The 52,470-nt window shown below is 68.6% G+C and carries 42 protein-coding genes and 6 pseudogenes; 30 read left to right on the top strand and 18 right to left on the bottom strand.

Annotated elements, in window-relative coordinates; translation table 11 throughout:
• Positions 1–413: 413 nt before the first annotated feature.
• The 3 genes and pseudogenes from ACGFSA_RS28440 (at position 414) to ACGFSA_RS28430 (ending at position 5,513) form a co-directional block, all read left to right on the top strand.
• Positions 414–1,174 (top strand): annotated as a pseudogene (locus tag ACGFSA_RS28440) (alpha/beta hydrolase).
• Between the two features lie 69 nt (positions 1,175–1,243).
• Positions 1,244–2,080: an alpha/beta fold hydrolase gene (locus ACGFSA_RS28435; RefSeq protein WP_393308915.1), complete on the top strand. Its 837-nt coding sequence runs from the start codon at positions 1,244–1,246 to the stop codon at positions 2,078–2,080.
• A gap of 1,063 nt (positions 2,081–3,143) precedes the next feature.
• Positions 3,144–5,513, top strand: a complete 2,370-nt coding sequence (locus ACGFSA_RS28430; RefSeq protein WP_393308914.1) for a SpoIIE family protein phosphatase — start codon at positions 3,144–3,146, stop codon at positions 5,511–5,513.
• Between the two features lie 542 nt (positions 5,514–6,055).
• Here ACGFSA_RS28430 and ACGFSA_RS28425 read toward each other — a convergent pair.
• A complete protein-coding gene (locus ACGFSA_RS28425) occupies positions 6,056–6,652 on the bottom strand; it encodes a TetR/AcrR family transcriptional regulator (protein ID WP_393308913.1) in 597 nt (198 codons plus the stop codon).
• Between the two features lie 63 nt (positions 6,653–6,715).
• Between ACGFSA_RS28425 and ACGFSA_RS28420 the strand changes: the two genes are divergently transcribed.
• Complete coding sequence (locus ACGFSA_RS28420) at positions 6,716–7,594, top strand: NAD(P)H-binding protein (RefSeq protein WP_393308912.1); 879 nt, start codon at positions 6,716–6,718, stop codon at positions 7,592–7,594.
• Between the two features lie 630 nt (positions 7,595–8,224).
• Here ACGFSA_RS28420 and ACGFSA_RS28415 read toward each other — a convergent pair.
• Entirely contained in the window at positions 8,225–8,743 is a 519-nt protein-coding gene (locus ACGFSA_RS28415) for a hypothetical protein (RefSeq protein WP_393308911.1), read from the bottom strand.
• Between the two features lie 9 nt (positions 8,744–8,752).
• Between ACGFSA_RS28415 and ACGFSA_RS28410 the strand changes: the two genes are divergently transcribed.
• The 4 genes and pseudogenes from ACGFSA_RS28410 to ACGFSA_RS28395 all read left to right on the top strand — a co-directional run.
• Positions 8,753–9,232 carry an isochorismatase family protein gene (locus ACGFSA_RS28410; protein WP_393308910.1) on the top strand — a complete coding sequence of 160 codons (480 nt, stop codon included), beginning with the start codon at positions 8,753–8,755 and terminating at the stop codon, positions 9,230–9,232.
• Positions 9,233–9,959: 727 nt separating this feature from the next.
• On the top strand, positions 9,960–10,433 hold the full coding sequence (locus tag ACGFSA_RS28405) for a carboxymuconolactone decarboxylase family protein (protein ID WP_393308909.1): 474 nt from the start codon (positions 9,960–9,962) through the stop codon (positions 10,431–10,433).
• A gap of 157 nt (positions 10,434–10,590) precedes the next feature.
• Positions 10,591–11,046, top strand: a pseudogene (locus ACGFSA_RS28400) (sigma-70 family RNA polymerase sigma factor); the annotation flags it as partial.
• Positions 11,007–11,291: pseudogene (locus tag ACGFSA_RS28395) on the top strand (1-deoxy-D-xylulose-5-phosphate synthase N-terminal domain-containing protein); the annotation flags it as partial. The pseudogenes ACGFSA_RS28400 and ACGFSA_RS28395, both read left to right, overlap by 40 nt.
• Before the next feature lie 404 nt (positions 11,292–11,695).
• Here the strand turns inward: ACGFSA_RS28395 and ACGFSA_RS28390 are convergent.
• Entirely contained in the window at positions 11,696–12,772 is a 1,077-nt protein-coding gene (locus ACGFSA_RS28390) for a glycerophosphodiester phosphodiesterase family protein (RefSeq protein WP_393308908.1), read from the bottom strand.
• 1,255 nt (positions 12,773–14,027) lie between these two features.
• Here ACGFSA_RS28390 and ACGFSA_RS28385 point away from each other — a divergent pair.
• On the top strand, positions 14,028–14,435 hold the full coding sequence (locus ACGFSA_RS28385) for a DUF2795 domain-containing protein (RefSeq protein ID WP_393308907.1): 408 nt from the start codon (positions 14,028–14,030) through the stop codon (positions 14,433–14,435).
• Between the two features lie 810 nt (positions 14,436–15,245).
• Here the strand turns inward: ACGFSA_RS28385 and ACGFSA_RS28380 are convergent.
• Together ACGFSA_RS28380 and cpt are read right to left on the bottom strand one after the other, a co-directional pair.
• Complete coding sequence (locus ACGFSA_RS28380; protein WP_393308906.1) at positions 15,246–15,422, bottom strand: CsbD family protein; 177 nt, start codon at positions 15,420–15,422, stop codon at positions 15,246–15,248.
• A 270-nt stretch (positions 15,423–15,692) separates the two neighbouring features.
• Positions 15,693–16,223 carry a chloramphenicol phosphotransferase CPT gene (cpt, locus tag ACGFSA_RS28375; RefSeq protein ID WP_393308921.1) on the bottom strand — a complete coding sequence of 177 codons (531 nt, stop codon included), beginning with the start codon at positions 16,221–16,223 and terminating at the stop codon, positions 15,693–15,695.
• 309 nt (positions 16,224–16,532) lie between these two features.
• On the opposite strand from cpt, the gene ACGFSA_RS28370 reads away from it, so the two are divergent.
• On the top strand, positions 16,533–17,675 hold the full coding sequence (locus tag ACGFSA_RS28370) for a site-2 protease family protein (protein WP_393308920.1): 1,143 nt from the start codon (positions 16,533–16,535) through the stop codon (positions 17,673–17,675).
• Here ACGFSA_RS28370 and ACGFSA_RS28365 read toward each other — a convergent pair.
• Positions 17,653–17,955, bottom strand: coding sequence for a hypothetical protein (locus ACGFSA_RS28365; RefSeq protein ID WP_393308905.1), 303 nt, complete (start codon positions 17,953–17,955; stop codon positions 17,653–17,655). The genes ACGFSA_RS28370 and ACGFSA_RS28365 overlap by 23 nt on opposite strands.
• Positions 17,956–18,086: 131 nt before the next feature.
• Positions 18,087–19,544 carry an MFS transporter gene (locus tag ACGFSA_RS28360; RefSeq protein ID WP_393308904.1) on the bottom strand — a complete coding sequence of 486 codons (1,458 nt, stop codon included), beginning with the start codon at positions 19,542–19,544 and terminating at the stop codon, positions 18,087–18,089.
• A 157-nt stretch (positions 19,545–19,701) separates the two neighbouring features.
• On the opposite strand from ACGFSA_RS28360, the gene ACGFSA_RS28355 reads away from it, so the two are divergent.
• The gene (locus ACGFSA_RS28355) at positions 19,702–20,157 is read left to right on the top strand and encodes a MarR family winged helix-turn-helix transcriptional regulator (protein ID WP_393308903.1); all 456 of its coding nucleotides are present in this window, start codon (positions 19,702–19,704) and stop codon (positions 20,155–20,157) included.
• Between the two features lie 148 nt (positions 20,158–20,305).
• Positions 20,306–20,659 (top strand): hypothetical protein, encoded by a 354-nt coding sequence (locus ACGFSA_RS28350; protein ID WP_393308902.1) that lies wholly within the window; start codon positions 20,306–20,308, stop codon positions 20,657–20,659.
• A 150-nt stretch (positions 20,660–20,809) separates the two neighbouring features.
• On the opposite strand, the gene ACGFSA_RS28345 is transcribed toward ACGFSA_RS28350, so the two are convergent.
• Positions 20,810–21,571 carry a hypothetical protein gene (locus ACGFSA_RS28345; RefSeq protein WP_393308901.1) on the bottom strand — a complete coding sequence of 254 codons (762 nt, stop codon included), beginning with the start codon at positions 21,569–21,571 and terminating at the stop codon, positions 20,810–20,812.
• 140 nt (positions 21,572–21,711) lie between these two features.
• On the opposite strand from ACGFSA_RS28345, the gene ACGFSA_RS28340 reads away from it, so the two are divergent.
• A complete protein-coding gene (locus tag ACGFSA_RS28340; RefSeq protein ID WP_393308919.1) occupies positions 21,712–22,518 on the top strand; it encodes a contact-dependent growth inhibition system immunity protein in 807 nt (268 codons plus the stop codon).
• Here ACGFSA_RS28340 and ACGFSA_RS28335 read toward each other — a convergent pair.
• Positions 22,454–22,693 (bottom strand): annotated as a pseudogene (locus ACGFSA_RS28335) (IS110 family transposase); the annotation flags it as partial. The gene ACGFSA_RS28340 and the pseudogene ACGFSA_RS28335 overlap by 65 nt on opposite strands.
• Positions 22,694–22,751: 58 nt before the next feature.
• Entirely contained in the window at positions 22,752–23,681 is a 930-nt protein-coding gene (locus ACGFSA_RS28330) for a TetR/AcrR family transcriptional regulator C-terminal domain-containing protein (protein WP_393308900.1), read from the bottom strand.
• Between the two features lie 115 nt (positions 23,682–23,796).
• Here ACGFSA_RS28330 and ACGFSA_RS28325 point away from each other — a divergent pair, with 115 nt between their 5' ends.
• Entirely contained in the window at positions 23,797–25,350 is a 1,554-nt protein-coding gene (locus ACGFSA_RS28325; protein ID WP_393308918.1) for an MFS transporter, read from the top strand.
• Between the two features lie 132 nt (positions 25,351–25,482).
• Positions 25,483–25,788, top strand: coding sequence for an NUDIX hydrolase (locus ACGFSA_RS28320; protein ID WP_393308899.1), 306 nt, complete (start codon positions 25,483–25,485; stop codon positions 25,786–25,788).
• Positions 25,789–25,947: 159 nt separating this feature from the next.
• Here the strand turns inward: ACGFSA_RS28320 and ACGFSA_RS28315 are convergent, their stop codons facing one another.
• A complete protein-coding gene (locus tag ACGFSA_RS28315; RefSeq protein WP_393308898.1) occupies positions 25,948–27,180 on the bottom strand; it encodes an FAD-dependent oxidoreductase in 1,233 nt (410 codons plus the stop codon).
• Positions 27,181–27,287: 107 nt separating this feature from the next.
• Here ACGFSA_RS28315 and ACGFSA_RS28310 point away from each other — a divergent pair, with 107 nt between their 5' ends.
• Entirely contained in the window at positions 27,288–28,514 is a 1,227-nt protein-coding gene (locus tag ACGFSA_RS28310; protein WP_393308917.1) for a cytochrome P450, read from the top strand.
• 182 nt (positions 28,515–28,696) lie between these two features.
• On the opposite strand, the gene ACGFSA_RS28305 is transcribed toward ACGFSA_RS28310, so the two are convergent.
• The gene (locus tag ACGFSA_RS28305) at positions 28,697–28,957 is read right to left on the bottom strand and encodes a hypothetical protein (RefSeq protein ID WP_393308897.1); all 261 of its coding nucleotides are present in this window, start codon (positions 28,955–28,957) and stop codon (positions 28,697–28,699) included.
• A gap of 604 nt (positions 28,958–29,561) precedes the next feature.
• On the opposite strand from ACGFSA_RS28305, the gene ACGFSA_RS28300 reads away from it, so the two are divergent.
• From ACGFSA_RS28300 to ACGFSA_RS28275, 6 genes are all read left to right on the top strand, one after another.
• Positions 29,562–29,768: a hypothetical protein gene (locus tag ACGFSA_RS28300; protein WP_393308896.1), complete on the top strand. Its 207-nt coding sequence runs from the start codon at positions 29,562–29,564 to the stop codon at positions 29,766–29,768.
• 171 nt (positions 29,769–29,939) lie between these two features.
• Positions 29,940–30,125 (top strand): hypothetical protein, encoded by a 186-nt coding sequence (locus tag ACGFSA_RS28295; RefSeq protein WP_393308895.1) that lies wholly within the window; start codon positions 29,940–29,942, stop codon positions 30,123–30,125.
• 791 nt (positions 30,126–30,916) lie between these two features.
• Positions 30,917–32,143: a sensor histidine kinase gene (locus ACGFSA_RS28290; RefSeq protein WP_393308894.1), complete on the top strand. Its 1,227-nt coding sequence runs from the start codon at positions 30,917–30,919 to the stop codon at positions 32,141–32,143.
• A complete protein-coding gene (locus ACGFSA_RS28285) occupies positions 32,140–32,877 on the top strand; it encodes a response regulator (protein ID WP_393308893.1) in 738 nt (245 codons plus the stop codon). Before ACGFSA_RS28290 ends, ACGFSA_RS28285 begins: the two co-directional genes overlap by 4 nt.
• A 420-nt stretch (positions 32,878–33,297) precedes the next feature.
• Positions 33,298–37,002 (top strand): S8 family serine peptidase, encoded by a 3,705-nt coding sequence (locus tag ACGFSA_RS28280; protein WP_393308892.1) that lies wholly within the window; start codon positions 33,298–33,300, stop codon positions 37,000–37,002.
• A 253-nt stretch (positions 37,003–37,255) separates the two neighbouring features.
• Positions 37,256–37,543 carry a hypothetical protein gene (locus ACGFSA_RS28275; protein ID WP_393308891.1) on the top strand — a complete coding sequence of 96 codons (288 nt, stop codon included), beginning with the start codon at positions 37,256–37,258 and terminating at the stop codon, positions 37,541–37,543.
• Here the strand turns inward: ACGFSA_RS28275 and ACGFSA_RS28270 are convergent.
• The 4 genes from ACGFSA_RS28270 to ACGFSA_RS28255 form a co-directional block, all read right to left on the bottom strand.
• Complete coding sequence (locus tag ACGFSA_RS28270; RefSeq protein ID WP_393308890.1) at positions 37,540–38,337, bottom strand: inositol monophosphatase family protein; 798 nt, start codon at positions 38,335–38,337, stop codon at positions 37,540–37,542. The two genes, ACGFSA_RS28275 and ACGFSA_RS28270, sit on opposite strands and share 4 nt — an antisense overlap.
• Positions 38,338–38,513: 176 nt before the next feature.
• A complete protein-coding gene (locus tag ACGFSA_RS28265; RefSeq protein ID WP_393308889.1) occupies positions 38,514–38,651 on the bottom strand; it encodes a hypothetical protein in 138 nt (45 codons plus the stop codon).
• Between the two features lie 48 nt (positions 38,652–38,699).
• The gene (locus ACGFSA_RS28260; RefSeq protein ID WP_393308888.1) at positions 38,700–39,335 is read right to left on the bottom strand and encodes a DUF1345 domain-containing protein; all 636 of its coding nucleotides are present in this window, start codon (positions 39,333–39,335) and stop codon (positions 38,700–38,702) included.
• A gap of 41 nt (positions 39,336–39,376) precedes the next feature.
• The gene (locus ACGFSA_RS28255) at positions 39,377–39,559 is read right to left on the bottom strand and encodes a hypothetical protein (protein WP_393308887.1); all 183 of its coding nucleotides are present in this window, start codon (positions 39,557–39,559) and stop codon (positions 39,377–39,379) included.
• Between the two features lie 188 nt (positions 39,560–39,747).
• Here ACGFSA_RS28255 and ACGFSA_RS28250 point away from each other — a divergent pair, with 188 nt between their 5' ends.
• On the top strand, positions 39,748–42,081 hold the full coding sequence (locus ACGFSA_RS28250) for an FdhF/YdeP family oxidoreductase (protein ID WP_393308886.1): 2,334 nt from the start codon (positions 39,748–39,750) through the stop codon (positions 42,079–42,081).
• Between the two features lie 36 nt (positions 42,082–42,117).
• On the opposite strand, the pseudogene ACGFSA_RS28245 reads toward ACGFSA_RS28250, so the two are convergent.
• Positions 42,118–43,895, bottom strand: a pseudogene (locus ACGFSA_RS28245) (FUSC family protein).
• 512 nt (positions 43,896–44,407) lie between these two features.
• On the opposite strand from ACGFSA_RS28245, the gene ACGFSA_RS28240 reads away from it, so the two are divergent.
• From ACGFSA_RS28240 to ACGFSA_RS28210, 7 genes and pseudogenes are all read left to right on the top strand, one after another.
• The gene (locus ACGFSA_RS28240) at positions 44,408–45,211 is read left to right on the top strand and encodes an SMI1/KNR4 family protein (RefSeq protein WP_393308885.1); all 804 of its coding nucleotides are present in this window, start codon (positions 44,408–44,410) and stop codon (positions 45,209–45,211) included.
• Between the two features lie 194 nt (positions 45,212–45,405).
• Positions 45,406–45,573, top strand: a pseudogene (locus tag ACGFSA_RS28235) (ISAzo13 family transposase); the annotation flags it as partial.
• A gap of 209 nt (positions 45,574–45,782) precedes the next feature.
• Positions 45,783–48,014: a S8 family serine peptidase gene (locus ACGFSA_RS28230; protein ID WP_393308884.1), complete on the top strand. Its 2,232-nt coding sequence runs from the start codon at positions 45,783–45,785 to the stop codon at positions 48,012–48,014.
• 348 nt (positions 48,015–48,362) lie between these two features.
• Positions 48,363–48,644, top strand: a complete 282-nt coding sequence (locus ACGFSA_RS28225) for a hypothetical protein (RefSeq protein WP_393308883.1) — start codon at positions 48,363–48,365, stop codon at positions 48,642–48,644.
• A gap of 207 nt (positions 48,645–48,851) precedes the next feature.
• Complete coding sequence (locus tag ACGFSA_RS28220) at positions 48,852–51,116, top strand: CDP-glycerol glycerophosphotransferase family protein (RefSeq protein ID WP_393308882.1); 2,265 nt, start codon at positions 48,852–48,854, stop codon at positions 51,114–51,116.
• Between the two features lie 3 nt (positions 51,117–51,119).
• A complete protein-coding gene (locus ACGFSA_RS28215; RefSeq protein ID WP_393308916.1) occupies positions 51,120–51,203 on the top strand; it encodes a DUF6233 domain-containing protein in 84 nt (27 codons plus the stop codon).
• Between the two features lie 119 nt (positions 51,204–51,322).
• Entirely contained in the window at positions 51,323–51,889 is a 567-nt protein-coding gene (locus ACGFSA_RS28210) for a hypothetical protein (protein WP_393308881.1), read from the top strand.
• Here the strand turns inward: ACGFSA_RS28210 and ACGFSA_RS28205 are convergent.
• Entirely contained in the window at positions 51,807–52,463 is a 657-nt protein-coding gene (locus tag ACGFSA_RS28205; RefSeq protein ID WP_393308880.1) for an IS5 family transposase, read from the bottom strand. The two genes, ACGFSA_RS28210 and ACGFSA_RS28205, sit on opposite strands and share 83 nt — an antisense overlap.
• Positions 52,464–52,470 lie beyond the last annotated feature (7 nt).

Below are 52,470 nucleotides of genomic sequence, written 5' to 3'. Positions count from 1 at the left end.
CAACCCACCCTCCACGGCCGGACGACACGTAACGACCGCAGGAACGATCATCACCTACCGGTCAAGCAGCCGCCGAGAATTGCGCACCAGAGTCAAGGGTGCGGCGGGACGGTCCGGCACTGTTGTGCCCGATGTCGAAAGGCATACAGCAACGGGGAGTCCCGTGATCGAAGAAACCTCCGTGCCGCCCCGTGCAGGGACGACATTCCCTCGGCTGGACCAACGGTCCGCCCGTCGGGACGCTCATGGTGCCTGGCACGTGGTGGCCCGTCGCCGTGCACGTGACCGACCGAGGAGGTGAGACCCATTAACGCTGTATCAGGCTGGGTGCTCTCCTCCCCCGCGGTTGTGCGGTTCATCTGACATAGGTGGCCCTGGGAGCGCCCGTAGGCATCCCGAAAGGCCACAAACCTATGTACTTCACCTCGGAGACGACCTCGAACGGCGTCTCGGAACGTCCGTTCACCCATAACGGCATCTCAGGCCTGCTGGTCACCCACCGGTGCTACTCGCAGGCGCCCCCTGGTGCTGCTGGGCCATGGCGGTGGCCAGCACAAGCGCGCCCAGGGCCTCGTGGCCCTTGCCCGCTGTTACGTGACTCGCTGCGGCTTTGCGGTGGCGGCCATCGACGCGCCCGGACACGGTGACCGCCAAAGAACCGAGCAGGGCGAGCAGTTCGCAGCGGGCATCAGGGAACGAATGTCTGCCGGTGAGCCCATCGGCCCGCTCATCGCCCAACACCACGCCTCGCTGGCGACGCGTGCCGTTCCGGAGTGGCAGTCCACCCTGGACGCCCTTCAGGACGTTGACTACGTCGACGCAAGCGGACCGGTGGGGTTCTGGGGCGTGTCACTGGCAGCGCGATCGGCGTGCCCCTGGCCGCAGCCGAACCGAGGATCAGTGTCGCCGTCTTCGGCTGTGCGAGCCACGAAACCTGGCCAAGGCAGCGGCACAGGTCACCGCCCCGGTAGAGTTTCTGCTGCAGTGGGACGACGAACTGGTGCCGCGCGAGTCCGGCCTCACGCTCTTCGACGCCTTCGCTTCCCACGAGAAGACGCTGCACGCCAACCCGGGCCGCCACACGGGCATCCCCACGTTCGAGCTGGAGAGCTCACAGCGCTTCTTCGCACGTCATCTCGTCCGAGATCTCGACTCCCCGCAGGCACACCACTGACCTGCGTGGATCAAGCCGACGTACCGCTTCGGCACCTTTCTCCGAAACGCCACTGAAAGGATCTTCGCCATGCCTGCCTTCTCCGCCTATGACGGCGCCAAGCTTGCCTACCACGTCTTCGGCGACGGAAATCCAGTGGTCTGCCTGCCCGGCGGACCGACGGACTCCGTATACCTCGGCGATCTCGGCGGCCTTTCCGCGCACCGGCAGCTGATCAGGCTGGACCTCCGGGGAACCGGCCAGTCGGAGATACCGGAGGACGCCGCCTCCTGCCGCTGCGACCGACTCGTCGACGACCTGGAAGCCCTGCGCGAGCACCTCGGCCTGGACCGGATGGACCTGCTCGCACATAGCGCCGGCGCGAATCTGGCAGCGCTGTATGTGGGCCGCCATCCGGAACGTGTCAGCAAGCTGGCGCTGATCACACCGAGCGTCCGGGCCGTCGACTTCACGATCACAGGAGACCTCCGGCGCGAGACTGCGCAGCTCCGCCGGGACGAGCCGTGGTTCCCGGCAGCGTTCGCGGCCTTGGAGGCGATAGTGGCGGGCAGGGCCACCAGCGACGGTTGGAAGGCCATCGCGCCGTTTTCCTATGGCCGTTGGGACGAGGTGGCTCAGGCCCATCAGGCTGCTGGGGATGAGCAGATGAACATGGAGGTCGTGGCTGCCTTTGGCGCCGAGGGCGCTTTCGGCCCGGACGCCACCCGCGCCGCGCTCGCCCGGTTCGCTTCGCCGGTGCTCCTGCTCGCCGGAGAGGTCGATCCGGGTGCCCCTCCTCGCACGATGGCCGAGTTCGCCGGTCTGTTTCCGAACGCCGAGCTCGTCGTTCAGGCCGGAGCCGGACATTATCCGTGGCTCGACGACGCCGGCCGGTTCGTGGCGACCACAGAGGCGTTCCTGGGGTAGGCGACCGCATCGTCGCCGTACCTCAGCGGTTCTGGCCGGCTCGGGCGTCGGTGGCGGCTCGGCGGATCCTCGGGGAGAGGTTCGTCGACCGCTCGGGAGTGAGGCTGCTCGGCGGCAGGGCAAGGGAACGACGCCCTTGACATCGTCCCGCTGCCCCTGTTCGGGGGCGGGAGCTGCGGATGTACGGCTGAACGTGCGCAGCTCTCGGCGGAGCCGCGGAGCCCGTCGTCCTGGGCAACCAGGACCAACAGGGTGAGTTGGTGACTTCCTTCGAGCCGGTTCAACTCGGTCTGGTTGCAGAAGAGTTTGCGGGCGATCCGCTGATTCCGATCCCGGATCCGGGTGATTCGTGCCCCGCGCGGGTCGGGCTGCCGACCAGCCGCCCGGGCGGCCAACCGCCGCCCTCCGAACTCGCCCTTCAGCTGGCTCCAGGTCCGGTGGGGAGGCGCCCTGGAGGGGCGGGCCTGACGGGCGAGGTCTTGTGGATCACGCTGGCCGGCCTCCCCACGCGCGACACCCGGATCCCTGCCGAGCGGCGCCTCTCGTTGCGGCGGCCGGGCCCCCGGGTGTCGATGCGGAGGCCGAGCCGAAGCGCCCGCCGGAGGTGCCACCAAGCCGGGCATCCGAACCCGGCAGGACCGGGCCGGCCGGATTCTGGTCCGGGCAGGCGTCCCCGCCGACTGCGGACAGGCCGTGAAGCCGGTTCAGGCGACGCCGGTTCGCGCCGCGGTGGTGGATCGGGTGGTGGGCGAGGCAGGGCGCGTGGAGGCCCGACGCTTACGGCGGAAAGCGCTCGGCCCCCGTCCTGCCCGGCGCCGCGGGGTGGGCGCGGCGCCGCCGAATCGGCTCGCGTGCTGATCAGCGCGATACCGGCAGTCGCTCGCCTGCCCGGCAACCGCTACGGATGGTCACCGTCGTCAACTCCCTGGTTCCCCCGGAGTCCGATTCTCTGCGTCCGGCACGTGCGGCCTCGTCTAACGCGATCTGGCAGCAAGACCGAGAGATCCTTGAATCAGCAGTGGACTCGAAGGCGGGTGGATCAGCCATGGACACACCGACGAGCATGCCTCGTGACTCCCTCACCTCCGCCGCGGCTCTTGCCGTGGCAGCTCCGGACGGGACGCTGACCATCTGGAATTCCGGTGCGGAACAGTTGCTGGGGTACTCCGCCGGTGAGGCCGTCGGCCGGCTCGCGACGGCGCTGCTTGCATCGCCCATCCCCATCGGCGTTCGTGAGCGTTTGGGTCGGCAGGAGGACTGGACCGGGCAGGTGGTACTCCGCCACCGGGACGGCAGCGCGGTCGAGTGCCAGTTGCGGGCGCGTCCGCTGCCCACGGGTGACGGGCGAGCCAGTTGGCTGCTGGAGGGCGTCCCGGTCGAGGAGGTGGATCGCGCCACGGACCCTCTGCTCCGCTGGTCGTTCGACCAGTCGCCGTTCGCCCTGGCGATCTACGACTCGGAGGGCCGGTTCCTGCGGGTCAACGAGCCCATGAGCAAGCAGCTCGCCGCCTCGGAGCGGGATCTTCGCGGCCTCCGGATCACCGACCACATGCCCGATCCCGCCTTCCGGGCCCCCGAGCAGTCCGTCGATCGCGTGTTGCAGACCGGTGAGCCCGAGCGCATCGAGATGAACGTCAAGGTGCCAGGAGAGCCCCAAGCGCATGCCTGGATCGTCCGCTTCACCCCGCTGAAGGACTCCCTCGGGCTGGTGCACGGTGTGCAGTTGGCCGCCCTCGACTTCTCCGAGCAGTACGCGGCCCGCGAACGTCTGGCGCTGCTCGATGAGGCCAGCAGGCGTATCGGCAGCAGCCTGGACGTGACCCGCACCGCCCAGGAACTGGCCGACGTGGCCGTGCCCGCCCTCGCGGACTACGTCTTGGTCGATCTCTTCGACCCCGTGCTGCACGGCGACGAGCCGCCGCCGGTTCCCATCCACGGTCCTTTGCTGCTGCGGCGCGTGGCCGTCTGCCCCGACGTGAAGGCTGCCGTCGCGGTCGGCGGGTTGTCCCGCTACCCGGAGGTTTCGCCGATTGCTCGCTGCCTGGCCACCGGTCGCGGCACCGTGCACCAGATCGGCGAGCCCGAGATCACCCACTGGCTCGCCCAGGCCCCGGACCGATCCGCCTGGGTGAGTCGGCACCGCGCGCACTCGCTGATGGCGGTGCCGCTGCGAGGCCGCGGCACCAACCTCGGCGTCGTACTCTTCATGCGTCTGGGTCCGTCGGCCGCGCCGTACGAGCAGGACGACCTGCAGATCGCCGAGGAACTTGTGGCACGCGCCGCAGTCTGCCTCGACAACGCCCGCCGCTACACGCGCGAACACACCACGACTCTGGCCCTCCAGCACAGCCTTCTGCCGCAGGGGATGCCCGATCAGACCGCTGTCGACGTAGCCAGCCGCTATCTGCCCGCAGACTCGAAGGTCGGTGTCGGCGGTGACTGGTTCGACGTGATCCCGCTCTCCGGCGCCCGCGTCGCTCTCGTTGTCGGCGATGTGGTCGGTCACGGGATCCATGCCTCCGCCGCCATGGGGCGCCTTCGCACCGCCGTACGCGCCCTCGCCGACGTCGATCTGGCCCCGGACGAGCTGCTTGCGCATCTGGACGACCTGGTCGTCCGGCTCGGATCCGGGCCCGAGTCCGGAGCTGAGGCGCCCTTCGGAGAACTCGGAGCCACCTGCCTGTACGCGGTCTACGACCCCATCTCCCGCAAGTGCTCGCTCGCCAGCGCTGGCCACCTCTGGCCCGTTCTGGTGACCCCCGACGGCAAGGTGGACTTCCTCGAACTGCCCACCGGCCCGCCGCTCGGCCTGGGCGGGCTGCCATTCGAATCCGTCGAACGCGAACTTCCCCAAGGCAGCCTCCTGTCCCTCTATACCGATGGCCTTGTCCTGGCGCGCCATCGCGATGTCGACGCCGGCCTGCACGCTCTGCGTACGGCCCTCGCCGACGCGGCTCCGTCGTTGGAAACCACGTGCGACCGGGTGCTCGATGCTCTGCTCGCCGAGCGGCCCGCCGATGATGTCGCGCTGCTCATCGCCCGTACGCGTGCCCTGGACAGCAGGCACGTCGCCGTCTGGGATCTTCCCGCCGATCCGGCCTTTGTGGCCGAAGCCCGCTCTCAGGCGACCGCCCAACTCCACACCTGGGGGCTGGACGACCTGGCCTACGTCACCGAACTCGTGGTCAGCGAGCTGGTGACCAACGCGATCCGCTACGCTGCCGCGCCCATTCAGCTGCGGCTGATCCAGGAAAGGACACTGATCTGCGAGGTCTCCGACGCCAGCAGCACCGCACCGCACCTGCGCCGTGCCCGCATCTTTGACGAGGGCGGACGAGGCCTCATGCTGGTCGCCCAGCTCACCGAGCGCTGGGGAATGCGGCATACCGGCACAGGCAAGACCATCTGGGCCGAGCAACCCCTTCCCGTGTAGGCGCTCGGGACCAGTGAGGGGGCGCGCCGAACGGCCCGGAGACAACAGGCCTCGCACACCGACCGGCCGCAGAGGGCACGGCCTGCCTGGAGCGGACGCGGTGGAGCCTGGCCCACACTCGTGCTGCGGTCCGGTCAGCCCACGAAGCTCCCGGCAGATGCGGGTGATCTTGGTCGAGACTCCGCCCACCAGGAGATTCGTCATGTTGTAGCGAGAAACTCGCCTACGAAGAGAACCTCGGTCGGAAAAGGCTCACCGATCGAAGTCTGTCCACCCGGGAGATACCTGATCCGGTCGCTGTCTGTCGTCAAGGCGGCACCTCATGACTCCGGGCGCGTCCGTCACGTCCAGGCGTTTGATGGCGACCATGGCCGCATCGTCGCTCAGGTGACCGCCTGCATGACGCTGCCGATCGGCGTTCAGGTGCGCCTCGTCCTCCGCCGCCACGTAGACCCAGGCAAGGTGCAAGGGACCAACGCGGCGCCCATGACGCCCACGTGAAGGACCTCAGAGTGCAGTACGTGACGTAAGAGTGTCGCTTGTCACTGCAGCTGGTTGAATGCCTGGTCGGCATCGGCTACGGCCTCGGGGCGCACGTCGTGGGCGGTGCGACCGTCGGCGATCTTCTGCCAGTTGGTCCGGGCGAGCACCCGTTGGACCGCGAGTACTTGGGCGGCTCGCAGGCGTCCCTGGATGCCTTCGCCGAGGGCGCCCGCCAGTGCCTCCTCGTCCTCGAGCTGGTACCGCGCGAGCCGTCCTGCCAGGCTCGGTGTAGTGAACACCAGCCGATGGAAGGCCACCACCTCGGGATGATCGTTGAGGCCGGTGACGGGGTCGTACCGATCGAGGCCGGCCCGGAAGTGCCGGTGCAGTGCCGTCACCGGCTTGATGCCGGGCCTGCGGTCACGTACGACGCGTGCTGCCTCGCCTTGGTGGTCCGCAAACCGGTGCAGCACCATGTCTTCCTTGGTGGGGAAGTACCGGAAGAGGGTCGGCTTGGAGATCTCGGCCGCCGCGGCGATGTCGTTGACCGAGACGTGGTCGAAGCCGCGCTCCAGGAACAGGGAGACGGCCGCGTCGCCGATGGCGTCGCGCGTCCGCTCTTTCTTGCGGGCCCGTAGTCCCGTCGGCTCACTCATCTGACCACAGTAACATTTATGACCGAGTTGCTTTTTTAACCGAGTAACGTTTTCATGGGCGGCATGAATCAGATGGACATTCCTCCCGTGCTCGTGACCGGGGCGACGGGCCGGGTCGGCCGCGTCGTCATCGACCAACTTCTCGACGCGGGCGTGCCGGTCCGTGCCCTCACCCGTCGCTCTGAGGCGGCGGCGACGCTGCCGGCGAAGGTCGAGGTCTTCGCCGGTGACCTCACTGTGCCCGAGTCGCTCGACCCGGCGTTGAATGGCGCCGGTGCGGTCTTCCTCGTCTGGACCGCCCCGCCTCAGACCGCCGAGGCAGTCGTCGAGCGGCTGGCGGCCCACGTGCGGCGGGTCGTCTTCCTCTCCTCCCCCCATCAGACGCCGCACCCCCTCTTCCAGCAGCCCAATCCCATGGCGGTGCTGCACGCCGACATCGAGCGGCTCATCGCGGCCACCGGACTCGAGTCGACGATCATCCGGCCGGGGATGTTCGCGTCGAACTCGCTGGCCTGGTGGGCGCCCGCGATCCGGGCCGGCGAAGTCGTCCGGTGGCCCTACAGCGCTGCCGAGTCGGCACCGGTCGACGACCGCGACATCGCAGCCGTCGCGGCGCGGACGCTCTATCAGGGCGGATACGTCGGAGGCGACTACGTCCTTACGGGCCCCGAATCGCTGACCCAAGCCGCGCAGGTGGACGTCATCGGTGACGCCCTGGGGCGCCGGATCGCATTCGAGGAGATAACGCCAGACGAGTTCCGAAGTCTGTGGGAGGGTACGGTGCCCGGCTCGGCCGTCGACATGCTGCTCGCCGCGTGGAGTGCGGCGGTCGGACAGCCCGCGTACATCACCACTGCGGTGGCCGACATCCTCGGGACGGCGCCGCGAACGTTTCGCCAGTGGGCCGTTGACCACGCCATCGCGTTCACGGAGGGTTCGTAACCTCGTCGACCGCGACCTGCGCCCCAGGCCGCGGCCCTCAGTCCGCCGTCGCCCCGGCCCTCGCCCCCGGAACGTGCCGAGCGCGTGGGCGCGTGAGGCTCAGGCAGCCCGGGGCATCGTGCGTACCGACAGGACGCGCGCCTGCGGTCCAAGTGCGCGACATCGAGTGGCGCCTGCTGGCCCGACTGAATAGTGCAGGGTTAGAAGACCGCCTCTTCACCAGTCCCGACACCGAGCCCGGAGCCGTGCCGATCACTGCCATGCGGCATCCCGCCGCCCCGGCGACCGCGGCCAGCATCCCCAACCCCGACGAAGGCGCGCCCGCAACCTGGGTGGCCTGACGCCCGTTTCGCCTTGAAGCCCTGTCCCGGCACATGCTGGGGCAGGGCTTTTTTGCGTTCCGGACCAGCCCACCGACCAAGATCATTCTTCCACAATTGTAGAATACTGATCTTGGTCGGTGGCGGGATCGGCCTCCGTCTTACGTTCTCGGAGGGGTGGGATGCGGGCGTGCTGCCCAGAGTGGCGCGGCGCTCTGGATATCGTCCCTGCCATGACTGAAAGGGCAGTAAGTGACGTGCTGTCTGTTTCGTGCTTGCGGCTGGGGCTGGCGGTGGCCTCTTCGGGCGGCTATGGCCGTGGCTGGGTGAACAACCCCTGCTCAGGCTCGATCAGGATCCCGCGTTCGACCAGCCGCTTCAGCTTCAGCCGGACGTTGTTGACGTTGCTGGGCGCGATCTCCAGATCCATCGCCTCGCAGACCGCCCGTGCCCGCAGCGGGGCGTCGGCCGCGGCGAACACGGCCATGATCTGCCGGTAGGCCGGATGGTCCGGCGGCTTCGCGGCCGGCGGCGTCGGCGGGGACGGATCAGGCAGCGCCAACAGGGTCTTGCGGGTGATGCGGACCTCCTCGGCGGCCTGGTCGAACTCCTCCAGCTGTGCGGTGAGTTCCGCGATGCGTCCCCGCGTGGCCTCGGCCTGCGCGGCGATCTCGCGCTCTTGCTCCTCCAGTCGCGCCAGCACCGCTTCGTGCGCGGCCCGCTGGACGCGGCGGCACAGCGCCTGCGCCGTCGCCAACAGGGGCCGGGCGTCCTCCAGCAGCCGGCAGCCGGCGTGTCCGGTCCGGTCCGGTCCGGTTGGATCCTGCACCGCCCGGTTGTGGCGACCAGCAACATCGGCACCTTGGTCGACAAGGCGCGCGCTGCTGACATCGACGTTGTCTGGGTCCAGCACAACAGCGACGAGCTGCCCCGGAACAGCAGGGGCTGGCAGTACGTACCCGAACTCGTGCGGCGCGATTCCGAGCCCCTGGTGCAGAAGGAGTACGCCGACTCCTTCGAAGAGACCGACCTGGAGTCGGTGCTCGCCGCGCGCGGCATCAGCCGGTTCTTCGTCGTCGGCGCGCAGACCGACGAGTGCATCCGCTCGACGCTCCACGGCGCGATCACCCGCGGCTACGACGCCACGCTGGTCGGCGACGCCCACACCACGGAGGACTTGTCGCAGTACGGAGCGCCGACGCCCGACAAGGTCATCGCCCACACGAACCTGTACTGGAAATACCACACGGCTCCCGGCCGGACCGCGGGCACGGTCAACACCGCGGACGTCGACTTCGCTGCGAACTCCAGCACCTGAGACGAGGCACGACCGACGTCGAGCGAGCGCCCCGCAGAGCCCTCTTCCGGCGACCTCGGCCCCGCTCTCGGCGATGTGAACCGGGAGAGAGTTGCACCCGTCAATTCGTCCGGTCGAAGTACAGGATTGCAGCTGCCAAGCCACTGACGCCCCGGAGGACGATCGGGAATTCACACACCGCGGCCCGCCAGGAGACCTGGCGGGCCGCGGCTGCTTCATCGCCCGTAAGTGATCAGGGCTGCGGAGGCTCCCTGAAGAAGGGGCGGTCGGGCGCGAAGTTCTGGGAACAGATCGCCATCTCCTCTCCCTTGAGCCCGAACGGATACGGCGGGAGCAGCTCCTCCTGACGGACTTTCGGTTTCCCTGAACCCACAGGGGTCAGGGCCCCGGACTCCTATCTCTGATCCCAGCCGTAAGCAGCGGTCGGACCCGGTGACCGGACTCACGCGCTCTGTGCTGCCGCCGTCCGTTCGTCGTGCTCGCGCAGCATCCGTATGACGGTCGCGGGTCAGGGATGCCGGCCCACCCGGTTATCCAGTGCTGTCAAGCGAACGTGCGACTCAACGGGCAATCGAGGTGTCGGAAGACGGCGGGGCGGGTGACGCCGAATTCGCCGGCTGACGTGCGTCGGCGGCCGGGAGACGCAGGTCACATTCGGCTATGTCACAGGGGGTCGGGCTACCCCGTCCCAGGAGTGTAGCCACTGACAACCACAGAGGAGCACACCATGGACGCGCGACTGAACTACTTCGCCAGCCCGACCGCCGGCAAGGCCCTCAAGTACTTCATGTCGGCGGGCAAGGCGCTCAAGGACTCGCCGCTGCCGGCCGCGACGCAGGAGCTGGTGGCGCTTCGCGTAAGCCAGATCAACGGTTGCGCCGTCTGCATCGACATGCACACCAAGGAGGCCGCCGCTGCCGGCGAGACCTCGGTGCGGCTGAACCTGGTGGCGGCGTGGCGGGAGGCCACGGTCTTCACCGAGGCCGAGCGTGCCGCGCTGGAGCTGGCGGAGGAGGGGACCCGGGTCGCGGATGCGGCCGGTGGGGTCAGCGACGAGGTGTGGGCGTATGCCGCCAAGCACTACGACGAGGAGCAGCTCACCGCCCTGGTGGTCCTGGTCTCCTTCATGAACATGGTGAACCGGCTGAACATCATCACCCAGCAGCCGGCCGGCAACTACGAGCCCGGGCAGTTCCACTGAACGGCATCAGCAAGTGGCTCGGGGTCCGACTGCGGGCTCCGGGCCCCCGGGCTCGGTGGCCTTGCTCTGGCCTGCCGGTGGTCCGGATGATCACCAGAGGATGCCTGCGCCGGCGAGTACGGCCAGGTGGAAGGGCTTCAAGGAGAGGGGAGTCGGCGTGAGCAAGGTCGAGGAGTTCGAGGAGCTGCGGCCGCTGCTGTTTTCGATTGCCTATCGGATTCTGGGCAGTGTGGGTGAGGCCGAGGATGCGGTGCAGGAGACGTGGTTGCGCTTTGACGGCTCGGCGACCCGGCCCACGTCGACGAAGGCTTTTCTGTCGGCCGCAGTGACGCGGATTTCGATCGATGTGCTGCGTTCTGCGCGGGTGCGGCGGGAAGAATACATGGGCCCGTGGTTTCCCGAGCCGCTGCTCACCGACCCTGATCAGGATCCGGCGCGGTCGGTGGAGCTGGCCGACTCGGTGTCGATGGCGGCGCTGCTGCTGGAGCGGCTCAGCCCGCTGGAGCGGGCGGTGTTTGTGCTGCGGGAAGTGCTCGGCTTCGGGTTCGACGAGGTAGCCGCGGCGGTGGGGCGGTCGAAGGGGTGTCTCGCACAGACTGCCGTCCAGGCCCGAACCTGGGTGCGGTGGACCTGATTATCGCCCTGCACCAGGTCTTCGACTCCCCGGCCGGCCGCATCGTCTTCGACGTCGGCCACCAGGCTTACGTGCACAAGCTACTGACGGGACGGCAGGACTTCGTCCGGCTCAGGCGCGAGGGCGCGCTGTCCGGCTGTCCCAGCCGCGCGGAATCCGCCCACGCCATTGTGGAGAACCAGCACACCTCCGCATCACTCGCCTGGGCGGAAGGGCCGGCCAAGGTCGTCTCCGAATTCGCCGCCGGGTACCGGCCCGCCTCCTGCTCCGCCCAACCGCCGTACCGCGCTGCGCGAAAACCGCAACCCTCCGGCCGGGGCGAGCCGCTGGGGTCCGCAAGCTACTCGCCGCCGGTCGTTTCGCGCCGCCGCGGTGTCCCCGTGGCGGCCGGTACCAGGCGTACGACCAGGGGCGCGCCCTTGCGGCCCCGCGCGCGGCCGCCCGACCGCCGTCCGGCCGCCACCTGTCCGTTCGTCGCCCCGGCCCCATGGACGGCCAGTTGCGGTGTGACCGCGAGTGGTCGGCGGCCGCCCGGTGCTGAGCAGTGGCGCCGTCTCCTCGTAGCGGCGTACGTCCCCGGAACAACAGTGCTCCGGGAACGTACGCGCCTGTGGCGTGGCGGCACTCGTCAGTGGTGGTGCGGCGCGGGGTAGGCCTTGGGCAGACGCATGCCGTGTTCGGCCATGATCTCCCGCACGTGGTTGGGGTAGTTGGTGATGATGCCGTCGACGCCCATGTCCATCAGCGCCTCGACCGTGGCGTTGTCGTCACAGGTCCACGGGATGACCTTCAGGCCGCGGGCGTGGGCCTCGGAGATCATCTTCTCATCGGGGTAGAAGCGGAAGTTCGGGTCCGCGACGGTACCGTTCTGCGGGAAGCCGTAATTGGGAGAGAGCGCGGTAACACCTGGGATGGTGGAGGCAGCCTTGACGAAGTCGCCATCGTAGTCGTCAGCGTCGATGCCGCCCAGCCACGGGGAGGCTCCGGGCTTGCCGACCTGAAGGAAGTCGTAGTTGGTCAGTGCCACCAGCGGGTAGGACGGCGCGAGCTTGTGCATCTCCTTCAGCGCGCCCCAGTCGAAGGACTGGATGGTGACCTGCCGCTCGATCCCCGAGCGGTGGATCTCCTCGTGGACGCGGCGGACGAACAGCTCGCGCGGCGCGGTCTGCTCCGGCGCGCCCGCCTCGACCTTGGTCTCGATGTTGAGCTTGACCTGCTTGGCGTCGTAACTCTTGACCAAATTGAGGACGTCCTTGAGCTCCACCATCCGGAAGCCCTTGACCTGCTCCTGCTCGGGGAAGCCGGGCAGTTGCTGGTAGCCGCAGTCCATTGTCTTGATCTGAGCTAGCGTCAGGTCCTTGATGTACTTCCCGACGTACGGGTACATCGGGTCGCCCGGCGTCACCGGCCCGGCATCCTTGCACTTCTGCGCGCTGATCTGCCGGTCGTGGTTGACGACGACCTTCTGGTCCTTGGTGATCTGGGTGTCCAGCTCCAAGGTGGTCACTCCGAGGCGCAGGGCCTTGCCGAAGCCCTCCAGGGACTCCTCGGTGGTCAGGCCGATGCCACCGCGGTGGGCCTGGAGGTCGAAGTGGGTCTGCTGGGGCGGGACGTGGCCGTTGTGAGCCGTGGCCGCCTGGGCCGTCGCGGGGACCACGAGCGCGGGTACGACGGCCAGCGCGGCAACTGCATGCCGGAGGGACATGTGAACCTCATGTGCATCGGGCGAACTGGACCCTGTGACGCTAAGCCGCGGTTCCAGCCCGTACGAAGCCTGGACGTTAGGGCATCGTGAACGCCCGGGAACTGTTGTTCACCGGGCACCGGAGCGCATCGCCCGGCCGCACGGGAGGTGGCCCACGCCCATCGAGTCCGCTGCCCGAGCGGCGGCGGCTGACCCACGCCAGACCGTCGGCGACCCGGCGGAAGTCCTCGTTCATGTCGCCGTCGACGCAGAGGGTGGTGCCCGTGATACACGGCGCAGTCCTCCTACGACCTGACGTCCACGGCGGGGTCGGCTCGTGTCCGCTGTCCATGGGCGGGGTCCTCGTGGGCCCCTTGCGCACCAGGAGCCCCTCTCGACTGTCGGGCAGTCAGTGGCGCGGCATCGCCACCCGCTACGAATACGCCCCGACCACCACCGAACGGCCATCGTCATCGCCGGCGCCCTCGCCCGAACTGACAACATGATCGGAAAGAAGCTCTCCAGCCGGAGGGGACGTGGTTGATGAGTTGATGATCTGCGCGAGGAGGTCGTGCCAGTGCTCCATGACGGTGAGGACCGCGTCGGATTTCCGTCGGGCGATGGCAGTTGTCCCTCCGGTGCGGGTGACGGGTCCTCCACGATGGCCCAGCCGGTGATCTCAGAGCCACGACGTCGATGGCGGGCCGATCCGCGAAAGCGGCCCTCCCCGACCAGGGGCGGCAGCGGCTCAACCCGGCGATATCCGAGAGGGAAGGGGCGCAAAATACCCCAAATGGCCCCATACGCACAGATGGGCGATTTCGACTACCCTCAAAAGGTGTGCAGAGAGCCGCCTGAGCACGAACTCCGGACAGCGAGGCCAGGACATGACCAAACCGCCGAAGCCATCGCAGCCCTCACACGGTGAGGGGTCGAGCAGGCACAAGGGGGCGGCAGAGCGCGATCTGCGCGCCCGCGAGCAAGGGCACGACGACCTCGATCTGAAGCCGCAGACCTCGACTGCCCGTCAGCAGTACACGCAGGGCCGTAGCAGCCTGCAGGAGCACTCCGTGAACCGTCCGGAGAGGCGGTCGGCGAGGCGCGCCAGCTGGGGTGTCGATACCTCGATGGTTGAGAAAGCCGCCACCAGCCGCTCGTGAACTGCAGGCCCGGCCCGCCCGGGCGCTGCCCGATCCGGCCGTTGAGGACCTGTCGAAGCCCTGTCCGTCGGCTGACCGTCCGGCAGCATCACCGCACACAGAGAAGGTGTTCCACCATGGAGCGAGGAAGCAATCAGGTCAGCCCGCACAAGGACGATGCGAGGAAGCATGAACTGCAGGGCTATCTGAGGTCCGGCCACCCCACCCATGCCGAGGAGACCTACGATCCCGAGCCGGCAGCCGACGACGACGTGCGAGTGGACGCGGGTGGCCCCGTCCCCCCACCCGGCAAGGAAAGGGACCGGATGCGCGCCGAGAAGGCGGCCGAAGCTCTGAGGTCCGATCTGGCGCGCCACCTGAATCGCACGGCCTTCCCGGGCGACCGTTCGTCACTCGTGCAGACCTTGTCAAAGGAGCACGCTCCGGACACTCTGGTCGATGCGGTGCGTGAACTGCCCGGGGGCGAGCGCTACAAAAACGCGGGGCAGATCGTCCGGGCGCTGGGCCACCGGCCCCATGCCTGACAACGGGGAATCGTCGCATCGTTGGCCCCGTCCACGCATCGATGTGCCGCCTCCACCCCCAGCGGTGGGAACCGGCCTTCGCCGACGAGCGGGCAGACCGACCACGGACCCTGGGCACTTCCTGCGCCTCAACGCCTGGGTGCGCCGGAACTCCCCCGTCGGCGGCTTCGGCACTGCCCACCCAGCAGCTCGACGTCCCGTGCCCACCGCTCGGAGGAAACGGGCCGGGGGCCGGCGACGGCAGATCCACCCCGTCGGCAAGGGCCACCGCCTTGGGCACTGCAGGTCAGGTCCGCGTCGAAGGGCTCAGCGGTCGTCATACCGGTTCGCCTTCGGAGTATCGCTCCTCGACGGAATTGGCGGAGACTACCGGCCGGGGTATGTCCATGCGCTTTGAGTGGTGCATAACCGGCCTGGACCCGCCCGGGCGGCGGACAGCCTGCGGCCGGCGGCCGGGAGCGGCCTCAAGCAGCCAGTCGGGGGGATGAACTGTGCGGGCGCCTGAGAGCAAGGAGATCCCGTGCGGTCATCGTGTCCGCAATCCTCATGTGCAGAGCCCGCCTCGGAGCAGCGGTGCTGGCGCTCCAGCACGCGGGCGAGAGCGAGGTGGGCAGAGGCGTGGGCGGGCTAGTCACGCAGGACGTGACGCAGCTCCGCCTCAACCAGGGAGAGCTGCGCCGTGGTGTAGCACGAATGGGCGAGGAGCAGAGAGCATCGACGATCCCCCGTTCCAGCTGACAGGCAACGCCAGGAACGGGTTTGCGCCAGCGGCAGAACCGATACTTCTACTTCCCCAGATCAGTGTCGAGGTCAGTGCCCCGTCCGCTTCTTGAACTGGTCGGCTGTCTTGTGTGCGATCTCCTGCGCCTTCCCGCGCAGCTGCTCGCCCAGACCATGCCTCTGCGTGGATTTATCGCCGATTGCCTTGCCAAGGGTCTCTTTCATCTTGCCCTTGACCTGTTTCGCCTTCGACGCGCCCTTGGTCATCAGAATCCCTGTCCTTCCGAGAGTTCGGCAGGGGTGAGGTAAGCGGGGCTGTCATCCCACCCTGCCTCCGCCACCGAAGTGCTGCAAACCGGCTCGTCCGGGGCGGGCCTGTCGTCCGGCACGCACGGTTCCCATGAGCCGACCCGATGCTCACCCCGGCCTTTGTCCTGGCTCGTCGAGGTCACGCGCGCAGGTGATCTCGGAAGCGGCCACGCCTGACGCACACCGTCACGGCGCTGCGGTCACCGCGGCAGACAACCGAGCCGTCGCTTACCTGACATGTACGGCGATGGCCCGTGCGCACTCCATCGACTCGGCATGCGCGGTGTCCACCTCCAGGTCGTAGACCATGCCCCGGTGGACCACATCGGCCTGGGACACGGCCGTCCCGGTGACCCGATCTCCTCGTGCGATCTCACGGCCTGCGGCAATCACACTGTCGCACCGGACGCCGACCCACAGCACCCGCAGTTCACCCAGAGCCTTCCGCCATCGCTTCTGTGATTCCGCGCCGCCGAGGAAGACCTCATCGATGATGACCCGGGCGCCCGCGCGGGCCATCGCGGCGACTCCCTCGATCCAGGCTGCTTCCAGAGTCCGGAACTCCGGCCCGACGATCACCTCGCCGTCCGGAGCGAACTCGATCCCTGCATCCGATGCCCGCATGGACACGGGCATCGCCTCAACCAGCGTGTCGACTCCGAAGGCCAGCCACGGACCCGGCAGGACCGCCTGAAGACACCGCACGATCCCGGACTTCCCCGAGCTGGAGCCACCATTGAGAAAGATCACCTGAGTCATCACCGCGCCACAGTAGCGACACCGCAACAACGCTCGAAACGGATTTCGGCGAACGCCGCACCGCCGGCCACAACCCGGTGAACCTTCCCGGTCACGGCACCAGGGAGATGAAATCGTGAAGACGTCCCGGGATCACGGTGACCTCCGTCTCGGGGGCTTCCTGCTGAGATCTTGTGGCCGGTACAAGGCGGCATCACTCCGACGCAAGGTCGTTGAGTGGTTCCGGTTGCTGGGGCGGCTGACGGACCATGTAAGGGGACGGACTTCGGTCGGCGGCCATGCGTCGTGTTCCGTCTGCGGGTGATCGCAATGAAGGGTTCGATCCGGATCGGGATTGTGCGGGGGCTGGAGCTGCGTGCGCATTGGAGCGTGCCGCTGATCATGCTGCTCTTCGCGTACGGTCTGGGCAGCCGCACACTGCCTGCGTACGCGCCGGGCCTGGCGTCGGTGGTGTACGCGGTGGCTGGAGTTATCGGTGCGCTGCTGTTGCTGGTGAGTCTGGTGGTGCATGAGGTGGCGCACGCGCTCACGGCCCGCAGGTCCGCCATCCCCGTGCGGGACATTACGTTGTGGGCGCTGGGTGGAATGACCCGGATGGAGCGGCCTGCGACGGCGCGGGCGGCGCTCGCGGTCGCCGTGAGCGGGCCGCTGGCCAGCCTGGTGCTCGGCGGGGCCGCGCTGGGGGCGGCGGTCGGGGCCGGGGCAGCAGGCTGGCGGATACCAGCTGTTGTGCTGGCGTGGCTGGGCGGCACGAACCTGCTGCTGGGCGTCTTCAACCTGCTTCCCGCCGCACCCTTGGACGGGGGCCGGGTCCTGCAGGCCGCGCTGTGGTGGTGTACGGGTGACGAGGACCGGGCCCGGCGGGTGGCCGGGCGCAGCGGACAGGTCCTCGGTGTGGGTCTCGCCGTGGTCGGGTGGCTGGCTTTCGTGAGGGGGGTGCCGGGTGGGTTGTGGCTGCTGGTCATCGGCTGGTTCGTGGCGCTCACCGCCGCGGCCGAACGACGGTGGGCCGAGCTCCGCACAGTCCTGCGCGGCGTACGCGTGAGGGAGGCGATGACCAGTCCGGCCGCCTCCGGTCCGGACTGGCTGACGGTGAACCGTTTCCTGTCCGACGTGGCCGCACAGGCGGGTCATTCGGTCCTGCCATTGGTGGACTTCGAAGGCCGTCCCAGCGGCGTCGTACGGCTGCGCCGACTCGGTGCCGTGCCGCCCCAGCAGCGGGAGACGCTGCGCATACGGGAAGTGGCGACCCCGCTGTCGCAGTGCACGCTCGCCACACCGGACGAGCTCCTCACCGGGGTCCTGGACCGCCTCGGCTCGGGCGGCGGACTGCCCATCCTGGTCACGGACAGCGGCCGACTCGACGGGATCGTCACCGCCCACGACATCGACCGAGTCGCCCACCGGCACACAGCGGGCCCGGATGGCGCTACTCCGACTCCCGACGGATGACTTCCGCACGGCCTGCCGTACCGGGACCCACGAAGAAACGGGTGCGTTCGCGCACCACATCGGATTCCAGGGTGACCGGGCGGCGCCGACTGCACGTCACCGCTTCCCCCCGCGCCGTGCGCTCGACGATTGGGCGCGGCGGGACGGCGCCGGCGGATTCGGCATCGGCATCGGCATCGGCATCGGCGACTGTCGCGTCGCGGAGGGCACGCCACGAGCGCAGCTCATGGATGGTGTTCACGGTGGGGGCGTACGGATTGCCCGTGATGGCCTTCGACACGTTCGACGTGCAGCTGTATCCCGGGCTGCCGGACGGGTGGTTCGACGCCGTGCCCCGAGCGGTGGGCAGGCACGCGACCGCCCCGGGACACCGACGTCCCGGAGCGGACGGCCCCTGCCGATGTGCCTCCGTCAGGCCTTGACAGCGGGCTCGGCGGTGATGGCGTTCCCCGCCTCACCGTCCTGTGCAGCGGCGGAGTGGGCAACGCCCGGGATGACCGCGGCCACCGCGGCTGCCAGGAGCGCGACGCCGCCGCCGATCAGCAGGCCGACGCGGAAGCCGTCCTCGGAGGCGAACGTGAAGCCGCCCGTGGTGACCGTCATCTGCGAGAGGACGACACCGATCACCGCGGCGCCGATCGAGGTGCCGAGCGAGCGCATCAGCGTGTTGAAGCCGTTCGCGGCGGCCGTCTCGGACATCGGGACCGCACTCATGATCAGGGCGGGCATCGCGCCGTAGGCGAGACCGACGCCACCGCTGATCACGACGGTGACGATCAGCAGACCCCAGGTCGAGCCCATCAGCGCCATCGACAGGCCATAGCCGGCCGCGATGACGAGGGAACCGGAGACGAGGGTGAACTTCGGGCCGCGCGCGTTGGTCAGCTTCCCGCCGAACGGCGAGACGACCATCATGACGAGGCCGGCGGGTGCCATCCACAGGCCCATCGCCAGCATCGACTGGCCGAGGCCGTAGCCGGTCGCCTCGGGAAACTGCAGCAGCTGCGGCACGATCAGCATCTGCGCGTACATGCCGACGCCGATCAGGATCGAGGCGGCATTGGTGAGCAGCACCCGGGGGCGGGCGGTGGTGCGCAGGTCGATCAGCGGGTCGCGGGTGCGCAGCTCCCAGAAGCCCCAGACCAGCAAGACCACGACCGCAGCGGCGAGAAGGCCGAGCGTGCTGCCCGAGCCCCAGCCCCAGTCCGCACCCTTGGAGATCGCGAGCAGCAGACAGACCAGGCCCACGCCGAGACCGAGCGCGCCGGCCAGGTCGAAGCGCTGCCCCTTCGCCGCGGCCGGTACGTTGGGAATGAAGGACCAAATCATCACGGCGATCAGTGCGGCGAGGACGGCCGACCCCCAGAACAGTGCCCGCCAACTCGTGTACTCCGCGACGGCGGCGGCGATCGGCAGGCCGAGACCGCCGCCGATGCCCATGGAGGCGCTCACCAGTGCAATGGAAGAGCTGAGCTTTTCGGCCGGCAGCAGGTCACGCAGCAGGCTGATGCCGAGCGGCACCACGCCCATGCCCATGCCCTGCAGACCGCGTCCGACGATCATCATGCCGACGGACGAGGTCAGGGCGCACACCACTGAGCCCGCGATCAGCGGCACACAGGAGGCGAGCAGCATCTTGCGCTTACCCAGCAGGTCGCCGAGGCGGCCGGCGACGGGGACGCAGACCGCTGCCGACAGGAGCGTGACGGTGATCACCCACGTGGCATTGGAGGACGTGGTGTGCAGGATCTGCGGCAGATCCGCGATCAGCGGCGTCACCAGGGTCTGCATGATCGCGGCGACAGTGCCGGCCAGCGCGAGCGTGGCGACGACGCCGCCCGATCGGGAGGTCTGCTGGGGGCCGTCCATGAAGGGCTCCTCTACGTGTTCGAGGTTCGAGATCGGAAGGGAATATGCATCATACACATCTCATGTATCGACCATGTTGCATGCATCATGCATGAGGCAGGATCATTGCAACATCGCATGCGCCGTCCGGCATGCACGGGACCGCCGAGGAGATCCGATGAACAGGGCCACGCGCCAGGTGGAGTACGAGCAGATGCTGCAGAGCCGCTACCTTCACCTGCACAAGTCGAAGGGGCAGCGCAAGGGCAGCACCCTGGAGCGCAGCGCGTACATCCTGCTCAGCCGCATCCGGGTGCAGGGCCCGATGTCCATCGGTCAGCTCGGTGACGCCTTCGGCCTCGACGCGTCCACCCTGAACCGGCAGACCGCGGCCGCCATGCGCGCCGGGCTCGTCGAGCGCATCCCGGATCCCGACGGTGGCATGGCGCGCAAGTTCCGTATCACCGCGGAAGGCGAGCAGCGTCTCGACGAGGAGCGTGAGGGCACCATCCATACCCTGGAACAGATCATGGCCGACTGGTCCGACGAGGACATCGCCGCCTTCGCCGACTACCTCAAGCGCTTCAACACCGACATCGAGCGCCTGGACGGTAGGCCGTGGCCACGGCCGTGAGACGGCAACGCAGGTCCCTGACGGCCTCCCGCGCGACAGGGAGTGCGTCGGGAGCCCACCCCCTGTCGCGGGAGAGGCCGCAAGAGCTGCGCGCACGGCGCTCAGTGCCGCTTGAGCCGTTCCGCCGGCCACTCGTACCAATTTGCCGATGTGTCGGCCGGCCGGGAGGGACGCCGCCACCGGCGCCGATGCACACCCGCTGGGCGGAGCCGACTACGCCTGGCGCACCTGGATGGACGAAACAGTCGTCAGCTGGGCGACTTGCCTGCTGACCGACGCCGATCTCGCCACCGTGGCAGCGGCCTGCCTGGCCGCAACCCACCACGGCGCGGACCGTGTGGGCGATGCGTGTCGGCTGACAATTCCCAGCCCTCGCGATCACCGCGCGGCGCCGCTGTTGCGCCACCCGGACCTTGTCAGCCCGATCGCAGACCTCCACCGCGAGACACTGCTGGGCCTCCTCGATATCGACCCGGCCAGAAGCTCACCCGAGCGAAGGTAGCCGCGAAGCCTGCATACCGGTCGTCGAACTGTGCGCGGCCGCGCCCTCCGGCTTGCGGGACACCGACCCGATGCGCACCGCGAATCGAATGCCGGAAACCCTGGCCCGATTCCGGCGGGCCAGGGTTTCCATGGTGTGCGGGCGTTGCTGTTACCACTTGTCGCGGAAGTGGTCCTCGATCACTCGGAAGCTGCCCACGACACCGTTCTTGACCCACACGCCGCCGTGGACGAAGCGCGGCGTGACACCGTTGCTGGTGCTGAACGGGCCGACCGTGGCAACGGGAGAGCCGTTGTCACAAGTCGCGCCGCGGAAGACCTCGACGGTCCGGCGGCTGTCGTTGCGGACGTTGAGAGTCCTGGAGCCCAGACCGCTCACCACGGTGATGCAGCCGTCGGAGTGGGCGGAGTAGGACCGCTCGTTGAAGAAAATCCTTCCCCTGTCGTAGTCGCCGCCGTAGCCGCCGCCACCGTTGCCGCCGTAGCCGCCGCCACCGTTGCCGCCGTAGCCGCCACCGTTGCCGCCGCCACCCTTGCCGCCGCCACCGTTGCCGCCGTAGCCGCCACCGTTGCCGCCGCCACCGTTGCCGCCGTAGCCACCGCCACCCTTGCCGCCGCCACCGTTGCCGCCGTAGCCGCCACCGTTGCCGCCGCCACCGTTGCCGCCGTAGCCGCCACCGTTGTCGCCACCTCGGCCGCCGCCACCGTTGTCGCCGTAGCCGCCAGCTCCGTTGCTCGTGCCCTTTCCGCCGCCGCCCTCTTCCAGCGGAGCCGCGGCGGGAGCGGCGGCCTGCTGCTGGACAACGGGCGCGGCTGCGGGGGTGTCCGCGGCCGTGGCGTAGTTGATACCGGTTGCCGCCAGGGCCGCGGCGCCTACAACGGCGGCGGTCACGGCGACAGTACGTGTGGTCATATCACTTCTCCTGTCTCAGAGACATCGGCTCGTGCCGATACGTGACAAACGTACTTAATGGTGTTTATATCTGTCATATCGGACACCTCTAAGGCGTGACACCCAACGGGCGATCGGGTGAATTTGCGCTCTTTACGCATATGAGCTGCGCCTATTTGAAAAATAGTCATGTTCGAGCTCTATCTGAATGGCTGTCATTTTCGTTTTCTCACAGCGCTCTGAGACCGCGTTTGAGATCTGGCCTGAGACGATCCCTCGGTGACTCGGCCCTGAACCGTGACCGCTCCCTTGAGGAGCTGGAGGACGACCGTTGGCCGGCCCCGTCGGGCGACGCGACTCGCCTTGTGGCGACCGCGCACGTGCTTCGGCGTAAGCCGATCAGCGAGCTGACAGTTGAGGACATAAGGCTGCTGATCAGGCAGAACGAGGGCCTGCCCTACCTCCTGCCGCTGGCGTTGGAGGTCCTGCGGCTGGATCCGATGGCGGAGGGTCACATGTACGAGGGTGATCTGCTGGCCGCGGTGCTGACCAGGAGTCCAGAGATCTGGAGCAAGTCACCCGAGCTCGGGCGTGAGCTTCGCCTGATCGTCTCGGATCTGAGCGATCTGACACCGAACCTCAAGCACGAGGTGGAGCGGTTCCTGGCTCTGCAGCACGCCAGCGGCACCGCCCTGCAGGTGCCCAGGTGGCGGCACCGTTTACGAGGGCTGTCGTACGAGCGGTCGCGGGCCCGGCCGCCTCGCGGGACAGTCGCGGGTGAGACGACGAACCATGACACCGGCGCTTCAGTCGGCAAGTCCCGCCAACCGCGACGTGGTGATTGCCCTCCCGGCGTTTCTTGTCGCAATAGGCCCGTGAGGCCGGCTGCCACAGTGAGGCGAAGGCGGCGAGTACGTCTTCGACGACACGTTCAGCCATGCGTCGGGCCTTGGGCCGCAGCAGGATGACCGGTCCTCGCCGTCGTGCCTTCCTCAACTGGCTGCCTGGGGAGCCGCACGTTCGAGCAGGGCCGGCACGGCCGGATGGTCGAGACGGGGGCCCAGGACCCGCTCAGGGAGAGGAGATCTGGGCGCGAGGCCCGCGCATCCGGTTCTTGATGCGTGTTACCTCACCGGCCCCGTCGCCGCAGCGGCCTTGCCCTGCCAGCCGTCGCGACCCAACAGGCAGTGGCACTGACGAGTCAGAGCTTCCACTGCGAAGGCTCACCTGGAAGCCGATCGAGGAGTGCCTCGACTCCGTCCAGCATCCGCGCGAGCCCGAATTCGAAGAGGGTGCCGAGGTCGAGTCCGAACCCGTCGTGGTCGAAGAGCGTGGACAGGGTCGGATACGACTGGGTGGTCTGGATCGCTTCCATCCGTGGCTCGTTAGCCGTCATCCACTCCTCAGATGTCATCCCGGTGTCCTGCCGCGCCTGGGATTCCAGCTCAACGGCCATCGCGACGCCTTGGGCGTATCCGAGAAGAGTGAGGTGAACATGGAGCATCTGATCCGGGGTAAGTCCGAGCCCGCTCAGGGCGCTCAGGGCCCGCTCGGTGTACTGCATCGCATGGGGCGAAGCCACCGGCCGAGTGAGGGCGGCCACGGCTCGCGCCAGCCAGGGATGTTGCTCGTACTGACCCCACAACCACCGTGCCTCCCGCTCCAGCCGCGGACGCCAACCCGCTGGTGGTGGGCCGGACGGTCCCCCGCTGAACACCACTTCCGACATCAGCCGTATGAGCTCTCCCTTGTTCGGGACATGACGGTAGAGCGCCATGGTGGAGGTCCCGAACTCGGTTGCGACTCGCCTCATGGAGAGCGCGGCGAGACCCTCCGCGTCCACGAGCGCAATCGCGGTACGGATGATGCGCTCCCGGGTCAGTCGCTGACCGGGGGCCGTGTTGCGCTCTCGCCCTGTCTCCGCAACTACCGTGCCGACACCAGGCACAGCCCGCACCAGTCCTTCCTGGTTCAGCGTGGTGAGCGCCTTTGTCGCGGTCGCCATCGCGACGCCCCACTCCTGCGTGATACGGCGGGTGGAGGGGACTCGGTCGCCAGGGGCGAGCTCGCCCGAGGCGATGCGACGGCGGAGATCTCCGGCGATGCGCAGGTAGGGCGGTTCGGTGGCCATGCCGTCACTGTACTAGTGCACCGGTTGCCCTACCCGCCCCTTTTGGCAGGGGGTAGAGCAGAGTGCACTAAGGCATCTGTTTGCGGTGTACGCGATGACCCGATTCCGTAAGGCCATGGAGAACACACCCGGCCCCCGCGCGGGCCGCAAGGAATGGGTTGCCCTCGGTGTCCTGATGCTGCCCCTGCTCCTCGTCTCGATGGACGTCTCGATCCTGTACTTCGCGATCCCGTACATCAGCCAGGACCTGAGGCCCAGCGCCACACAGCAGTTGTGGATTCTCGACATGTACGGATTCGTACTCGCCGGGCTGCTCATCACGATGGGCGCGCTCGGCGACCGGATCGGGCGGCGCAGGCTGGTCCTCACGGGAGCCGCGGTCTTCGGCGCGGCTTCGGTGGCCGCCGCGCACGCGCACTCCGCCGACCTGCTCATCGCCGTGCGCGCGCTGCTCGGACTCGGCGGCGCCGCCCTGATGCCCTCGACGCTCGCCCTGATCCGCAACCTCTTCCGTGACGAGAAGCAGCGCGGGAAGGCGGTGACCATCTGGACGGCTGTCATGACCACCGGTATCTCACTGGGACCGGTAGTCAGTGGTCTGCTGCTGGAACACTTCTGGTGGGGCTCAGTGTTCTTGATCAACCTGCCTGCCATGGTGCTGCTGCTCGCGCTGGTGCCCTTCTTGGTACCAGAGTCCACACCAGCCGTCCGAGGCCGCTTGGACCCGCTGAGCGCAGCGCTCTCACTCGGCACTTTGCTCCCCGTCATCTACGGCATCAAGGAGTGGGCCCGGCACGGCTACGAACCGCTGCCCGCTCTCGGCATCACCGTGGGACTCGTGCTCGGCTTCGCATTCGTACACCGCCAGAGGCGCCTCGCCCACCCCTTGATCGACCTCGGCCTCCTGGGCCGGCGCGCCTTCGGCGGCCCAGTGCTCGCCAATCTGCTCGCCATGTTCGCAACGGTGGGCATGGCCGTCTTCGTTACGCAGTATCTGCAGTCCGTGCTCGGCCTGAGCCCGTTGACAGCCGCACTGTGGAGCCTGGTGCCGGCCGCGGGCGTAGCCGTCATGGCCCCGACCGGGGCGGCACTCGCACAGCGGTTCGACCGTGCGTACGTCATGGGCGGCAGCTTCCTCGTCTCCGCCTGCGGTTTCCTCTGGCTGACCCAGGTACGTACTGACTCAGCCCTTTGGTTCACTCTCGTCGGCGCCTCCGTCTACGCGGGCGGGCTGGTCGCCGCCATGACCCTCGCCAACGAACTCGCCCTGGGCGCGGCCCCACCGGAGCGCGCGGGCTCGGCCGCGGCCGTACTTGAGTCGGGCCAGGAACTGGGCGGAGCCCTGGGCATGGCCATCCTCGGTTCCATCGGAGCCGCGGTCTACAGCCGGGACATGTCCGACGGCCTGCCATCCGGCATGCCGCACGCCGAAGCAGTACGCGAAACCCTGGGCGGCGCGACAGCGGCCAAGCTCCCCGCCCCCATGGCAGACGCCGCATTGGCGGCTGCACGTGACGCCTTCACCCACGGAATGGGCGTCGCGTCAGTCGGCGCGGCCGTCGTCATGGCCGGAGCGGGTCTCTTCTCACTCGGCCTCCTGCGAGGCGTAGGCAAGACGAAATGCTCGACGCAATCGTCCACCGAACCTGGACTCACCACGCCCCTCTAGGTTCCCCTCCCGGCAAGGCAGGACTACGTCCCCAGGTCAGGCCGGCACCCTGGTCTGCGCGCGGTATGGCGGCGAAGCCGTGACCGCGCGAGGCTGGCGCACGGTGGAGCGGCTGAAGAGGGGCACCTTCGAGTGACCAACGATCGTTACCGTTTGACGGCAGATGCTGTCCGGTTACTGTTCCGCTCGGATGGACGTGTCCTGTGCGTCCGCAGAGCTGCCGGTTCTGACCCTGCGCCGAGGCAACTCGCGGTGCTGGGCGGCCACCTGGAAGAGGGTGAGTCGCTCGATCAGGCAGCCCACGGGGAAGCACGCGTGGAGGCCGGGGTCGATGTCGACCCGCGTCATCAGGAGTTCTGCGGCTTGGTGCATGACAACGACCCCCCTCGGCGCCCTCCCCCGGTACCCGGCAGACTGCGCCGCTGCCTCATGCTGTAGCGCGCCGCAGCATGAGGCACTCGGGCCGACCAGAGCCGGCGGCGCTCCCGGGACGCCGGCGATCGCGCCCTCGTCGGTGTCGTCCGGACCCGCTTCGGTGGCCAGGCGGCGGACGTGTTGACGGGCCCTCGGCCAGAAGCGAGGGCCGGGAGCCGGGTATCACCGCATGGACGCGGTGGGCAGACGTTCGCGTACCGCGCCGTAGGCGATGAAGTACGCCGGCACTCGCTTGAGCCACCGCGAGGTGGTGAACAGTTCGGTCATCCGCTGTGACCGCTTGGGGTTCCCGAAGGGCGGGCGTCCCGCCAGTACGGGTGCGATGACCCGCGCATGGGCGAATCGCTGCAACGCCTGCGTCGCGGCTGTGGTCGGCCACCGGCGGCGCTGTACGGCGCGTACGTCCCCCAGGCCGACCGCACCCCTGCGCAGCGGCTCGACGAGATACCGGGCGGTGGCGACGGCGTCTTCGACAGCTAGGTTGATGCCGATACCGAAGACCGGCGACATCGCGTGCGCCGCGTCACCGATGCACAGCAGTCCCGGGCGGTGCCAGCGCCGGAGGCGGTCGAGCCGTACGTCGAGCATCTTCACCTCGTCCCACGACCGCAGCGCGTGCACCCGGTCCGCGAGCCAGGGGACGGCGGCCGAGAAGTCGGCCATGAACCGATCAAGACCGGCGGCACGGCGCTCGGCATCGGTTCCCTTGGGGATCAGCGCCGCGCACTGCCAGTAGTCCCCGCGGTCGATCATGGCGGTGAGGAACCGGTCGCCGACGCCTCCCACGAGTCCGTGCGGATCGCCCTCCCGCCGTGGCAGCCGGAACCACCAGGCGTCCATCGGGCAGGCGAATCTCCGCAGGGCCAGTTCAGGCCGAGACCGGGCCAGCGAGCTCCGGCCGTCGCAGGCCACCGTGAGGGTGGCCCGCAGTTCACCGGTGCGGCCGTCGGGGGTGCGGTACCGCACCCCCATCACCCGTCCGCGCTCCACCAGGAAGGAAGTCGCCTCGGTGCTCATCCGCACGGAGAACGACGGCTCTCGACCGGCCTCGTCCGCCAGGAGGTCGAGCAGGTCCCACTGCGGCACCATCGCCACGTAGTTGTACGGGCCCCGCAGCGCGCCGATGTCTCCGACGGTGACCAGCGAACGGTCAGGGCCGAGCGGCAACTGCACCGTCGTCACCCGCCGCTGCGGCAGACGGGCAAACCGCTCCGCCAGGCCGAGGTCGTCCAGCAGCGCCAGGGTGGACGGATGCACCGTGTCGCCGCGGAAGTCGCGCAGGAAGTCGCCGTGCTTCTCCAGGACCGTGACCGCCACTCCGGCCCGGGCCAGCAGCAGGCCGAGGACCATTCCGGCGGGGCCGCCGCCCACAACACAGCACGTGGTCCGTTCCATCGCGGCCCCTGTCTTCGGTGAAATCCCGGCATCCGTCACGATGGGACATATACCATCAAAACCTGCAAATCCGCCGTGAAGATTCGCGGATCCTTCTGGGAGGCATGATGAGCCAGCAGCCGGTCCTTCTGCCCTACGCCGACCCGGCCTTCGTGGCAGACCCCTTCCCGCTCTACCGACAGCTGCGCGAGGACGGCCCGGTACGGCGCGTCGTCATCGCCGGCGGCCTGGAAGCCTGGCTCGTCACGCGCTACGAAGACGGCCTCGTGGCACTGTCCGACCCCCGGCTGAGCAGCGACGTCCGTGACGCGTCGGATCCACAGCTCATGCAGCGGCTGCCCGCGACGGAACCCGAGTCCATGCTGCGCAACATGCTCCGCTCCGACCCGCCCGACCACACCCGCCTGCGCCGCCTGGTCTCCAAAGCGTTCACAGCGCGCAGGGTGGCCGAGCTGCAACCTCGCGTCCAGGCCATCGCCGACCGACTGCTCGACACGATCGTGCCGGTCGGCCGCGCCGACCTCGTCGAGGACTTCGCGCTGCCGCTTCCGGTCACGGTGATCAGCGAATTGCTCGGGGTGCCCGTGGCCGACCGGCACGACTTCCAACAGCGGACCGACGACATGATCCTCCAGGGGGTGGAGCCGCCGGATCCGGCCCAGGTGGACGCGGCGTGGCGGCAGATGCGCTCGTACCTGACCAGGCTCCTGGAGGCCAAACGGGCCCGGCCCGGGGACGACCTGCTCAGTGCGCTGATCACCACCCGGGACGAGGAGCACCGGCTGGACGAGGACGAGCTGATCGCCATGGCCTTCCTACTGCTGGTGGCCGGATACATCACCACGGTCAACCTGATCGGCAGCGGCATCGCCGCGCTTCTCGCCCACCCCGACCAGCTTCAGATGCTGCGGGAAGATCCGGCGCTTCTGCCGGGCGCGATCGAGGAGTTCCTCCGCTACGACGGACCGGTCAGCCCCGGGATCGCCCGGTTCGCGCGCGAGGACGTCTCCATCGCGGGCGTGGCCGTCCCACGCGGCGCAACCGTGCTGGTCGCCTCCGCCATCGCCGACCGCGACCCGGCGCGGTTCTCCGACCCCGATCACCTGGACATCACCCGACAGGACAACGCTCACCTCGCGTTCGGGCACGGCATCCACTACTGTCTGGGGGCGCCACTGGCCCGGCTCGAGGGCCAGATCGCCATCGGCACCGCCCTGCGCCGCCTTCCCCACCTCACCCTGGCCGTGCCGCCCGGCGAGCTGCAGTGGCGGCCGGGCGGGCTGCGCGGCCCCGATCGGCTACCCGTCACCTTCACGTCAGCCGACCCGAACTGAGCAAGCGAACACCGGCCTGGCGCGAGCAACGGACGGAACGCCGCCGGCTGCGACCCCGTGCGGGCCGCGGGGAGTTGTGGTTTCCCCAAGCTCCACCTCCTGAAGCCTGATACGCCGCGACGAGAGCCTTCTGCTTCTGGGCAGAGTGCGGAGGGCTGCCCCGCGGCCGGAAACGTGGGCGCTCACTTCTGGCCGAGCTTGATCCGTTCGGTCAGGTCGCCGACCTCGCTGCCGAGTTTCTGCACAGGGGCGGCGAGGGATGCCAGTGCGGACTCGATATCGACTACTACGGCCGTGTACTTGTCCACGCTGGCTGCGTGCTCCAACTGTGCCCACACGGCGGCTTCAGCCACCAGGGCGTCGCGCTGGGGGCTGGCGATCGGGTGCTGGGATGCCTTGGTGAGCAATTCGCGGGCCTGCTGGCCCGGGGCGCTGTCGGTCATGGCCGGAATCCTTCCAGCGCGCCTGAGGTAAAGGGCGGATTTGAGACGGTGGAATGCAGCGAAGAAGTTCGACCTGCCCGCCTATCTGCTCGCAGAGGTGGTGTACAACGAGGTCGGTGGCGATCCGTCGAGCACGGACGACACCCAAGAGCATCTTCCCCAACGACCCCAACACCCCGTCGCAGTCCTCCGCATCAACGCTGTAGGCTGCCGACTTGGGCTCCGGCCCGGTCATGGGCCGGGCTGTCCGCGTACTCGTTGAAGTGCTCAGCCAGTACGGATGAACGGGCTCTGTCGCAGATCGGGGCTTGCCCCGGATTCCTGGACACGGGCTTTGCGGTTGGGGGCAGGTTAGTTGATGTTGTGTTGAGTGCCCGTTCGTAGGTGATGGGGCTGCGTTGCCCGAGGCTGGAGTGGCGGCGGACGGTGTTGCAGCGGTGCAGCCAGCGGAACAGGTCGAGGCGACCTTCACGCTCGTCGGCCCAGACACTGCGGAATGCTCGCGAAGCCGGTCAAGAGCGCGCGGGATCAGCGGTGACGTGTCGGCACGCACGGTCTTCCACTCGGATCACGGGGCCTCGAGAACTCCATGATCCTGGAAGCCGTGCCTGTTACGTTCCGGGCCCCCGTCGCTGACCTGACGGTCCACCACGAACCAGGCACCGCGATCCGCACCACCGTCGGCGCCACAAAGGACGTGCCCACCGTCAACACGATCGACCGGAACGGAAACCCGGCGACCGGCGACCTTTCGGTGTTCGACCGAGGTCCGGCGCGGCTCCCGCTGTCCACCAAGACCAGCACCGCGTAGACGTTCAAGTCCGCCCGGCCGGCGAACGGCACGGAGGACCTGGCGCTGCTCTGGCCGAGGTACGGCCTGGACCTGGATGCGCAGAACACCACCCAGGGCGGCAACACCTACCACTTCGACCTGGCGTTCGTCCTCCAGAACGGCGCCACCCCGGTCATCGACGGGGTCGAGGTGGAGGCGTCCGCCGACGACGGTGCCACCTGGCAGCCCGCGAAGGCCGAGAGCAAGAGCGACGGCAGCTACAAGGCGTCCGGGAGCAACCCGGCATCGGGCTACGTTTCCCTGCGCGTCAAGGCGCAGGACACCAACGGCAGCAAGATCGAGCAGACCCTGATCAAGGCCTACGCCGTTCGCTGACCCTCACGGGAGCCCTTTCCTGACCGCACCCCTTTGTGCCGGCAATCAAATACCTTGCCGGTCTTCCGTATTGCCAACATCAGCAGCATCCTTGAAAAGGCCGGACATATCCGAGAGTTCTGACGTCCGCACCAGCCCGCTTGATGCACCGCATCATCGGCGAGCTCCACATTGCCGAAAGCGGCACGAGAACGACTCCTACGTCTACGACACGCTACGTGCCGGCGCCTCCGGCTTTCTCCTCAAGAGCGCCGTCCCGATAGTTGACGTCACGTCGGTGGCAGTTGCGGAGGATCGAGGCGTCCTGCGATGAGACAGGAGGAAGGCGAGGAAAGACGGGCGCAGTGTTCGAATCGCTCTCCCCCATCTAGTGCCCCTCCCGGCAAGCTTTGCCCCGTCGCGCCGTCCAGCACGCCCGCTCGCCGCGTTGGCCACAAGCCCTGGTAGCTCCATCCCCAAGCTCTCAACTCCGTTCGAGCAGGGGAGACCCCATCCAAGGACTTCCGGCCGCCTTGCGATCGCACGCACTGGACGACGCTCCTCACGGGGCAAACATTGCCGGTCACGGCACTAGCACATCAGCCCCGGCAGGCCACTTCTCTGCGGCCGTCATCCGCCTCGAGAACCATTGCATTCAAGGGCGATCAAGGATCAAGCACCCTCCCAAGTCAACCGAACGATGGACACGACCCCGAACCGGTGCACGGCTTAGTCTCAGCGCTGACCGCCTGAAGTGAACCGGGAGTGAGGCGCGGATGAGGATTGGGCAGCCCAGAGGGGCGGCGTGCGCCATGTCGCCGACGCTGCGGCATGCACTGAACGGCTTGTTCGTTTCCTCGCTCGTCGCTGCCCTTCTGATCGTGATCGGTCCGGGCACCGCTGTGTCGAGCCAGGACACGTCCATCGTGGCCGCCCTGTCCGTGCTCCTCGCCGCCACGTACGCGGTGGGATTCGCCGGCCCTGCTAGGCCTGCCGACTCTCGACATCGCGAGGAACCCACCGAGTCCGTCGACATAACCGGAGGGAACCCGGGCCGTGTGCTGCACTGGCTTGGCGCGCTGACCGCGGTGTGGACCTGCCTCATGGCGTTCAGTTCGGGGTTCGGCTGGCTGGGGTTCCCGCTGTTCGCGCTGTATGTCCTGCACCTGCCGCTGCGGCTGGCGGTCGTGGCCGTCGCTCTGGGGACTGCCATCGTGGTCGCCGCCAAGGGAGCGGAGGCCGGCACGCTGGGGATCCCCCAGGTGGCCGGACCGCTGCTGGGCGCGCTGGTCTCCACGCTGACGCTGCTCGGGTACCAGTCGCTGTACCGGGAGAGCCAGGCCCGCAAGGCGCTCATCGCTGAGCTGGTCGTCACCCGGGACGCGCTGGCGGAGTCGCAGCGGGAGGCCGGCCGGCTCGCCGAACGCCAGCGGCTGGCCCGGGAGATACACGACACGGTTGCGCAGGGCCTCTCGAGCGTGATCATGCTGTTGCGCGCCACCGACGCCGCGCTGCCGCCGGACGCATCCCTGGCGCAGGAGCGGACCGCCGCGGCCACCGAGGTCGCCACGGCGAACCTCGCCGAGTGCCGGCGCTTCCTGTACGAACTGAGCCCGCCGCCCCTGGTCGAGACGCCCTTGCCCGAGGCGTTGCGCCGACTGGTCGACCGGAGCGCCGAGGACGGTCTCAGCACCGCTTTCCATCTGTACGGGGAACCGTACCCGCTGGGCGCCGAGTGCGATGTGGCACTGCTGCGGCTGACTCAGGAGGCGCTGGCCAATGTGCGCGGGCACGCGCACGCCGAGAGGTGCGTGGTGAGCCTGTGCTACCTGGACGACCGGGTGACGCTCGATGTCTTCGACGACGGCAAGGGCTTCGATCCGGAGCTGCCTCGACAGGACTCCCGTGGCGGCTTCGGGCTCTTCGGGATGCGCCAGCGGATAGAGGAGCTGGGCGGCGCGCTCACCGTCGAGTCCTCGATCGGTGAGGGAACGGCGGTTGCCGCCAGTCTGCCAGTTCCGAATGGGGTGACATCATGACCGCGCCGCGGACCGTCTCCGTTGCGCAGGTGCGCGTGCTGATCGTCGACGACCACCCGGTCGTGCGCCGTGGCCTGCGTGCGCTGCTCGATGACGTACCCGAGGTCGTGGTGGCCGGTGAGGCGGGGGACGGCGCCGAGGCGCTGCGAATGGTCGCCGGGCCGACGGAGGTCGACGTGGTCCTCATGGACCTGCGCATGGGCGGCGGAACCGACGAGGCGTCAGGCGTCGCCACCAATGCGACCGGCAGCGGGCGAGGCGGCGGCGAGCGCATGGACGGTGTCGAGGCCACCCGCCGGATCAGGGCCCTGCCGGCCCCGCCCCGGGTACTGGTCCTCACCACCTACAGAACCGACGCCGAGATCCTTGCCGCCGTCGAGGCGGGTGCGACCGGTTACCTGCTCAAGGACGCGCCGGTCGAGGATCTGATCTCCGCAGTGCACGCCGTCGCGGCCGGCGAGACCGTGCTGGCTCCGCCCGTCGCCACTCGGCTGCTCGGCCGCATGCGGGCACCGCAGTCCACACTGACCCCGCGCGAGACAGAGATTCTCGTCCTGCTCGCGAAGGGCCTCTCGAACCGGCAGGTGTCACGCGCGCTGTTCATCAGCGAGGCAACCGTGAAGACCCACCTGGTCCGTGTCTTCGCCAAGCTCGGGGTGGACAGCCGCACCGGCGCCGTGACGGCGGCACTGGGCCGTGGCCTGATTCCCGAACCGCTGCCCGGCCCCACCTAGCCGACCGCACGACCGAATCCTGCAGACCCGCCCAACCCCTCCGGCCGGCCCGAGTTTCCGGACCCCACAGCGCAGCGAGGTTCCCCTGCCACACCACCAAGCTGACACAGCGGCGGCGCACGGCCGCCGCATCAACGCGGCGCGTGGTCCGCCGTCCTGGTACTGCTGCACTGCTCACACCTGAAAGTGCAGCACAACCACACACCGCATCCAATGCAGTGATCCGACGCGGCGCCGAATTCCCGCAACCGCGTGGCTTTCGCGCGCCTTCACTCCCCCTCAGAGAAGGTCAACGCCTTGATGAGACAGTCACGACCGGCTGGGTCGACCGGATTCCCAGCCCGCTCAACCACCTCCAGAGCCTACCGGCTGACACGCCGTCCAGTGCGGACGGCCCTGGGGATGCTCACCGCGGCTTGTGTGGCCGGCACGCTCATCACCCTGCCGGCCGCCGCCGCAGCAACACCGGCCGCGTCGGTCGCTCAGGCCACCCAGCCACGTCAGGACGGCCCGGTTGTCGCCGCGCACAAGGTCACCCTCGTTACCGGCGAGGTGGTGACGCTGGAACGCCACGCCAACGGCTTCCAGGCGGCGACGATCGAGCCCGCGGCCGACGGCACCCCGGCGGCGTTCTCCACCATGAAGGCAGGCGACGAGGTCTATGTCATCCCGGACAAGGCACAGCCCTACCTCGCCGCGAACGAGCTCGACCGCGAGCTGTTCAACGTCACCAAACTCGTCGAGTACGGCTACGACGACGCACACCGCCCCGCCGTACCCCTGATCGCGACCTACGGGGGCGCGCCGGGCAAGGCCGGCAAAGCGCTCAAGCAGGCCGTGCCGGCCGGCTCGGTGAAGAAGGACGAGCTGCCCAGCGCCAACGCGGTGGTGCTGCACGCCGGCAAGAAGAAGGCGGTGACGTTCTGGGAGGCCGTCGACGACGACAGCACCGCCGCGACGAAGGCACCGAAGCTCGCCGACGGCATCAAGAAGCTCTGGCTCGACAAGCCGGTGCACGTGACACTGGACCAGAGTGTGCCGCAGATCGGCGCACCGACCGCGTGGGCCGCCGGCTACGACGGCACCGGCACCAAGGTGGCCGTCCTCGACACCGGCATCGACCCCAACCACCCCGATGTGGCGGGGCAGATGAAGAAGGCGCAGAACTTCACCGACGACCCCGACGTCGTCGACCACCACGGTCACGGCACGCATGTCGCCTCGACCATCGCCGGCTCGGGTGCCGCGTCGGGTGGCAAGTTCAAGGGCGTTGCGCCGGGCGCCGACCTGTACATCGGCAAGGTCCTCGACCACGCCGGTAGCGGACCCGAGTCGGGGGTCATCGCCGGCATGGAGTGGGCAGTGGCCGAAGGTGCGGACGTCGTCAGCATGAGCCTGGGTTCGCCGGTCGCCAGCGACGGCACCGACCCGCTGAGCCAGGCCGTCAATCAGCTCACCGAATCCTCCGGCACGCTGTTCGTCATCGCGTCCGGCAACGAGGGATCGGACAAGTCGACCGTGGGTTCGCCAGGTGCCGCCGACGCCGCGCTGACTGTGGGCGCGGTGTCCAAGTCGGAGCTGCTCGCGGACTTCTCCAGCCGCGGCCCGCGCAAGGGCGACTTCGCGGTCAAGCCGGAGATCACCGCACCGGGCGTGGGCATCGTCGCCGCGCGCGCCGCCGGGACCTCGATGGGTCGCCCGGTCGACGCCAACTACACCGCGGCCAGCGGCACCTCGATGGCCACCCCGCACATGGCCGGCGCCGCGGCGATCCTCGCCCAGCGCCACCCGGACTGGACCGCCGACCGGCTCAAGCAGGTGCTGGTCAGCACTGCCAAGCAGGGCTCGTACACCGCCTACCAGCAGGGCGGCGGCCGAGTCGACGTGCCCAAGGCGATCGACGCCACCGTCTACTCCAAGCCCGCTGTCGTCAGCATGGGCAAGTCGACGACCGAGAGCGCGCCGGTCACCAAGACGGTCAGTTACGTCAACACCTCCGCAGCGGACACCACGCTGTCGCTCCGCCTGGCCGGCTCCGGGGAGACGGGGCCCGCACCGAGCGGCACGTTCACGCTCAGCGCCACCAGCGTGACGGTCCCGGCGAACTCCACCGCGAGCGTGACGGTGACCTACCACCCCGAACTCTGCGTCCTGGGTGACTACACGGGTGTCGTCACCGCCACCGCGCCCGACGGCAGCACGATCCACACCACGGTCGGCGCGACAAAGGGGGTGCCCACCGTCGACCTGACCATCAACGCGATCGACCGGAACGGAAACCCGGCGCAGGGCACCGACGTGGCCGTGTTCGACCTGGACGAGGACGAGGTCATCCAGCCCTACCTCCGGGACGGAACAGCGACTGTCGCAGTGCCGCTGGGACGCTACTCGGTCATGGGTGTCGTCTACACGCGGGACAAGGCCGGAGTCGAGATCCTGAACGGTACCCTCGCCGGCGACCCCGTGGTGGAACTGAAGGCGGACAAGACGATCACGCTCGATGCCCGGCTGGGCAAGGAAGTCAAGGTCGCGACGCCCAAGGCGTCCGAGCCGAACGGCTACAGAATCGGGTACCGCCAGCAACTCCCCGGCACTTACGGGTTTGACTTCATGAAGCTCATGATCAGCCCGATCTGGGACCATGCCTACGTGGTGCCCACCAAGCCGGTGAAGCTCGGCACCTTCGAGTTCGACTTCCAGCAGCGCAGGTACGCCCCGGCGATCCGGGCATCCATCGCAGGGCAGAGTGGCGCGCTCCCGCTCGAGCCAGTGTTCAATGCGGCCCGGCTGGACGGCCCCAGCACGCTCCGGGCAGTCAACGCCGGCAAGGGACGGCCCGAGGACCTGGCCGGCAAGGACCTCGGCGGCAAGCTCGCGGTCGTCACCAACGATGCCACCCGGAAGACTGCCGACCAGATCGCCGCCGTCGCCGATGCCGGTGCGAAGGGAGTGATCATCATCGGCGACCAGCCGGGCTTCTTCTACGCCAGTGTGCCCCTCGTCGCCCGCACCGCCATCCCGGCCTGGAGCCTCACCCAGGACGAAGGCGCGGTGCTCTTCGACCGGATGGCCGACGGTCCCACGTTGATCAACCTGCACGGCATCGCCAAGAGCCCGTATGTGTACAACATCGCTCTCATGGTTCCCGGTGGAATTCCGGCCGACCCCACCGACGCGGTCACCGCGGAGAACTCAGCCGTGGTGAAGTCCCAATACCGCAGCACCAAGGGTGCCAAACTCGGCGAGACCGGCGTGGTGGTCCGCCCGAGGGAGCGCCTCATCGTCCAGGTCGTGGAGTTCATCGAAGGTCCGCTGGACCGGGAGGAGTGGTACTCCACCGGCAGCAGGTGGCCGACCCTGAAGGACATGCGGTGGTCCCGCGCGGTCTTCCCGGACCCCACCAACATCGGCCGCCGCATGAATGACGTACTGCGCACCTACAGCCCGGGCGAACAGCGCGAGGAGACCTGGCTGGGCGCGGCGAACGGCCCGGCAGGACCGGCGAACACCAGCGCGGTCCGCGAGAGCGACGACATGACCCTCATCGTGCCGGAGATGGGTGACAGCGAACCGGAGCACTTCGGCTGGTTCGGCACGGCGGCCGACAAGGCGACGGTGCGGGTGTACCAGGACAAGAAGCTCCTCGCCGAGACGACGCGCGCGTTGATGATGCTGCCGGTCAGCCCTGACCCGGCGACCTACCGGATCACCATGGACACGTCGCACCCCGCGTGGTTCCCGCTGTCCACCGAGACCAGCACCGCGTGGACGTTCAAGTCCGCCCGGCCGGTGAGCGGGGAGGAGGAACTGGCACTGCTCTGGCCGGAGTACGGCTTCGACCTAAATGCGGAGAACACCGCCAAGGGTGGCAACACCTATCACTTCGACCTGTCGTTCGCGCTCCAGACCGGCGCCGCCCGGGACATCGACGGGGTCGAGGTGGAGATGTCCACCGACGACGGTGCCACCTGGAGCCCCGCGACGGTGAAGACAAAGGTCGACGGCCACTACAAGGTGTCCGTCCGCAACCCGGCAAAGGGCTATGTGTCGCTGCGTGTCAAGGCGCAGGACACCAACGGCAGCAAGATCGAGCAGACCCTGATCAAGGCCTACGCCGTTCGCTGACCCTCACGGCAGCCCTTTCCTGACCGCACCCCTGGCACAAGGTACGCCCTTGTGCCAGGGGCACACCCCTTTGTGCCGGCAATCAAATACCTTGCTGTTCCTCCGCATTGCCGAAATCAGCAGCATCCTCGAAAAGGCTGGACATATCCGAGATTTCTGACGTCCGCACCAGCCCGCTTGATGCACCGCATCATCGGCGCAGCTCCATATTGCCGAACGCGGCGCCAGCAGTTTTCCCCCGTTCATAAATGCTTTGGCGTTCCTCCGCCGATATTCCGGCAACCTGAACCTGCCCGCGTCGGTCCGTGACAACCTGCTCCAGGCTGCCGCCGGAACTCGGGCGGACCTGCCGCTGACGCTGGTGACCGGCGACAAGGTGCAGATCGGTGTCACCAAGGACCGGCAGCCGGTCGTCCGTGAGATCAAGCTCGCGACGCGGCCCGGGCGCGAGTCGGTTCTCTTTCACACCGTCACCAGGAACGGCCAGGTCTACGTCGTACCGGACGACGCATTGCCACTGCTCCGTGCCGAGGGGCACTAGCTGCGGCTGCGCATCATCGACATCAGCAGCCCGTGGGTCTCAGCGTCAGCGGCCACCACAAGTCCGTGGCCTGCCGGCCCGATCGGGGCGCCGTCGATCCCGGTGACTACACAGCCGGCAGCCCGGCACACAGCGATGCCGGCGGCGAAATGCACGCTCCCGGACAGGTCACCGCCATCGGTGACGTACGCGGCGCGCTTGCCGGCCGCGACCCAGGCCAACGCCAGAGTCGTGGACACGACACGCGGCCGGAACCGCTCGACGAACTCGGGGTGGGCCAGCAGGTCCACGGCCCGGAAGCCGGGCGCGCTCGGGAACGGCGGATCCAGGTTGACGTCCACCAGCCGGGTAGCAGGCGTGGGCGCCAGCGGCGCATCGGCCCCGTCGTGCCGCACCCAGGCGGTCTCACCGTCGGTGAAGAAGACCTCGCCGCTGAACGGGTCGGCCACCGCCGCCGCCCCGTTGCGCAGCGCCACGTTGACGGCCACCAACATGTTGCCCACGGCGTAGTTCAGCGTGCCGCACAAGGGATCCACCAACCACTGGCGCACGGCGTCGGCAGCACCGTGCTGCCCGCCTTCCTCGCCGAGCACCGCATCAGCGGGCCGAGCGGCACGGATGACGCCGAGGATCGTCTTCTCAGCCTCCACATCGGCGGCGGTGGCGAAGTCCCCGGCACCCTTATCGATGCGGGTGAGCCGCTGTCCGTACATGTTGCGCACCACATCCGCGCCGGCGCGTGCCCCAGCTATCGCAACTCCGGCATCGTCAAAACTCGCGTATGAGTTGATCATGCTGTGCAGGATATCGAGACGGAGCCACCAGCCCGGCGAAATTCTGCGGTCAAAGCGCCGGACCGTTTCGTTCGGATCATCCGGTCGTTGGTCTGGCTGTGCCGTTGGCTGACACTCAGTGGGCTCGGATCGCGCCGTTGACTCCGGTCCGGTCGTTGGCCGGGTGGCCCCTTTGCTTATGCGCCGGCCGAGGTCAGTACCCAGGGAAGCTTGACCGCGACGATGTCGCCGGGGCCGATTCCCCGGTCGGCGAAGTGAAGGGCATACCGGTCGATCAGCTCCGCGAAGGTGGCATTCCGCTTCTCGCCGCGCACTGGCTCGGGGACACGGTCCTGGCCTGACCGTACGGGACCGCCCTCGTGTCACCCCGTGACGATTCCAACGACGAGGTTGATGGTGGTGGCCAGGATGCTGGCGCCGAAGACATAGGAGAGCAGGCAGTGCCGGAGGGCGACCGCGCGAATCGTGGAACTGGAGACGTCTGTGTCGGAGACCTGATAGGTCATGCCGAGGTTGTAGCTGAAGTAGAGGAAGTCGCTGTACCGCGGCGGGTCGTCGGTGTTGAAGTCGATCCCGCCCCCGGGTGGCAGGTAGTAGATGTACGCGTAGCGGGCGGCGTACGTCAGGTGAAGTGCCGCCCAGGCCATGAACACGCCGCAGAGTGCTGTCGCGGCCGCGGCGTGGCTCAGTTCCGAGTGGCCGACCAGGAGCAGCGCCACGATGCTGACCAGTCCGCACACGGCGGCCGCGACGACGACGAGTTCCTCGACGACGGGCCGGAAATCCTCGCGCCGGACGTTGCGATGGGTGGTGGCGGCGTCCATGGGCCACAGGGCGATCCACCCTGTCACGACGAAGAACGTTTCCGCAGTGGCGATCCCGGCGAGGATTCCCAGGGGTGGGTGGGTCAGGATGCCGACGGCCGCGCCGACGACCGCTCCGACGAGCGCCGTGCCCGCGAGTCGGGGAACGGCGGAAAGCATCAGCCAGCGGTTCATGGGGCCTCGAGAGTGATGTCTCGGCAGCTCGGTGAAGGGTCTCAGGCTTCCAGTACGACGACGGCCTCGTCCGTGTACGTCAGGAGCGTCAGAACGGAGCGGGTCGGACCCGCCAGATCCTGGAGCCCCTTGCGCACGGTCGCCTCACCACCGTGGGCCATGGTGGCCACCAGGAGGAGCGCTGCGCTGGAGGGCGGCGTGACGACGGGCTGGGACGCGGCCATGAGACTCCCGACGGACAATAAGCCGCAAAAGTAATAGAGGGGGACAGCGTCAGAGTAGCGGCGCGTGAACCGGGGTGCAGCGCGACGTGGAATATCCGGCATCGCCCAGTCCCCCGAAAGTCGAATGGCGGGCGGGTACCAGCGGGCATAGCCTGCCCGAAAGTGCCGTTTGATCCCCTCATGCCCGCATGGTGGAAGGGTTGAGAGTCTTGAGCGCCAACACTGACGAACAGGAACCCCTGGAGCCCCGTGTGGGGCCCACCCCCGAGGAGGATCCGGAGTTCCACCCCTACCACCACCCCGCCGCAGGCTGGGGCGCGGCCAAGAGCGTGACCCGTCTCCTGGTGCGCGAAGGTGCGCTGGTGGACGGGCCGCGGGCGATCATGCGGATGAACCACGAGAACACCGGGTTCGACTGTCCGGGCTGCGCGTGGCCGGACGACACCAAGGGTCTGCACCTGGACATCTGCGAGAACGGGATCAAGCACGTCACCTGGGAGATGACCCGCAAGCGGGTCGGGCGCGAGTTCTTCGCCGCGCACTCGGTGACGGAGCTCGCCGGGTGGAGCGACTACGACCTGGAGAACCAGGGGCGGTTGACCGAACCGATGGTCTACGACCCCGATACGGACCACTACGTCCCGATCAGCTGGAAGGACGCGTTCGAGGTGGCCGGCCGTGCCCTGCGCGGCCTCGACAACCCCAATCAGGCGTCGTACTACACCTCCGGCCGGCTCGGCAACGAGGCCACGTTCCTCTACCAGTTGATGGCCCGTGAACTGGGCACCAACAACCTGCCGGACTGCTCCAACATGTGCCACGAGGCCAGCGGCCGAGCCCTCCAGGCATCCCTGGGCACCGGCAAGGGGACCGTCGACCTCAAGGACTGGGAGGCGGCCGACGCGCTGTTCATCCTGGGAGTCAATGCCGCCTCCAACGCGCCCCGGATGCTCACCGCCCTCGCCGAGGCCTACCACCGCGGCGCCCAGATCGTGCACATCAATCCGCTCGTCGAGGCGGCGGCCACGCGCACCATCGTCCCGCACGACTTCACGGACATGGCCCTCTTCAAGACCACCCGCACCAGCACGCTGAACCTGCAGCCCCGCATCGGCGGCGACATGGCCCTGCTGCGCGGCATGGCCAAGGCGATCCTGGAGCAGTCCGAATCCGCCCCCAGGGCTCTGGACCGGGAGTTCATCGAGCGCCACACTGCCGCCTTCGAGGAATACCGCGCGTTGTGCGAGGCCACGTCGTGGGAGGAGATCGAGAACCAGTCGGGGCTGAGCCGCGCCGACGTCCTCAAAGCGGCACGCGTGTACGGCGAGGCCGACCGCAGCATCGTCAGCTGGTGTCTGGGGCTGACCCAGCACGAGCACGGCGTCGACACCGTCCGGGAGATCGTCAACCTGCTTCTGCTCCGCGGCAATCTGGGACGCGAAGGAGCGGGCCCCTCCCCCGTACGAGGGCACAGCAACGTCCAGGGCAACCGCACCTGCGGCATCGACCACCGCCCCACCGACGAGTTCCTGGACCGCCTCGCCGAGGCCTGCGGGATCGAGCCGCCCCGCGAGCACGGCCTGGACACCGTCCACACGATCAAGGCGATGCACAGCGGCGATGTGAAGGTGTTCGTCGCCATGGGCGGCAACTTCGCCCTCGCGGCACCGGACACCCCGTACACCTACGCGGCACTGCGCAACTGCGACCTCACCGTCCAGGTGAGCACCAAGCTGAACCGCAGCCACGTCGTCCACGGCCGCCGGGCCCTCATCCTGCCGTGCCTCGGCCGTACCGAGAAGGACCATCAGCGCAAGGGCATCCAGAGCACGTCCGTCGAGGACTCCATGAGCATGGTCCACCTCTCGATCGGGATGAAACGCCCCGCCTCCTCGAACCTGCTGTCCGAGCCGGCCATCGTCGCCGGCATGGCGCGGGCCGCCCTGCCCGACAGCGCCACGCCCTGGGAGTGGTACATCGAGGACTACGACCGCATCCGCGACACCATGGCCAAGGTCCTCGACGGCTTCGAGGACTTCAACCGCCGCGTGCGCCTGCCCCTCGGCTTCCGCATCAAGCAGCCCGCCCGCGAACTGGTCTTCCTCACCCCGTCCGGACGCGCCGAGTTCTCCACCGCCGAACTCCCCGACGTCGTCCCGGCTCCCGGCACCCTGGCGCTGTGCACCATGCGGTCCCACGACCAGTGGAACACCACCATCTACTCCGGCAACGATCGCTACCGTGGCATCAAGAACCTGCGCACGCTCGTCTTCATGAACCGGGCCGACATGCGCGAACGCCGCATCGCCGACCTCGGCCCGGTCGACATCACGAGCACCGCGAAGGACGGCAGTCAGCGGTCCCTCAGCGGCTACCTCGCCATCCCCTACAACATCCCCCGCGGCTGCGCGGCCGGCTACATGCCCGAGATGAACGTGCTGTGCGCGCTGGGCGACTACAGCACCCAGAGCGATCAGCCGATCATGAAGCACGTCAAGGTCACCATCAGCCCCGTCGCCTGAAACAGGGAGCGCGCACGGGCGGCACTCCGCGTGGCATCACCTTCCCCGGACGAGCCGCTCCAGGAGAAGGTAGGCACGCTGCTCCGCGGCGGCGAGTTCCGTGGGATCGATCTCCGCCGGCCAGAGCTCGCCCGCCGCGGCGTCGTCGGCCTCCCGCAACTCCACCACAGCTGCCGCCAGGTGCGTCTGGACGATCGCGTACGACGGCTCCGAGCGGTCGTCCAGCACCTGCTCGGCACGCTCGGACGCCTCCGTGCACGCGGCCAGCGCGCGCTCCGCTCGGACCGCCGCGCGGTCGTGGGCCACCAACAGCGCGCACGCCAGCGCGATGGCGATCCCGAGGAGGCTGCTCAGCGCCCGGTCCTCGACGAGGGCTCCGGCAGGCGAGGGAGAGGCCAGGTCGGACAGCAGCAGAGCCAGCGGCGTGAGGAAGACGACGCCGAGACCGTAGTTGCGCGCCACGACGTACTCCAGCAGGAACTCCAGGAGCACGATCACCAGGACGAGCAGCACAGGGTCGGGGCGCGCGGACAGCAGGCCGAGAGTGAGCATCAGTCCGGCGACCGTGCCCAAAGTGCGCTGGACGGCGCGCTGTGCCGCCGTGCGGACGTTGATCGAATGGAGCACCGCGGCGGCGGAGATCGCCGCCCAGTAGCCGTGGCCGAGGCCCAGAAGAAGGGCTGTCCCTCCGGCAAGACCGGTGCCGATGATCATCCGCAGGGCGGGAACGAGCAGGACCGACACGTGGCCGCGGCCGCCGGGGCGCCGCCCCGTCACCAGTTCCGCGGCCCTCAGTTCGGCGGCGCGCCGGACCGTCGGATCGGCCGGAACCGGCTCGGAGCCCACCACGGAGACCATGCCGGCCTGGGCGACCAGGGACGGAAGCGACAGCTCGGGCAGGAGTCGCGGAACCCGGTGGCGCCGGCTCACAAGCAGGCGGACCTGGCGGCGCAGGTCCCGCGCCAGGCGGGTGGGGTCGTCCGGCTGCCGGCGGGCGGCACCGGTCAGCAGCGACCAGGAGAGATCGGTCAGACGGACGCACGTGCCGCCCCGGCCGCCCTGCTCGACGGCTGTCGGAGGCAGGAGACCCAGAGTCCGATACGCCTGGAGAACAGCGGCGATCGCCCGGTGCCGGACGAGCCTGCTTCCGTCCCCCGCGCCGGTTGCCTCCACCAGGTCCGCGAGCTCGCGCAGAGCAGCGGCCACCGCGAGACGCTGTGGACGATCCGGGTGCACGAACCAGCCCGACACGGCCAGTACCCAGGCCACGGCCGCGCCCAAAGCGGCCAGGGCGGTATGGGGAAGGACGTCGGCCGGGGCCGGCGAACCATTGGCCGCCACAGCGAAGGAGAAGAGCAGCAGCACCGCGCCCAGCCCGCTCAGGCGCGCCGCGTCACAGGCGAGTTTCGCGATCCCGGCCACCGCGGCCATGGCTGCGACCACCACGGCAGCGCTCCCCCGTCCCGTGGATGGGCCCACGCGGCAAGAGCCCAACCACAGCCCACGCACGCCGTCATGGCCGCCGCGACCAGCGCGAGCACGCGGGCACGGCGCGCGTAGGGCAGGTTGCGCCCGAACGTGGTGGTGAAGGATCCCAGCATGGCGTAGACAGCCTGGTCGGCTCGCCCGGCCAGTGCCATGGGCAGCGCGGGCAGCGCCATCGCCAGCGCGGCACGCAGGGCGAAGGACAGGGCACCGTCCACGCTCTGCAGGGCGAGCGCGCCACGCGGGGAGAGCGCGCGCCCCACACGGACTGCCGAACACCTCCGGCTACTGCCGATCACAGCAGTGAGCAGAAGACGCAAACGGGGCATACGCGGTGTATATCACCTGCGTCCCGTGCCGGGCGGGCCATGGAGCGCCGAAGGCACGGGTGCCGGGGGTCCGCGCCGGTCGCACGGCGGTGCTCAGCACGTGCCGACCCGTTCCTCGCCACCGTCCGCGAAGATCTGGTGCTTCGAGATCGCCGGAGCCGCCGCGGCACCCGCCCCAAGAACCCACCGCTCCGTCACCCGTGCGCACCCGCGACCTCGTGTCGATAATTGCGGCATGATGCGCACCCGCAAAACTCGGCCAGTCCAAGAACACCTGTCGCATCGCCAGAAGAATCAGCATTGAGTCGGCATCGACGCGACCACGCTCCTGCGGGCCCTCCACGTGCTGACGAATGCCGAGGTCCAACGCTGCCGGACGATCACCCAATGCCGCGAGATCAAGGCGTCGCGGCCGGCGTGAGCACACCAGCCTCGGCCCACGCCAGCCTCGTGGCATGGAGCTTCAGGTTGGACGATGCCCATTGTCGGTGCGGTGCGCTTCACTGTCCGCCATGGAGCTCACGCAAACGACCGTCGACGACCTACTGGCCCAACTCGGCCCGGGGGACGGCTACATGTGCCTGCCCAGTGACCTGGCCCCACAGGACCTGACCGACCTACTCGACAGCAGGTACGGCGTCCCCCGCACCCTCGTCCTCGACGGCTTCACCGATCCGACGGTCGACGAGTCCAGGGGCGCGGCTCTCCTCGTACCCTTCGAGGACCGGGCCGTGACTATACGGGCGTGGGCGTACGGGGATCAGTGGGTCGGCACGGGTATGGCGCGGGACGCCGAGGGGGCCGAGCGGCCGGTGTTGGTGGTCGCTCACAGGGAGGTGCCAGAACCCTTGGCGGTCGCTCCGGATGAGGATGAGGACGTGGACTGGATGGAGCGGCTCAGACGGATCACCGGCTGGACACAGCCCGCCCAACGGCCGGACGTGGACTGGGCGGAGGCGGAGTCGCGCCTGGGCACTGCGCTGCCGAGCGACTACAAGCGCATGGTCGAGACGTTCGGCGAGGGCGCCTTCGACGGATACCTGGACCTGAATCAGGAGCCGTGGACGGACCTCAGAGAGGACGGTCTGCTCATCTGGGCAGGCACTGAGCACGAGGACCTGTACTGCTGGAGGGCCGACGGCGACGACCCCGACTGTTGGCCCGTCGTGGTCCGGTCCTTCGACGGCGCGGACATGCCCTTTGACTGCCAGGCCGCGGAGTTCGTCTGCCGCATCCTCATCGACCCGCACCACCCGTTCACGATGGCCCGCTATTTCAACACCCACTGGTTCATGAACTACCGGGAAAGCGGCTGACCGAACCCCGCCGCCAACAGCCCCAGCTCTCCTCGGAGCCTACGAGGCACTCCGGACCCGGCATCGCGATTCCGGCGAACCGGCAATGCGCCAGACGATCACCTGCTACCGATCACGTCCACGACCGGCACGAGCACCTCAGCCCCCGCCCACGCCAGCCCCATGACCAGCGAATTCAGGTTGCACAATGCTCATTGGGGCGGGTTCGCCGGGCGGGTGGTGGCCGCAAGCGCGTGGTCGACCTGGATCCGGAACTGCGGCCCGCGCTGCTGGCGCCGGTCGAGCCGGATGTGCGCGGAGATTCGATGTCGCCGCTGCGGTGGACGACGAAGTCGACCCGGCGCCTGGCAGAAGCTGCCCGCCGGGACCGGTGCAAAGGGGCAACGCTTCTACGACTGGGCCGACATCGCGCTGCACGACTCCAGGGCTGGCCACCGCCACCTGCTGGTCCGCGGATCGCCCGGCCTCTGGTGCTTACTTCCGACGTAGATAGAAACGTGTCCGCCGATACCTTGATCCGCTCCGGGAGGAGGAATAGCATCCGGCGCAATCGATCTTGGAGGGGGTCTGAGTGTCGAACACAAAACGCGTGAAGCCGGCGCTGATCGCAGCGCTGATACCGATAGTGGTGCTCGGCGTCGCCGCGCAGCCGGCGATGGGGCAGGTGCCCGTGCCACCGCCGATCAAGACCTACGAGGGAGATCCCGGACGGCTCGGCGACGCGGCGAGCTGGCGTACCCCTGAGTTCAACCGGGACGCCGGCCTGGTGTCGATGGGAGCCGAATTCGCCTACGCCGCCGGCTACTCCGGCACCGGGATGAACATCGGCGTCGTCGACTCGGGCGTATTCGCCGGGCACGTCCGGGAGCACGGAAGCCTGGACACGAACTACGCGGTCGGGGACCGCTACTTCTCAGTGGAGGCCCAGGGCGGCCAGACGGGCCCCACGCCGGGGTTCTACAACCCGGCGCTCAACGACAGCCACGGCACCCACGTCAGCGGGACCATCGGCGCGAGCCGCGACGGTGTCGGCGAGACGCAACCGGCCGGGCCGGATGCCAACATGCACGGCGTCGCGTTCAACAGCAACGTGTACATGGGCAACACCGGCAAGACGGACGGCGTGCTCTACGGTCTCCTGCCGGCGAACCCGACCGCCGCGCAGACGCCGGACGACGCCTACATCGGCAATGTCTACCGGGCCGTGAACGCCGCCAAGACGGCGAACGGCGAGCCCATCAGGATCATCACCAGCAGTTGGGGCAGCCAGCCCAAAACGGAAAACTACAACACGTATGACACGCCGCCCGGCAGCCCGGCGGGCTTCGGTCTGAACACGGCATGGCGCCTCTGGTCCACTCCGGACGGCGTCGTCGACGCGAACGGCAGCGCCGCCCACTGGCTGAACGGTGCCATCGAGGCCGCGCGTACCGGCTCGGTCATCCAGTTCACCGCCGGTAACAGCGGCTACGTGAACCCGTCGCCGCGAGGCGCCGCGCCGTACTTCATGCCCGAGTTGGAGGGCAGCTGGTACACGACGTCGGGGATCAACCCCACCCAGGGGCGCACGTTCAACCCTGACGGCTCCGTCCTGGTCCCCGGCCAGCAGACGTTCAACCAGTGCGGCGTCGCGAAGTGGTCCTGCGTGACGGCGCCGGCCAACAACATCAACAGCACGACCGTGTCGGTCGTCAACGGCGTTCCCGAGCCCCGTTACGGCAGTTCGTCGGGGACGTCGATGGCCGGCCCGCACTCGGCGGCCGCACTGTCGTTGATCATGCAGCGCTTCCCGTACATGACCAACGAGCAGGCGCTCTACACGATGTTCACCACCGGCCGGCAGAACAACACGATCAGTGACGCGGCGGGCAACGCCGTGCTGAACCCCACCGGCGGCCAGATCGTGCAGGTGCCGGACAGCCGCAACGGCTGGGGCACGGTCAGCCTGCGGGAGGCCATGAACGGCCCGGGCCAGTTCCTGGGGCCGTTCGTCGTCGACACGCAGGGGCGCGACGACGTGTGGTCGAACGACATCTCGGACGTCGCGATCCGGGCCCGCCAGCAGGAGGACGCCGCCGAGGCGGCCGCCTGGGCGGCGACCAAGGCCGCCAAGGGCTGGACCAATGGCCTGCCGGCCGGCGCGAGCGACGCCGACAAGTCGGACTACGCCATCGGGGTCAGCCGTGAGCAGGCCCGCAAGGCCCGCGCCTACGAGGGCAGCCTCACGAAGCGTGGCGCCGGCACCCTGTTCCTCACCGGCAGCGAGACCTGGCACGGGACGAGCACCGTCCTCGACGGCAAACTCTCGGTCGTCGGCTCGCACGCGAGCGCTGTCGACGTGCGCGGCGGAACGCTCGGCGGCAGCGGCACCGTGGGTGACAGCATCGACGTCAGCCGCGGTGTGCTGCGGCCCGGTCTCACGGCCGACGAGGCCGCGCAGATCACCGGCGCTTCCGGCGCCGCAGGCAATGTCCTGAACGTCGGCGGGAACGCGACCATCGGCAAGCAGGGTCGCGTTGCCGTCACGATCTCCGGCGACCGGGACTACACGAGCGTCCGGGCGGCGGGGAACCTGGTGCTGGACGGTGAGCTGGACCTGGACGTGCGGGGCAAGCTGACCCCGGGCACCGTGTTCACGATCATGAGCGGTAGCTCGATCAAGGGCGCCTTCCACGCGCTGCCGGAGAACCGGGCCCTGAACGTGGGCGGTTACCTGTTCCGGGTGTCCTACAAGAACAACAGCATGACGCTGACCGTCATGCACGCGGTGCCGAACAACGGGAATCAAGCCGTGACCCGTTGACTCAACTCGGCTTGACCACGGTCGAGCCGTGGTGAAGGGGCAGAAAGGAAGGGTGGGCCGCGACGCCGATCTCGGCATCGCGGCCCACCGATTCACGTGGTCATCTGTTGCGACCGGGCGTCGACTCAGCCGCGCCGAACCCGTGTCGCTCGGCCTCTGACGGCCGACGGAGCACCGTCTACTGGGCCGCTCGCGCACATGCTGGCTGCTTCCATCCGGGTCTGTCTCTCGGCGGTCAGACCCCCACCCTGCGGACACCTCATGCTTCGGGCATACCGCAACGATCGGCAACTCGGGCACTGTCAGGGAGATGCCCTCGGGAGCCGTCACCTTCTGGACGGGAAGAAAGTGCCGCTGCGCGGCGAGGGCCGGCACCTCCGTGACTGGCTGCACATGTCCGGCCACTGCCGGGGCATCAAAATCGTGCTGCGCGGCGGCCGGGGTGGAGAGGTTCATCCCACCAGCGGCGGCACCGAGCTCGCCAACAAGGAGTTCACCGGCATGCTCCTCGACGCGTGCGCGCAGGCTGGGGCATGGTCGAGCACGTGGCGGACCGCAAAGACCACAACCCTGCGCCACTCGCTCTCCAACACCAGGCTCCAGGGGCGCGACCACCGGGCTCCGGCATGACCCGCCGGCTGATCACCAGGCTGGTGGACGGATGGCCCCCGGCCGCGGCCCTGGGTGACCCACCGCATAGCGTCTGGTGAAGCGCCGGTTAAGATTATCCGTCTTGGTCCCTTGCGTCAGGACTTTCAGGCGCCATCCCTTACCTGCCGCCCCACGCAAGGGTCAGGAAGACGGCCCGTCCCGATGTACGCCAGGAGTCCGCCAGCCATGCCCCGCTTCAGCATTGTCGTACCCGTGTTCAAGGTGCAGGGGTACCTGCGCGAGTGCCTGGACTCCGTCCTGGGCCAGTCGTTCCGCGACATTGAGGTCATTGCCGTCGACGACTGCTCACCGGACCAGTGCGGAGCGATCCTCGACGAGTACGCGGCCTGCGACCCCCGGGTGCGGGTGCTGCACCTGCCGGAGAACGTCGGCCTGGGCCGGGCGCGCAACGCCGGCCTCGCGGAGGCGACGGGTGACTACGTACTGTTCCTCGACAGCGACGACACGTACACCCCCGGCCTGCTGCAGGCGCTTGCTGACCGCCTCGACGTCCAGGGAGACGTGGACATCCTCGTCTTCGACCACGTACGCAACCACTGGTGGGGCAAGGGCGGGGGCAGCGCCGCCGCCGACCTCCTGGAGAAGGCGGGCACGGACACGTTCCGGATCAAGGACGAGCCCGAGTACCTGCACCTCTTCCTTGTGGCCTGGAACAAGGCGTTCCGGCGTGAGTTCTTCGTGAGGGAGGGCTTTCAGTACGCGCCGGGTCTGTATGAGGACGCGCCAGTCACGTTCATGGCGATGGTCACCGCAGAGCGCATCGGCTGCCTGGCTCGCGTCGGCATCGAGTACCGGCAGCGCCGCCAGGGCGCGATCACTCGCACCCCAGGCCGCAAGCACTTCGACATCTTCCCGCAGTACGAGGGCCTGTTCGCGTTCCTCGACGCGCGCCCGGAGCTCGACTGGGCGAAGCCACTGCTCTTCGAGCGCGCCATGAACCACATGCTGTTCGTGATTGCGCGCCCCGAGCGGGTCGTCCACGCAGACCGCGAGGAGTTCTTCCGTCTTACCCTCGACTTCTACCGCCGCCACCTGCCGGCCGGTTTCACCCCGCCCGAGACGGTCACCGGCGAAAAGATGCGGGCGCTCACCAAGGGCTCGTACCGCACCTTCCAGGCCCTCGAACTCGCCCGTCGCGCCAAGGGGGCGGGCCTCAGGAGGGCCAAGAAGGCCAAGGTCAAGGTGGGCAGGAAGGCCTACTCCGGCTACTACACGTTGCAGCGCCGCCGCCCTCTCGACGAGAACCTCGCGGTCTACTCCGCGTACTGGGACCGCCTGCCGTCCTGCAACCCACTCGCCGTCTATGAGAAGGCCCGCGAGCTGGCGCCCCAGGTGCACGGCGTATGGGTGGTCAGGAAGGAACTTGCCGACCGGGTGCCCGACGGCATCGACTTCGTGCTCCCCGGTTCCCCCCGCTACTGGGAGGTGATGGCCCGCGCCAAGTACTTCGTCAACAACGTCAACTTCTTGGACCACTTCGTCAAGCGCCCGGGCCAGATCCACCTGCAGACCCACCACGGCACCCCGCTGAAGCGCATGGGCCTGGACCAGCAGGCGTACCCGGCGTCCGCGAAGGACATGGACTTCGCCCGCCTGCTCGCCCGCGTCGACCGCTGGGACTTCAGCGTCTCCTCCAACCCGCACTCCACGGAGAACTGGGAGCGCGTCTATCCCTCCTCCTTCGAGTCCCTCGACGCGGGCTATCCGCGCAACGACGCGTACTACCGCGCCGGCTCCGAGGACGTGGCGGCGATCCGCGCACGGCTCGGCATAGCCCCGGGCAAGACGGCCCTTCTGTACGCGCCGACCCACCGCGACTACAAGACCGACTGGACCCCCACCCTGGACCTGGGGCGACTGGCCGCCGAACTCGGCGACAACTACGTCCTGCTCGCCCGCACCCACTACTTCTACGGCGAGGACACCCAGCTCAGGCACCTCGCGGACCAGGGCAAGATCATCGACGTGTCGACGTACCCGGTCGTCGAGGACCTCTGCCTCGCTGCCGACGCGCTGATCGCCGACTACTCGTCGATCACATTCGACTATGCCAACCTGGACCGGCCGATTGTCGTGTACGCCGACGACTGGGACGTGTACTCCCAGTCCCGCGGCGTCACCTTCGACCTGCTCTCCGGCCAGCCGGGTGACACGCCGGGCGTGGTCGCCACGACCGAGGAGGAGCTCGTCGAGGCATTTCGGAGCGGAAGTTGGCGCGGTCCGGAGGCGGCGGCGCTGCGGGCCGCGTTCCGGGAGCGGTTCTGCGCGTACGACGACGGGTTTGCCGCCGAGCGCGTGGTACGACGGGTCTTCCTGGGGCAGGAGATGAGTCCTGAGATCATCCCGCTCGACCGCAGGACGCCGGCCCCCGCACCGTCGCTCGCGCACATGCCGAACTCGCGGCAGCCGGTGGACGAGGTCTCCGTCTAGGAGATTCCTGATGAGCAGGCCGTCTCCGCCCTCGCCGACGGGACCCCGGCTTGCGAGCTGTGTCGGCCGCAGACCGGCCTGATGTAAGTGCGTTGTGGCAAAGGGAGTCCCTGTTCGATGAGCAGGGGCTTCTTCGTGTGCGGGGCATGATCGCGACGGGGTAGGGGCAGGCAGCGGACGGCTTGTTGTTGATCGAGGAGGGTGCGATGCCGTCGGTGCTGGGGTTGATGGAACGGCGTGAGGTGCGGGCGAGGCAGGATCTGGAGTCCTGGACGGAGGTTCTGGAGCAGGCTCAGGCGGAGGTGGATGCCGCGCGGGAGCGAGTCGAGCGGGCCCGGGTGGGGCGTGAGGAGCTCGTGTTGGTGCTGGCCGAGGAGAGCCCGGTGAATACGCCGGTTTCTGTGCCTTCTGGTGGTGAGGTGGCTGCGGTTGGGGGATCGGGCGGCTCCGGCGCGGTGCATGGCGAGCGGCCGCCGGTGTGGCGGTCAGGCATGGGTGAGGAGGTGCTCAGCGGCCTGTATCGGGAGGTGTTCGCCGCGGTGGTGGCCGCTTCGGGGCCGGTGAACGGGGTGGAGCTTGCGCGGGCGGTGGGCCGGGAAGCGGAGATCAAGAACGAGGTGGAGAAGATCCGTCACCGTGCCTACGTGCTGGAGAAGCGGGGCTGGCTGGTGCGGGCGAAGGACGGACGGTTCACGCCCGCGCCTGGGCCAGTCGGTCGGGGCGTTTGTCCGGCCAGCGCGGAGCGTCCCCGGCCAGGCGCCGGGACAGCCTGATCACGGCGGCCCACCACACCATCTGGGTGTGGTGGTCGGGGCGGCGTTCGTGGTCGCGGTTGAGGCGGCGTGAGCGGGCCAGCCAGCTCAGCGTGCGTTCCACGACCCAGCGGCGGGCCAGGACGACGAAGCCGCGCTGCCCGTCGGAGCGGCGTACGACCTCGACGCGCACCCCGTGACGGGCGAACGCCTTGGCCAGTGCGGGGCCCTGGTAGGCGCTGTCGACCCAGACCAGCTTCAGCAGCCGGCCCGGCTGGTCCATGAACGTCTCCAGCAGCGCGGGGGCGGCCTTGGAGTCGTGCACGTCCGCGGTGGTCACCGTCACTTCGAGGAGCAGGCCCTCGCTGTCGGTCAGGATGTGGCGCTTGCGCCCGTCACGTGACTTGCCGCCGTCGTATCCGCGGCTGTCCTCACCGACGGTCTCGGAGGCGTCCACCGACTGACTGTCGATGATCCCGGCACTCGGCTCGGCGTTCCGGCCTTTTTGGGCTCTCCTGCCGTATGTGTGGGTGCTGTGACCTGCGCTGATACATGAAACACGCCGTTTCCTGCAAGGCTTGAGGTGTCTAGTCACAAGCTTG

The sequence above is a fragment of the Streptomyces sp. NPDC048496 genome (assembly GCF_043200055.1).
Classification (GTDB): domain Bacteria; phylum Actinomycetota; class Actinomycetes; order Streptomycetales; family Streptomycetaceae; genus Streptomyces.
Note: the sequence above shows the minus strand (reverse complement) of the source record. Positions and strands in the feature narration are given on the sequence as shown.

Bases quoted from the DNA above. Each gene is read 5' to 3' on its own strand.
- ACGFSA_RS28210 (WP_393308881.1), top strand. From the start codon at position 51,323: ATGCCGTCGGTGCTGGGGTTGATGGAACGGCGTGAGGTGCGGGCGAGG.
- ACGFSA_RS28305 (WP_393308897.1), bottom strand. From the start codon at position 28,957: ATGACCGACAGCGCCCCGGGCCAGCAGGCCCGCGAATTGCTCACCAAG.
- ACGFSA_RS28405 (WP_393308909.1), top strand. From the start codon at position 9,960: ATGGACGCGCGACTGAACTACTTCGCCAGCCCGACCGCCGGCAAGGCC.
- ACGFSA_RS28240 (WP_393308885.1), top strand. From the start codon at position 44,408: ATGGAGCTCACGCAAACGACCGTCGACGACCTACTGGCCCAACTCGGC.
- ACGFSA_RS28255 (WP_393308887.1), bottom strand. From the start codon at position 39,559: ATGGCCGCGTCCCAGCCCGTCGTCACGCCGCCCTCCAGCGCAGCGCTC.
- ACGFSA_RS28390 (WP_393308908.1), bottom strand. From the start codon at position 12,772: ATGTCCCTCCGGCATGCAGTTGCCGCGCTGGCCGTCGTACCCGCGCTC.
- ACGFSA_RS28325 (WP_393308918.1), top strand. From the start codon at position 23,797: ATGGAGAACACACCCGGCCCCCGCGCGGGCCGCAAGGAATGGGTTGCC.
- ACGFSA_RS28250 (WP_393308886.1), top strand. From the start codon at position 39,748: ATGGTGGAAGGGTTGAGAGTCTTGAGCGCCAACACTGACGAACAGGAA.
- ACGFSA_RS28340 (WP_393308919.1), top strand. From the start codon at position 21,712: ATGAGCTGCGCCTATTTGAAAAATAGTCATGTTCGAGCTCTATCTGAA.
- ACGFSA_RS28345 (WP_393308901.1), bottom strand. From the start codon at position 21,571: ATGACCACACGTACTGTCGCCGTGACCGCCGCCGTTGTAGGCGCCGCG.
- ACGFSA_RS28360 (WP_393308904.1), bottom strand. From the start codon at position 19,544: ATGGACGGCCCCCAGCAGACCTCCCGATCGGGCGGCGTCGTCGCCACG.
- cpt (WP_393308921.1), bottom strand. From the start codon at position 16,223: ATGACTCAGGTGATCTTTCTCAATGGTGGCTCCAGCTCGGGGAAGTCC.
- ACGFSA_RS28315 (WP_393308898.1), bottom strand. From the start codon at position 27,180: ATGGAACGGACCACGTGCTGTGTTGTGGGCGGCGGCCCCGCCGGAATG.
- ACGFSA_RS28380 (WP_393308906.1), bottom strand. From the start codon at position 15,422: ATGACCAAGGGCGCGTCGAAGGCGAAACAGGTCAAGGGCAAGATGAAA.
- ACGFSA_RS28385 (WP_393308907.1), top strand. From the start codon at position 14,028: ATGGAGCGAGGAAGCAATCAGGTCAGCCCGCACAAGGACGATGCGAGG.
- ACGFSA_RS28330 (WP_393308900.1), bottom strand. From the start codon at position 23,681: ATGGCCACCGAACCGCCCTACCTGCGCATCGCCGGAGATCTCCGCCGT.
- ACGFSA_RS28370 (WP_393308920.1), top strand. From the start codon at position 16,533: ATGAAGGGTTCGATCCGGATCGGGATTGTGCGGGGGCTGGAGCTGCGT.
- ACGFSA_RS28290 (WP_393308894.1), top strand. From the start codon at position 30,917: ATGTCGCCGACGCTGCGGCATGCACTGAACGGCTTGTTCGTTTCCTCG.
- ACGFSA_RS28420 (WP_393308912.1), top strand. From the start codon at position 6,716: ATGAATCAGATGGACATTCCTCCCGTGCTCGTGACCGGGGCGACGGGC.
- ACGFSA_RS28425 (WP_393308913.1), bottom strand. From the start codon at position 6,652: ATGAGTGAGCCGACGGGACTACGGGCCCGCAAGAAAGAGCGGACGCGC.
- ACGFSA_RS28350 (WP_393308902.1), top strand. From the start codon at position 20,306: ATGTGTCGGCCGGCCGGGAGGGACGCCGCCACCGGCGCCGATGCACAC.
- ACGFSA_RS28270 (WP_393308890.1), bottom strand. From the start codon at position 38,337: ATGATCAACTCATACGCGAGTTTTGACGATGCCGGAGTTGCGATAGCT.
- ACGFSA_RS28430 (WP_393308914.1), top strand. From the start codon at position 3,144: ATGCCTCGTGACTCCCTCACCTCCGCCGCGGCTCTTGCCGTGGCAGCT.
- ACGFSA_RS28260 (WP_393308888.1), bottom strand. From the start codon at position 39,335: ATGAACCGCTGGCTGATGCTTTCCGCCGTTCCCCGACTCGCGGGCACG.
- ACGFSA_RS28310 (WP_393308917.1), top strand. From the start codon at position 27,288: ATGAGCCAGCAGCCGGTCCTTCTGCCCTACGCCGACCCGGCCTTCGTG.
- ACGFSA_RS28285 (WP_393308893.1), top strand. From the start codon at position 32,140: ATGACCGCGCCGCGGACCGTCTCCGTTGCGCAGGTGCGCGTGCTGATC.
- ACGFSA_RS28220 (WP_393308882.1), top strand. From the start codon at position 48,852: ATGCCCCGCTTCAGCATTGTCGTACCCGTGTTCAAGGTGCAGGGGTAC.
- ACGFSA_RS28435 (WP_393308915.1), top strand. From the start codon at position 1,244: ATGCCTGCCTTCTCCGCCTATGACGGCGCCAAGCTTGCCTACCACGTC.
- ACGFSA_RS28355 (WP_393308903.1), top strand. From the start codon at position 19,702: ATGAACAGGGCCACGCGCCAGGTGGAGTACGAGCAGATGCTGCAGAGC.